This is a genomic window from Streptomyces sp. NPDC057963 (assembly GCF_042887155.1).
Classification (GTDB): domain Bacteria; phylum Actinomycetota; class Actinomycetes; order Streptomycetales; family Streptomycetaceae; genus Streptomyces.
In genome coordinates, this window is sequence record NZ_JBHVPX010000015.1 from 70,101 (window position 1) to 126,947 (window position 56,847).

A 56,847-nucleotide genomic window follows, 5' to 3' on the forward strand; every position below is an offset into this window, starting at 1 on the left:
GTCGTCCGGGTTGGAGAGCACGCAGTTCTCCAGCGACAGGCAGCCGCAGCCGATGCAGTCGGTGAGATGATCCCGCAGCCGGCCCAACTGCTCGATGCGCTCGTCCAGTTCGCAACGCCATGCGGCGGAGAGCCGCGCCCAGTCGTCGCGGGTGGGGGTGCGCTCCTCCGGGAGCTCGGCGAGGGCGTCGCGGATGGTGGCGAGCGGGATCCCGACCCGCTGCGCCGCACGGACGAACGCGACCCGGCGCAGCGCGTCCCTGCTGTAGCGGCGCTGGTTGCCGCTGGTGCGGCGGCTGCTGATCAGGCCCTTGGCCTCGTAGAAGTGCAGGGCCGAGACAGCGGCGCCGCTCCGCGCGGAGAGCTGGCCGACCGTGAGTTCCTGGAGTGTCTGCGGGATCTGGGGCACCCCTCCAACCCTACGTGGCCACCCCCGGGCAGGTCCGTCGTTGACAGGAACGCACCCGCCAACCATGCTGAGCAAGCGCTTAGACAGGCGCGCGACACCGGATGGCCGAGAGCGGGAAGGGCAGGGACCAGGGACATGGCGGAGCCGAGGATCTTCACGTCCGCGCAGGAGCTGCGCGACGGGGTGGGCGAGCAGTTGGGGCACAGCGAGTGGCTGGAGGTCGACCAGAAGCGGATCGACCTCTTCGCCGAGGCCACCGGTGACCACCAGTGGATCCACGTGGACCCGGAGCGGGCCGCGGCCGGGCCGTTCGGCACGACGATCGCGCACGGCTACCTCACGCTCTCGCTGCTGCCCGCGCTCGTCCCGCAGATCATGCGGGTCGAGGGCATGAAGATGGGGATCAACTACGGGACGAACAAGGTCCGCTTCCCGTCCACCGTCCCTGTGGGCTCCCGGCTGCGCGCGACGGCCGCGCTGCGGAGCGTGGAGGAGGCCGGGGGCGGCGTGCAGGTCACCGCCGTCGTCACGGTCGAGCGCGAGGGCGGCGACAAGCCGGTGTGCGTGGCCGAGTCGGTGTCGCGCTACTACTTCTGACGGCGCCCCGGCGCTACCGCCCGGCAGCGACCATGCGCAGCACGAGGTCGGCGTACAGCTCGCCGACCTCGTCCGGCGTCCGGCTGCCCTGCGCGTTGAACCAGCGCGCCACGTCGATGCAGAGCGAGAGCACCGCCAGCGTGGTACCCGGGATGTCGGGCACGTCGAACTCCCCGGCCCGCACGCCCTCGCTGATGATCCGGCGCACCACCGCGTCGCTCCTGCGGCGCAGCTCGACGATCTCGGTGCGGTGCTCCTCGCCGAGGGCGTCGAGTTCGTACTGGACCACACGGGCCGTGGTGTGCCGTTCGGCGTGCCAGCGGACGAAGGAACGTACGGCCTCGGCCAGCCGCTCGGCGGCCGTGCCGCCGCTGTCGGCGGCGGCCTCCAGGACGAACAGGGCGCGGTCGTGACCGATCCTGCTGATCCGGTGGAGCAGTTCTTCCTTCGTCTTGTAGTGGATGTAGAGCGCGGCGGGACTCATCCCGGCCCGGCCGGCGATGTCGCGGGTGGTGGTCGCGTGGTACCCGCGCTCGGCGAAGGCGTCGACGGCGGCGACGAGGAGCCGCCTGGCCGCCTCGGGTGTCACCTCGGCCCACGGCGCACTGTCGCCGTCGGTCTCCTCCGCCGTGCTCATCGTCACTCGCCCCTCTCGTCAGCAGGACGAACACCATACCCCGAACCTGAGCAAGCGCTTAGGGTCCGTCCGGGCCGGACCCTCCGGGCGCCGGAGGGCCGGAGCTTCCGCGGTGGTCAGAGCTTCTGGAAGGGGTCGTGCTCCGCGAGGATCTTCTCCAGCCGGGCCTGGTCGACCCGGCTGACGATCTGCCCCGCCTCCTGCCGGTCGCGGATGACCTTGGCCAGGGTGAAGCAGGAGGTGACGAGATAGAGGACGCCGATCGCGAGGAATCCGCGGACCCAGGCGTCGGCGTCGAGGAAGTAGATACCGAGGGCCACCGCGGCCATCGCCGCCCCGAAGGACGCGACGGCCTGGCTGTAGAAGGCCGCGGTGCTCTGCTGCTTGACCGATGCTGTGTCACTCATGGCACCCAGCATCGGCCGCCGTGGCGTGCGCCACATCCGTCCCCGTACTCAGTGCGGTACTCAGACTCCCGTTCGAGCGTGGGCGGAGCGGTCAGAAGGCGGAGACCCCGGTGAGCGCGCGGCCGATGATGAGCTTCTGGATCTGGCTGGTGCCCTCGTACAGCGTCATCACCCGGGCGTCGCGCAGCAGCTTGCCGACGGGGTACTCGTCGATGTAGCCGTAGCCGCCGAAGACCTGGAGGGCGTTGTTGGCGGCGCGGACGGCGGCCTCCGAGGCGAAGAGCTTCGCCTTGGAGGCGGCGGTGGCGAAGTCCTCGCCGCGGTCGACGAGGTCGGCCACCCGCCAGGTCAGCAGCCGGGCGGCGTCGACGTCCACGGCGATGTCGCTGATGAGTTCCTGGACGAGCTGGTGGCGTGCGATGGACTTGCCGAACTGCTCGCGCTCGCCCGCGTAGCCCACGGCCGCGTCGAGGGCGGCCTGCGCGATGCCGACGCAGCCGGCCGCGACCGACATCCGGCCCTTGGCCAGGGCGGACATGGCGATCGAGAAGCCCTTGCCCGCCGGGCCCAGGAGCGCCGAGGCGGGGACCCGGACATCCTCCAGGACCAGCTCGGCAGTGGCCTGGCCGCGCAGGCCGAGCTTGCCGTGGATGGTGCGGCGGCTCAGGCCGGGGGTGTCGGTGGGCACCAGGAAGGCCGATATGCCCCGGTGGCCGGGGGCGTCACCGGTACGGGCGAAGAGCAGGACCACATCGGCCCAGGTGCCGTTGGTGATGAACATCTTGCTGCCGTTGATGACGTACGAGCCGCCGTCCCGGACGGCCTTCGTCGTCAGGTTCCCGGCGTCCGAACCGGTGCCGGGCTCGGTGAGACCGAAGCAGCCGACCGCGTCGCCCGCGGTGAGCGCGGGCAGCCAGCGCCGCTTCTGCTCCTCGTCGCCCCGGGCCGCGATCGTCTTGGCGACCAGGCCGAGGGAGACGGAGACGATGCCCCGCACCGAGGAGTCGCCGCGGCCGAGCTCCTCGGTGACCAGGCAGTAGGCGAGGTGGTCACCGCCCGAGCCGCCGTACTCCTCGGGGACGGTCAGCCCGAGGAAGCCGACGGAACCCAGCTTCTTCACGATCGACCTGTCGACGCTCTCGGACCGGTCCCACTCCACGGCATGGGGGGCGACCTCACGGGCGACGAAATCCCTGGCGAGCCGCCGGACGGCCTCCTGCTCCTCGCCGAGTTCCAGGTTCATCCTTCGACTCCCCACCTTTAATTAGCACTGCTAGTTTTCAGTTCGGAGGCCCTACTATGTGCCGCATGGCCCGACCGCGCAAGCCCCTCCTCAGCAGAGACCGCATCGTCGAGACGGCGGGCGCACTCGTGGACTCCGAGGGACTCGACGCCGTCTCCACCCGTCGGCTCGCCGCCGAACTCGGGGTCAGCGGACCCTCGCTCTACAACCACTTCCGCAACAAGGACGAGATCCTGGACGCGGTCGCGGACGCCGTGTCCGCCCAGGTCGATCTGTCGATGTTCGACGAGGCGGACGCCCGCGACTGGCGCGCCGCCCTGCACGACTGGGCCGTCTCCTATCGTGCGGCGCTCAGTGAGCACCCGCACATCGTCCCGGTGCTCGCCCAGGGCCCGGGGCGCCGCCCGGCCGGGCTGCGGGTCGCCGACGCCGTCTTCGGCGCGATGGTCCGGGCCGGCTGGCCGCCCGCCCAGGCAACGCACATCGGCGCCCTGATGCGCTACTTCATCACCGGATCGGCCCTCGGTTCGTTCGCCCGCGGCTTCGTGGACGACGAGACGGCGTACGACCCCGCGGACTATCCGCACCTCGGCCAGGCCCACCTGCTGGCCGAGCGCCGCCAGAAGGTCGACGACGGGGCGTTCGAGACCGGGCTGCGGGCGCTGGTCGACGGCCTCGACCTCCAGTACCAGCGGCTCCCGCGCGAACAGCTGCCGCCCGCCGGAACAGTTCGGCAGCGGCCGAAGCGTCCCTGACGCATCCTGGAACCCATGGCACGCATGGCACACCCCGACCCGGCCGCGCCCCGGCTCGCCGCCCTGGCCGCGCTCCTCGCCGACGAGACCCGCGCGGCCTTCTGCCTGGCCCTGCTCGACGGCCGTGCGTGGACCGCGGGAGAGCTGGCCCGCTACGCCTCGGTGGCACCCTCCACCGCCAGCGAGCACCTCGGCAAGCTCGTCGCGGGCGGGCTGCTGGCCGAGGAGCGGCAGGGCCGCCACCGCTACCTGCGGCTCGCCGACGAACGGACCGCACACCTCGTCGAGGACCTGGCGGCCCGGGTCCTCGCCGGTTCCGCGCCCGAGCGGCCGCACACGCTGGGCGCGGCGAGCGCGGGCAGCGCACTCGCGCGCGGGCGCACCTGTTACGACCACCTCGCGGGCCGGATCGGCATCGCGATCGCCGATGCCATGACCGTCCGGGGGCTGCTGCGGCAGGACACCAGCTTCGCGCTCACCGATGACGGCCTCGGCTGGTTCGACGGGCTGGGCATCGGCCTGGAGTCGAGGTCGCGGCGTCCGCTCGTACGGAGCTGTCTGGACTGGACGGAACGCAGGCCGCACCTGGCGGGGGCCGCCGGAGCCGCGCTGTGCCGGCACGCGCTGGATGCCGGGTGGTGCGTGCGGATCGGGTCCGGACGCGCGGTGAAGGCGACCCCGGAGGGGGAACGGGCGCTGCACGAGCACCTCGGTATCGAGCCGTCCGCCCTCCGGTAGGTGCCGAACGGCCGCGGCCCTGCGGCCGGGGCCATGACGACGGCATCCGCCCCGGTGGCGACGCCCGCGCCCCCTCGTGACGGGCGGGCCACCGCCGTGGCCTGCTCCGTCCGGCCGGGGTGGCGGTCTCCCGTACTCGTCAGCAGACTGGCCTGACGCGGAAGAGTCCGGCACAGCCGGTGGAGGGACACCTGCATGACACGGAGCGCCAAGGAACCGAGCAGCCGCAGGACGACGAAGAAGCAGCCGGCCGGGGCCCGGGAGGCCCTGCCGGACGCCCTGGCCGAGGCGGCCCGCCACGGCGGCTCCGGGCTGGACGGCTTCACCGTGGCCGACAGCGGTGACGACGACCCGGTCCTGGTGACGCCCGAGGGCCGGGCCCGGGACGCCTGGCGCGAGGACTACCCGTACGACAACAAGCTCGGCCGGAGGGCGTACGAGAAGTCCAAGCGCGCCCTGCAGATCGAGCTGCTCAAGCTCCAGCACTGGGTGAAGGAGCGCGACGAACGCCTCGTCATCCTCTTCGAGGGGCGCGACGCGGCGGGCAAAGGCGGCACCATCAAGCGCTTCACCGAGCACCTCAACCCCCGTGGCGCACGGGTGGTGGCCCTGGAGAAGCCCACCGAACGCGAGCGCACCCAGTGGTACTTCCAGCGGTACACGGCCCATCTGCCGTCCGCCGGGGAGATCGTGCTGTTCGACCGGTCCTGGTACAACCGGGCGGGGGTGGAGCGCGTGATGGGGTTCTGCACCACCCGCGAGTACCTCGAATTCATGCACCAGGCACCGGGCTTCGAGCGGATGCTCGCCCGGGACGGCATCCACCTGGTGAAGTTCTGGTTCTCGGTCTCGCGCGACGAACAGCGCAACCGGTTCATGATCCGGCAGATCGATCCGGTGCGGCAGTGGAAGCTGAGCCCGGTCGACCTCGCCTCGCTCGACGAGTGGGACGCGTACACGGAGGCCAAGGAGCTGATGCTCTTCCACACGGACACGGCGGACGCGCCCTGGACGGTGGTGAAGAGCAATGACAAGAAGCGGGCCCGGCTGGAGGCGATCCGGCATGTGCTGCACCGCTTCGACTACCCGGACAAGGACACGGACGTGGTCGGCGAACCGGACCCGCTGATCGTCGGCCCGGCCTCCCGGCTCTTCGAGCAGGACGAGATGGGCGCCCGGCTGCTCACCACGGAGCGGGCTCAGGCCGCGCCGACGGCCTGAGGGCTGTCCCCCGATCCCTGGCGGGACAGCCCTTGGAACCGGGATCAGAACACGACGAGCGCGCGGCCCCCCTTGCCCGCGATCATGTTGTCGAAGGCCGCCGGGATGCCTTCCAGCGCGATCCGTTCGGTCACCATCATGGAGAGGTCGAACCGGCCCGCCCGGATGTGCTCGGCGAGGACCGGCAAATCGCGGGCCGGATCGCTGTTCCCGTACACACAGCCGGTCAGCGAGCGGCCCCAGTGGAAGATCTCCAGGGCGTTGAAGGTCACCGGCTGGTCCTTGCCGCCGATGCCGACGACCGTGGTGCGGCCGCCGCGGCGGGTGGAGTCCCAGGCGCCGCGGATGGTGGCGGGCCGCCCGACGCACTCGATCGCGACGTCGGCGCCCTGGCCGGCGGTGAGCTTCCGGATCGCGCGCGGGGTGGTATCGGAGGCGATCACGTAGTCGGTGGCGCCCGCCTGCCGGGCCAGTTCCTCCTTCTCCGGGGACACGTCGACGGCGATGATCTTCGAGGCGCCCGCGATCCGGGCGGACTGGAGCACGGCGAGGCCGACGCCGCCGATGCCGAACACGACGACCGACTCGCCGGGGTGGACCCGGGCGCTGTGGTGGACGGCGCCGTATCCGGTGAGGACCGCGCAGCCGAGCAGGGCGGCGTCGGTGAGCGGGATGCCGTCCGGGGCGGGCAGGACGCAGTTCGCGGCGACGACGGTCTCCTGCGCGAACGCCGCCACGTTCAGGCCGGGGTGGAGTTCGGTGCCGTCGGCCGTACGGGCGTGGAGGCCGGCCGCACCGGCCAGGGCATGGGCGCAGAGCCAGACCTCACCGATCCCGCAGTGATGGCAACTTCCGCAGGAGGGAGCCCAGTTGAGTACGACGCCGTCACCGGGCGCGACATGGGTGACACCGTCGCCGACCTCGACGACGGTGCCCGCGCCCTCGTGCCCGAGGACGGCGGGGACGGGCACCCGCATGGTGCCGTCGGACAGGGAGAGGTCGGAGTGGCAGACACCCGCGGCGGCGAGACGGACTCGCACCCGGCCGGGGCCGGGCTCCGGGAGTTCGATGTCGGTGATCTCCAGAGGGGCTCCGGCGGCGGGCAGTACGGCGGCGCGGACCACGAACAGGCTCCTTGACGGTCGGCAGCGGGGATCGGGGCGGGGCGGAACGGTCAGAACTGCAGGGACTTGGTCTGGAGGTACTCGGCGAGCCCGTGCGAGCCGAGCTCGCGGCCGACGCCGGACTGCTTGTAGCCGCCGAACGGGGCGAGCGGGTTGAACCGGCCGCCGTTGATGTCGACCTGCCCGGTGTCCATCCGGCGGGCGAACGCCACCGCCTCGGCGTCGTCGCCCGCCCAGACCGCGCCCGCCAGGCCGTACACGGTGCCGTTGGCGATGCGCAGGGCGTCGTCCTCGTCCTCGTAGCGGATGATCGAGACGACCGGGCCGAAGATCTCCTCCTGGGCGATGGTCATCTCCGGAGTGACGTCGGCGAACACGGTGGGGCTGACGAAGTAGCCCTGCTCGCGCGGGGCCTCGGGGCCGCCCGCGACCAGGCGCGCACCCTCCGACACGCCCTTCTCGATGTAGCCGAGCACCCGCGCGTGCTGCTTGGCGTTGACCAGGGGACCGATGCGGTCGCCGTACGTGGCGGCGGCCTCGGCGGCAAGCGCGACCGCCTCGTCGTACTGGGAGGTGTGCACGAGCATCCGGGTCCAGGCACTGCACGTCTGGCCGGAGTTGCCCATGACGTTCGCGATGCCGGCGCCGACGGCCCTGGCCAGGTCGGCACCGGGCAGGATGACGTTGGCGGACTTGCCGCCCAGTTCGAGGGCGACGCGCTTGACGGCGGCGCCGGCCGTGGCGCCGATCCGCCTGCCGACGGCGGTGGAGCCGGTGAAGGAGACCAGGTCGACGCCCTCGTGCTCGGCCAGCGCCTGTCCCGCGACCGGCCCCAGGCCGGTGACCAGGTTGAACACGCCCGCGGGGAGGCCCGCTTCGTGGGCGGCCTCCGCGAAGAGCTGGGCGGTCAGCGGGGTGTCCTCGGCCGGCTTGAGGACGATCGTGCAGCCGGCCGCGAGCGCGGGGGCCACCTTGGCGACGATCTGGTGCAGCGGGTAGTTCCACGGTGTGATCGCGCCGACGACGCCGACCGGTTCGGCGTAGACGGTGGAGTTGCCGACCTTCTCCTCGAAGGCGTACGACGCGGCGAGCTCGGCGTACGAGCCCGCCACCAGGATCGGCACGCCCGCGTGCACCGCCCGCGCGAACGGCAGCGGGGCGCCGAGTTCGGCGGTGACGGTCGCGGCGACCTCGTCCCTGCGGGCGACGAGGACGTCGCGCAGGGCGGCGATCCGCGCGGCGCGCTCCGCGGGCGCGGTCGCGGCCCAGGCGGGGAAGGCCGCCCGCGCGGCGGAGACGGCGGCGTCGACGTCCTCGGCGGTGCCCGCCGGGACGTGGGCGATGACCTGCTCGTCCGCCGGATCGACCACGGCGATCGTGTCCGTGCCCGCGGCGGCGCGCCACTCGCCGCCGATGTACATCCCATCGTGGGCCTTCATCGCATTCCTCCCGGGTGCCGCGGTTACGGCGTAGTCGTCCGCGCCCAAACTAGCGCTGTTAGTTTTTGGGCGCCAGGGCCACGTCTCCGAGGGCCGTGTCCATGGCTCCCGCCACCGTGTCATGCCGCGCGGCCGTGCCGCGCGCCGGATGTCCGTCCGGCCGGGGCCAGCAGCACGCCGGCAACGCCCCTCCTGGCGCCCGGGGCCGGGGCGTCCGGCAGGAGCGTTCGCGGCGGACGAGAGCGCCGCGACGGACGGGAGCACCGCCCGCACCGGGCACCCGGGCCGACCGCCGGCGGCGGCCGTTCGTCAGCCCAGTTCCACTTCCGCGGGCTCCGTGCCGGGGGCCTCGAACTGGGTGCGGTACAGCTCCTCGTACCGGCCGCCCGCCGCGAGGAGCTCTTCGTGGGTGCCCCGCTCCACGATCTGCCCGTTCTCCACGACCAGGATGAGGTCGGCCGCCCGTACGGTGGAGAGCCGGTGGGCGATCACCACCGCCGTGCGTCCCGCGAGGGCCTCGGTGAGCGCCTCCTGGACAGCCGCCTCGGAGGTGTTGTCCAGATGGGCGGTGGCCTCGTCGAGGATGACGACGCGCTGGCGGGCCAGGAGCAGCCGGGCGATGGTCAGCCGCTGGCGTTCGCCGCCGGAGAGCCGGTAGCCGCGTTCGCCGACGACGGTGTCGAGCCCGTCGGGCAGCGAGGCGACCAGACCGTCCAGGCGGGAGCGGCGCAGTGCGTCCCAGAGGTCCTCCTCGGTGGCTTCGGGCCGGGCGAGCAGGAGGTTGGCGCGGACCGACTCGTGGAAGAGGTGGCCGTCCTGGGTGACCATGCCGAGGGTGTCGCGCAGGGTGTCGGCGGACAGATCGCGTACGTCGATGCCGCCGATGCGTACCGAGCCCTCGTCCGTGTCGTACAGGCGCGGCAGGAGTTGCGCGATGGTCGACTTGCCCGCGCCGGACGAGCCGACGAGGGCCACCGTGCGGCCGGGTTCGGCGCGGAAGGAGACCCCTCGCAGCACTTCTCCGCCGCCCCGGGTGTCGAGGGTCGCGACATCTTCGAGCGAGGCGAGGGAGACCTTGTCGGCGGACGGGTATCCGAACCGCACCTGGTCGAACTCCACGGAGACCGGGCCGTCCGGGACCGCCCGTGCGTCCGGCTTCTGCTCGATGAGCGGCGTGAGGTCGAGGACCTCGAAGACCCGCTCGAAGCTGACGAGGGCGCTCATCACCTCGACGCGCGCCCCGGCGAGGGAGGTGAGCGGCGCGTACAGCCGGGTCAGCAGCAGGGCGAGGGCGACGACCGCGCCCGCGTCCAGCTGTCCGCGCAGCGCGTAGAACCCGCCGAGCCCGTAGACCAGGGCGAGCGCCAGCGCGGACACGAGGGTGAGGGCGGTGATGAACGCGGACTGGGCCATGGCCGTACGGACCCCGATGTCGCGCACGCGGCCCGCTCTGGCGGCGAATTCGGCGGACTCGTCGGCGGGGCGCCCGAAGAGCTTGATCAGTGTGGCGCCGGGTGCGGAGAAGCGTTCGGTCATCCGGGTGCCCATCGCGGCGTTGTGGGCCGCTGCTTCCCGTTGGAGCCGCGCCATCCTCGTACCCATGCGGCGCGCGGGCAGCACGAACACCGGCAGCAGCACCAGGGCGAGCGCGGTGATCTGCCAGGAGATGGAGAGCATGACGCCGAGGGTGAGGAGCAGTGTCACGACATTGCTGACGACGCCGGAGAGCGTGTTGCTGAAGGCGCGTTGGGCCCCGATGACGTCATTGTTGAGGCGGCTGACGAGCGCGCCGGTGCGGGTGCGGGTGAAGAACGCGATCGGCATACGCTGCACATGATCGAAGACGGCCGTGCGCAGATCGAGGATCAGCCCTTCGCCGAGGTTCGCCGAGAGCCAGCGGCCGGCCAGGCCGAGCGCGGCCTCCGCGACGGCGATCACGGCGATGAGCAGGGACAGCCGCGTGACCGTGTCCCCGTCCTGGCCGGCCACGATCGCGTTCACGACGCGTCCGGCCAGGACGGGGGTGGCGACCGCGAGCAGCGCCGTCGCCACGCTCAGGATCAGGAACAGGGCGACCCGCCGCCGGTGCGGGCGGGCGAACGCGGCGATGCGCCGCAGGGTGGCTCGGTCGAAGGGGCGTCGGTCCGCTTGTGCGTTCATGACGTTGTGGAGCTGCGTCCACGCGGTGGCTTCCATGCTCATGGGAAGGAACGTACGACCTCCAGTGGGCTTGAGGTCAAGGTCGGTCCCCGGCAGTCGGCGTGGGACGCCGAATCCCGAAACGCCCTTCGACGGCGGGCAGCTCCGGCCGGGCCCCTGGGTACGGGCCGCGGTCAGATGATGCCGAAGAGGAGTCCGGCGCAGAGCACCACGAGTGAGGTGAGCGCGGCCCACTTGACGGTGAACCTGGTGTGGTCGCCGAATTCGACTCTCGCCATGCCCACGAGGACGTAGACGGCCGGGACCAGCGGGGACGACATGTGCAGGGGTTGGCCGACCAGCGAGGCGCGGGCGATCTCCAGCGGGGAGACGCCGTGGGCGGCACCGGCTTCGGCGAGGACGGGGACGACTCCGAAGTAGAAGCCGTCGTTGGACATGAAGTACGTCAGCGGAACGCTCAGGACGCCGGTGACGATCGCCATGTGCGGGCCCATGCCGTCGGGGATCGCGCCGACGAGCCAGTCGGCCATGTGGTCGACCATGCCGGTGCCGGAGAGGACGCCGGTGAAGACGGCGGCCGCGAAGACCATGCCGGAGACGTTGAGGACGTTGTCGGCGTGGGCGGCGATGCGGGCCCGCTGGTCGGGCATGTGGGGGAAGTTGACGGTGAGGACGAGGGCCGCGCCGAGCAGGAAGAGCACCGGGATCGGCATCAGTTCCATGATCATCGCGGTGAGCAGGGCGACGGTGAGGCCCGCGTTGAACCAGTAGAGCCGGGGGCGCAGGGTGGCGCGGTGGGGGTCCAGCCCCTTGAAGCCCTCGCCGTTGTCGTCGTCCCCGCCGTCCTCGACCTTGCCCTCGTTCCTGTCCTTGCCCTCGTCCTTGCCCCTGCCCTCACTCTTGTCCTTGTCCGCACGCGCTTCCGCGCCCGCCGCCGCCCCCGTACCGGCTCCGCCGGAGCTCTTGCGGGTACGGCCGCCGCCGCCCGCCCCGACGAGAACCGTCTCCGGCTCCGTGGCCGTCTCCGCGGCCAGCGCTTCGTCGAGGGTGAGCATGCCGAGCCGCTTGCGCTCGCGCCGGCCCAGCACGACGGCCAGCAGCAGGACCGCGGCGAGTCCGACGCCGAGCGCCGGGATCATCGGGACGAAGATGTCGGCCGCGTCCAGCTTCAGCGCGGTGGCGGCACGGGCCGTCGGGCCGCCCCAGGGAAGGGTGTTCATGACGCCGTTCGCCGTGGCGGCGACACCGGTCATCACGACCAGGCTCATCTTGAGGCGCTTGTAGAGGGGGTACATCGCCGAGACCGTGATCATGAAGGTGGTGGAGCCGTCGCCGTCGAGCGAGACGATCGCGGCGAGCACCGCCGTACCGACGACGATCCGCATCGGGTCGGCCTTGCAGAAGCGCAGGATGCCCCGCACGATCGGGTCGAAGAGGCCGACGTCGATCATCACGCCGAAGTAGACGATGGCGAACATCAGCATCGCGGCGGTCGGGGCCAGGTTGCCGACGCCCTCGATGACGTAGTCACCGAGCTTCGCGCCCTGCCCGACGGCTACGCAGAACAGTGCGGGGATCAGGACCAGCGCCGCGATCGGCGACATCTTCTTCATCATGATCAGGACCAGGAAGGTCGCGATCATGGCGAAGCCGAGGATTGTCAGCATGTGGGATACCTATCGTTCACCCTTGAACTCCCACCGGAGTCGGCGGTGCGGATGACGTTAGGACGCGGCTCGCCGCGTTAACAAGATGTTGACACGCGAGCAATACGAGCAAAACCCCAGGTCAACAGGGGGTCATGGGGCGGGCGCAACCGGCGGCACTTCCGGCGGCACTTCCGGGGCCGCGCCGTCGGACGCCGCGGCCGGGGTCACCGTCACCGGGATGCCGTTGAGCACGGCGGTACCGGAGAGCGGGTCGAGCCGGGTGCCGTCGAGAAGCTGGTTGACGTTGACGCCGGGGCGGGTCGCGGCGACGGAGAGCCGGGTGCCGGGGCGGTCGTGCCCCCACCCGTGCGGGAGGCTCACCACTCCGGTCCGTATGCCCTCCGTGAATTCGACCGGGACGGTCAGAGCGCCGCCGTCCGACGCGACCGCGGCCCGGCCGCCGTCCGTCAGCCCGAGCCGGGCCGCGTCGGCGGGATGGATCTGCAAGGTGCAGGTGTTCGAACCGCCGCTCAGTTCGGCGATGTTGTGCAGCCAGCTGTTGTTGGAGCGCAGATGGCGGCGGCCGACGAGCAGGAGGGTGTCCGGTCCGCGCCGGTCGGCCAGGGCGCGGCGGAGCCTCGGCAGATCGGCGGCGATCGGTGCGGGGAGGAGTTCGACGCGTCCGCTGCGGGTGGCGAGGACCTGTGGGAGGCGGGGGCGGAGCGGGCCGAGGTCGATGCCGTGCGGGTGGGCGAGCAGCCGTTCCAGGCCGAGGCCGTCGGGGTCGGTGCCGAAGCCCTCGCCGTACGGGCCGAGGCGGAGCATCAGGTCGAGGCGGCGTTCGGGTCCGGTGCGGCCGGTCAGTGCGGCCGCGAGTCCGGCCGGGGCGCGGCCGTGCACGGGCGAGTGCGGGTCGGCCACGGCCCTGGTCAGCATCCGGTCGATGGCCAGGGCGTCGACGGCGGACGGGTCGGTGCCGTGCATCCCGGAAACGGCGAGGACGAGCCGGGCGAGGATCTCGCTCTCGTCGAGCAGACCGTCGCCGAGGGGGACGGCCGCGCGGGTGTACCGGACCTGGTTGCGCACGGCGAAGGCGTTGAACGCGAAGTCGAAGTGGGCGCTCTGCGAGGGGGGCGGCGGAGGCAGCACCACATGTGCGTGCCGTGAGGTCTCGTTGAGGTACGGGTCGACGGCGACCATGAAGTCGAGCCCGCCGAGGGCCCGGTCGAGCCGGTCGCCGTCGGGTGCGGAGAGCACGGGGTTGGCCGCGAGGACGATCAGGGCGCGGATCCGGTCCTCCCCCGGCGTCTCGATCTCCTCGGCGAGCGCGGCGAGGGGCAGTTCACCCTTGGCCTCGGGGTGTCCGGAGACCCGGCTCGTCCAGCGCCCGAGGGAGAAACCCCGGCCCGGCGCGGCGGGGCGGGGAGCTCGGGCGGTGGCGGAGAGCGGGAAGAGCGCACCGCCGGGGCGGTCGAGGTTGCCGGTGAGGATGTTGAGGACGTCGACCAGCCAGCTGGCGAGGGTGCCGTGTTCGACGGTGCAGCTGCCGATGCGTCCGTAGACGGCGGCGGTGCGGGCCGCGGCCAGTTCGCGGGCGACCGTCCGGATGGTGCCGGCGTCCACGTCGCAGACCCCGGCGACCGCCTCGGGCGTGAACTCCCTGACCGCTTCGGCCACTTCGTCGATCCCGTCGACGTGGTCGGCGAGTGCGCCGGTCGCCGTGAGCTTCTCGTCGAAGAGGACGTGGGCGAGGGCGGCGAGGAGGAGGGCGTCGGTGCCGGGACGGATGGCGACGTGCCGGTCCGCGAGGCGGGCGGTGCGGGTGCGGCGCGGGTCGACCACGGTCAGGATGCCGCCGCGGCGGCGCAGCGCCTTGAGCCTGCCGGGGAAGTCGGGGGCGGTGCAGAGGCTGCCGTTGGATTCGAGGGGGTTGGCGCCGAGGAGGAGCAGATGGCCGGTGCGGTCGAGGTCGGGCACCGGGATGGCGTTCGGGTCGCCGAAGAGCAGTCCGCTGGAGACGTGCTTGGGCATCTGGTCGAGGGTGCTCGCGGTGAACAGGGAGCGCGTGCGGAGGGCGGTGAGCAGGGCGGCCGGGTAGAGCGCGCCGGCCATGGTGTGCACGTTCGGGTTGCCGAGGACGACACCGACGGACTGCTGCCCGTACTCCTCGGCCAGCGCGGGCACCGCGCGGGCGATCACGCCGAACGCCTCGCCCCAACTCGCCTTCTCCAGAACGCCGTTCCTGCGGACGAGCGGAGTGCGCAGCCGGTCCGGGTCCGCGTCGAGACCGCCGATGGACGCGCCCTTGGGGCAGATGAAGCCGCGGCTGAGGACATCGTCCCGGTCGCCCCGGGCGCCGGTGACGCGGGTTCCCTCGATGGTGAGGGTGAGTCCGCAGGTGGCCTCGCAGAGCGGGCAGATGCGCAGGGCGGTACGGGGGCTGCTGGAGTCGTGCGACATGGGCCCTCCCCGGGGCGGCGGCAGCGGTGGCGGCAGCGGTGGCACGCGTACATGGGCAAGCGGAGCCGAGCATACCGACCGGTACGCATGGCGGGGAGGTGTTGCGGTGACGGTATTTCCGGGCCTTGCGGCCGAGATGCGGCAGTACGGGGTGCGGGGTGCGGCGGTGTGGGATGCGGCAATACGGGGCGTGCGGCAGCCGAGCGGGTGCGGGGCGCACGGCAGCCGGGGGCGCCGGGCGTGGGACGAGGCCCTCGTGGTCAGTCCAGGACGTGCGCGAGGTAGGACCGGAGCAGGACGCGGGTCTCGGCGACGATCGCCCGGTCGCCCGACGGGTCGGTGCGGAAGGCGAGTTGGAGCAGCGCGTCGGCGGCCTCGACGCAGACCAGGATCGCCCGGAGCAGCTCCTCGTCGGGGGCACGGCCGAGGTGACCGGAGAGCAGTTCGGTGAGCCGGCCCGCGACCCGGTGGTTGGCGTCGTCGGCCGGGTCGTCGCCGGGGGCGGGTGAGCCGAAGTCGACGAGGGCGAAGCCGGCCACGGAGCACTTCATCGCCAGGTACTCGTCCAGGACGGCATCGATGGCGTTGCGCCAGTCGGCGGCCGCGATGGCGGCGAGGCGGGCGGTGACGCGTTCGGCGTAGCTGTCCAGGTTGCGCCGGGCGAGCGCGTCGGTCAGCGCGCGCTTGTTGGAGAAGAACCGGTAGACGGAGCCGATGGGGACCTCGGCGCGGGCGGCGACGGCCCGGGTGGACAGCTGCTCGTAGCCGGTCTCGTCGAGGAGTTCGGCGCAGGCGTCGAGTATCCGGGCGAGGCGTTCGGCGCTGCGCTGCTGCACGGGGGCGCGGCGGAGGTTCGTGTTCGCATGGGGCACGGGCTCCATGATGCCGTGGGTCTCCTCCGCGGTGGCCGGTCGGTGCGTGCGCGGCCGTCACGCGATGAGCAGGGACAGCCCGCCGATGGTGTACGCGATCATCAGGGCCAGCAGCGGGAGGTGCCCCGCGACGGCGCGTCCGGCGGGGAAGAGGCGTACCGACCTGTCGTGCGCCGCGATGACGCCGAGTACGTGGCCGAGGACGATCGCGGCGACCTGGAGCGTGGCGACGCCGCCCGGACCGAGGGGCGGTTCGGGCGGGACGGGATGGTCGGCGCCGGATGCCACCATGACGGTGCGTGGTCCTTCGGTGGCGAAGAGCGTGAAGTAGTGGGCGACGAGGTAGCCGAGGGCGATCGGGACGAGCGCGTGCGCGAAGGAGGTGAGCGGGGTGCGGATGTGACCGGAGATCAGCCGGGTGGCGCCGGCGCAGAGGGCGTAGAGGGTGGCGACGAGAGCGGCGGCGCCCAGGAGTCCGAGCGTGGCCGTGGTGGTGCGGCCCAGCGGTGAGGTCTGGACGGTGGTGATCCAGGAGGGGGCGTCGGAGAAGCCGTCGTAGGCGGTGGAGCCGAGCAGGACGCAGACGGTGGCGGCGAGTCCGGGGGTCTGCGGGGTGGCGTCGAGTCCGTTGAACGGGGAGCGGAGTACGAGCCGGCGGTCGGCGGGGCGGCGGCCGAGAGGGGAGAGCCGGGCGAGCAGCCCCGAGTAGACCTCGAAGGCGTCCGCGTGGTCGAACCATGCGGCGCCGTGGCGGGCGGCGCCCGCGAGGTGGACGGCGGCGTAGAGGGAGAGGAAGAGGAGGAGGGCGGTGGTCGACGCGGGGTCGGGGGCCACGAGTTCGAGCCAGGTGAAGGCGAGGAGCCCGGCCGCGGCGGGCCGCAGGCCGAGGCGTGCGGGAAGGGGGCGGCCCGCGGCCGGGTCGCGGCCGAGTGCGCGGCAGCCGAGGAGGTGGACGGTTCGCAGGGGGTTGAGCAGTCGCCAGACGGGACCGAGAAGCAGTGAGGCCGGGACGAGCCCGACCCAGAGGAGTACGTAGACGGCGCCGGGGGCCGGGTTGCGGCCGGGGTCGTCGGGTCCGAGAAGGAGGTGGACCAGGACGAACAGCGCGGCAGCCAGCCCGAGTACGCGCAGGGCGGTACGGGTGGGGCGGGCGTCGGCGAGGCGCTGGACGGCGGCCGGGAGCGGGCGGCCGGCCCGGTCGCCGCGGAACCGGGAGGAGGACCAGAGCAGGCCGAGCGCGAGAAAGGAGACGAAGAGCGCGGCGAAGGCACCGGCGAAGGCGTAGAAGGGGGACAGCGGAAGGTCGTGCTGGGCGCCGATGCCGTGGGCGAGGACGCTCACCGTACGACGAGTTGGGTCAGGAGCAGGTCGGACTCATGGGTCTCGACCTCGAAGAGCCCGGTGCGGTCGGCGGTGAACGTGAGGGTGGCGGTCTTTCCCGCGGGCAGCCGGGCCTCCTTGTCGTAGCCGTGGACGTGAAGGGTGTCGGCCCGGTCGCTGCGGACCCGGAGTTCGACGATCCGGTCCTTCGCGATCTCGGTGCGGCCGGGGGCGGGGCTGACCCTGCCGTGGGAGACGGTGATCTCCAGGATCGTGTCGGGCCGGGGCCTCTCCGGTCGGTGTGCCGCGGGGGCGGTGGGCTGCGTGGAGGCGGTGGCGAGGGAGGTGGTGGCCTGGATCGGGGCGGCGTCCACGGCCCAGGCGGTGTGGTCGTCCGCATAGAGCCGGGCGGTGAGGCCGGTGCCGCCGCCGGCACCGTGGACGAGGGCGGCGGGGAGGTGGTACCAGGAGCCGTAGACCCGGGCGAGGGGGTGGCCGTCGAGGAAGAGGCGGGCGTGGCCGCGCCCGAGGAGAGCCGCGCCGCCCACGCTGTCCGGGGTGAACCTGAAGTTCCGTACGGAGACATGGACGTTCCAGCCGTCCTCGGAGTCCGGCCGTACCGCGATCGTCACCGCGGGGGCGCCCTCGGCGCCGACCTGGCGCAGCCGGTGGCCCGCGCCGTCGTCGGCGGTGAGGAGCCGGCCGACGCCGCCGGTGGCCTGCTCGTGGCTGGTGCCGGGCTTGTGGTGGGTGGTGGCCCGCCCGCCGCAGGCGCTCGCACCGAACACGAGGGCACCCGCGGTGAGCACGGTGACGGCCGCGACGCCCGGCCGGGCGAGCCGCGCTCGCGTGCGGGAACGCTTCACGATCCGTCTCCTTCCCGGGTGGGGGCCGGAGCAGCGGGGTCCCGGCCGGGTGCCGGGCCGGCGACCGCGCCCGCCCCGCTGTCCGGGGCCGCGCCCTCCTGCGGCGCTCCCCGGCCGCCCGGCGTTTCCCGTTCGCCGTGCCGGGCGGCGGCCATGACGGCCCAGACCACCCAGATCGTCCCGAGCAGTCCCCGTACCCAGCCGGGGCCGAGCGGGATCCACGGGATCATGAAGACGGCCTTGTCGACGGCGTCGAGCAGGGTGAGGGCGCCCAGAACCACCGTGGTCCAGCCCAGCCAGGGCCGTGCGCCCCGCAGCGCCAGCCCGGTCCCGGTCCACCACACCCCGGTCAGCAGCAGGGCCAGCGCGGGCATCCGGGTGGCGTCCAGCCCCATGGTCGATCCGGCCACGTCCAGCCCGAGGCCGGCCGCGCCGAGCACCGCGACCGCGGTGGCGAGCCGGCTGTGCCGCAGGCGGCGCCACCACAGCACCCCGCCGACCAGTGCGAGTACCAGGGCGGTGCCCAGCGCGATCTGCACCTCGATGCGCTCGATGCCCCGTGCTCCGTACCAGTCGCAGCCGGCCGGCAGCCGTCGTGCCTGCACGTCGTAGTCGGCGCAGACCAGCAGTTTCGCCAGCTTGACCGGTTCGCCGGCGAGCCGGTCCGGGTGCCCGGAGACGGCGCCGCGCTCGGAGCCGCAGGCGGGCAGGGCACCCGGGGAGGAGGGCCCGGTGTCCGACTGCCAGCAGTTGCCGTCGCCCTGGCCGTCCCACCACACATCGGTGCGGTTGGGCCGGGAGTTGCCCGCCCTGTCCGTGCCGAGGTGGTTGCCCGCGTACCGGTTGTGGTGGGAGGTGTCGGTCTGCCTGGACAGCGCGTTCTCGCCGCGGATGAAGGCGGGGACGGCGCTCAGGAAGAAGGCGGCGCGCTGCTGTCCGTAGATCCAGTTGTTCTCGTACAGGTTCCAGTTGCCGCCCGCGGTGATGATGCCGGTGCCCGGCGGCATGGAGATCTGCGGGCAGACGACACCCTCCTCGTAGCCGCGGTCCACGGGCGGCTTGGCGCAGGTTCCGTCGGCGACGTACGGGTAGTAGTCGGCGTTGTTGTCGTGGATCAGGTTGCGTTCGAAGCGGGCGTGGTTCTGCGGGAGTCCGGGGTGGCCGGGGAAGGCGCTGTCCATCGAGGCGCCGCCCATGTTGTGGTCGAACTCGTTGTCGTGGACGTGGACGGAGTCGCCCGCGGTGCCGGAGTAGCCGACCATGTTGTGGTGGCTGCGGCAGCCGGTGATCTCGATCGAGTAGCGCGGGACCTCGTAGCCGTACCCGTCGTTGATGTCGGACGCGCTGCCGGGGTAGATGCCGGAGTCGCCGTTCCCGTACGCCTCGCAGTTCTTGTACAGCCCGTGGTCACTGGCGAAGGTCAGGAAGCCGTACTCGTCGTTCCACCGGGTGAGGACGTCGTCGATGACGAAGCCGTCCTGGGCCAGGACGTACAGGGAGTTGAAGGTGGTGCGCTGCGCGGTGAAGTTCTTGAAGTAGATGCCGTCGGAACCGTCCGCGCGGATCGCGTTGAGCTTCTGGTACTTGGCGTCGATGACGACATCCGTGCGCTCGGCGCCGGTCCCCTCGATCTGGAGGTCCTTCTTGCCGAGGATCGCCACCAGGTTCTGGTTGTGCGGGCACCGCGCCTGCTGCGCGTAGGACAGGATCTGGTAGCCGAGTCTGGAGTCGGGCGCCTTCAGCCGGGCGCACTCCCCCGCCGGCTCGGGCAGTGAGGGCTCCTCCTCGTACAGGCCGGGCAGGATCGCGATGTTCACGCCGGGCCCGCCGACCGCGTCGACGGCCTGCTGCAGATGGCGGTAGCCGGACTTCTGGCACCGGTCGAACAGCTTCAGGTTCCGGGCCCGCAACCCGTCCGGGAAGCCGGATACGCGGCGCTCGAAGTCCGCCCGGTCGCTCTTGCAGACCAGCAGATCCGGCTCGCCGGTGCGGTACACGGGGACGCTGCCGGTTCCGTCGGGCAGGGTGACCGGGCGTTCCTCGTGCGCCTGGACGGCCGGGGCCGCGAGGAGGGTGGCGGCGAGCGCCGCCGGGACCACCAGAAGTCTTCGTGTCCACGACATGTGCGGGAGAGTAGAGCATTGTTCAACTTATGGAACCCCCCATGCATCACGAATGCCGTTGACGCGCCCCGATCCGATTCCTACGGTTGTCCATAGGATTTCTTCGGCACCGGGAGCGCACATGAGCGGCATCGAGCAGGCGAGGAAGACGGCGGAAGGGCTTGGGTATTCCGCCGGTTTCGGCAATGAACACAGCTCGGAGGCGGTGCCGGGAGCCCTGCCGCACGGCCGCAACTCACCTCAGCGGGCGCCCCTCGGGCTCTACGCGGAGCAGTTGAGCGGCTCGGCCTTCACGGAACCGCGGGTGCACAACCACCGTTCCTGGCTCTACCGGATCCGCCCGTCCGCCGTCCATCCCCCCTTCGTCCGCATCGGCAACGGCGGGATCCGGACAGCCCCGTTCACCGAATCCGTGCCCGACCCCAACCGGCTGCGCTGGGACCCGCTCCCCGAGCCCGCGGCCGGGACGGACTTCCTGGCCGGCCTGTGGACCCTCGGCGGCAACGGCGACGCGACGCAGCGCACCGGCATGGCCGTGCACCTCTACCACGCCGACTCGTCCATGACCGACCGGGTGTTCAGCGACGCGGACGGCGAGCTGCTGATCGTCCCGGAGCGGGGCGGCCTGCTGCTCCGTACCGAACTGGGCCTGCTGCGCGCCGAACCGGGGCACGTCGCGCTGATCCCGCGCGGCGTCCGGTTCCGTGTGGAGCTGCTCGACGCCACCGCCCGCGGCTATGTCTGCGAGAACTACGGCCGGCCGTTCGCCCTCCCCGACCTCGGCCCGATCGGCGCCAACGGCCTGGCGAACGCCCGGGACTTCCTCGCCCCCGTCGCCGCGTACGAGGACGACGACCGCCCGGTGGAGGTGGTCAACAAGTTCTGCGGGAACCTCTGGTCCGCGACCTACGACCACTCGCCGCTCGACGTGGTCGCCTGGCACGGCAACCACACCCCGTACGTCTACGACCTGCACCGCTTCAATGTCATCGGCTCGATCAGCTACGACCACCCCGACCCGTCCATCTTCACGGTGCTGACCTCGCCGTCCGACACCCCCGGCCTGGCCGGTGTCGACTTCGTCGTCTTCGCGCCGCGCTGGCTGGTGGGCGAGGACACCTTCCGGCCGCCGTACTTCCACCGCAATGTGATGAGCGAGTACATGGGCCTGATCGAGGGCGCGTACGACGCGAAGACCGCCGGCAAGGGCGGTTTCGTGCCGGGCGGCGGTTCGCTCCACAACATGATGTCGGCACACGGCCCGGACCGGGAGACCTTCGACCGGGCGAGCGAGGCGGAGCTGAAGCCGCAGAAGATCGACGACGGGCTGGCCTTCATGTTCGAGACCCGCTGGCCGGTGACGGCGACCGGGCAGGCGGCGACCGCCGGCCATCTGCAGCGTGGTTACGACGACGTGTGGCAGGGTCTGAGCAGCAACTTCAGGCCGTAGGCAACGACGCCGCTCCCCGGCCCCGCGTCGTCGCGTCCGCTGTGTCGCAGTACGGAGAGACCAGGTGACCCAGGTGCCTCAGATGCCCAAGACACCCCAGAGGCATGCCTTCGCCCCCGATTCGCTGGTCCTGAACCGCAAACTGCCGCTGTGGTACCAGGTCTCGCAGTCGTTGCGCGCCTCGATACTGGGCCGCACCGAGGACGCCTCGGCGCGGCTGCCGACCGAGGAGCAGCTCGCCGCACATTACGGCGTGAGCGTCCTGACGATGCGTCAGGCACTCAAGGAGCTGGAGACGGAGGGGCTGATCAGCAGGCACCGGCGGCGCGGCACCTTCATCGAGCCGCGCGCCCGCCGGGTGTCGCCCATCCGGCTGCTGGGCTCGATCGACGCGATCGTGGCCCAGCAGTCGGGCGAACGGGCCGTGGTGCTCGGCCATGGCCCGGTCGCCGTGCCGGGCGACCTCGCCGAGCACTTCCCCGACTGCGCGGAGGTGGTCACCTACCGCAGGCTGCGCCGCGACGGGGACAGCGACGAGCCCACCAACTGGGCGGAGAACGCGGTGCATCCCGAGGTGGCGGCCCGGCTCGATGTCGCCGATCTCGAACGCTGGCCGATGACCAAGGTGCTGCGCGACCGGGTCGGTGTCCGGATCGCCCGCATCACCGACACGGTCGAGGCGCGCCTCGCCGACCCGGCCACCGCCGAACTCCTCCAGGTCCCGCTGCTGAGCCCGATCCTGTTCTACACAGGGGTGACGTACGACGAGAGCGGCCGGGTGGTGGACGTGGCACGGATCCGCTACCGGGGCGACCGGTTCTCCTTCTCGGTCACCGTCGAGGCCCGCTGACCCCGCGGAAGCACCCTGCCCCGGTTCCACGGCCGCGGCTGCGGCGCCGGGGAAAGCGGGCGGACGCGGCGACGGGGAGGGCGACGCGGTGGCAGCACGGACGGCGGACGGCTCCGACGGCGCCCGGGGCCCGCGCGCTACCGGTCGAAGGAGTCCAGCACCCGGCGCAGCGCCCGGTCGAAGACGCCGTCCAGATCGATCGGCCCGGGGTCCTCGGCGAATCCCGCCGCCATCCGCGGATACTTCCCGGTCGCGATCTGGCTGACGAGGTAGCCGGTGCGCACGGCGTGCTCCTGCTCCTCGGACCAGGGCAGCGACCGGCTGCGCTCCGCCGTGGCGATCTCGTTGGCCACATAGGTGGTGACCACACTGGTGAGCATGGCGATGAGTTCCATCTTCTCGCCGAACCGCACCTCGACCCCGTCCAGGCAGCTGAGCGCGTACTCCAGATACCGCAGGGCGTTCGGGCTGAAGCCGTACACGGGTGACATCAGCCGGGGCACCCAGGTGTGGCGGTGCATCATCTCGCGGGTCTGGCGGGCCAGCGCGAGGAGATCGGCGCGCCAGTCGCCGGAGGGCTCCGGAAACTCGTAGTCGGCGCTGACCGCGTCGAGCATCAGCTCGTACAGGTCCTCCTTGCGCGGCACGTAGTTGTAGAGCGACATGGTGCCGCAGCCCAGCTCCGCCGCCACCTTCCGCATGGACACCGCGTCGAAGCCGTCCGCATCGGCGATGCGGACGGCGGCCGCCGCGATGTCGGCGCGACTGAACGCGGGCCTGGGGCCCCGGCCGGCACGTTCGGGGCGCGCCCAGATCACTTCGGGTACAGCGGGTCGCCCCACCATCGATCACCACCTTTTCCCTCATCGTAGTTACGTACACCGTACGCAGTGCGCTACGGTGGCCGCATGGCAACTACGTACGCTGTACTTAGTGAAGGTCTGGAGAAGCGCTACGGCGACGTCCACGCGCTGCGGGGGCTCGATCTCGCGGTCGCCGAGGGCAGCGTCTGCGGAGTGCTCGGGCCGAACGGCGCGGGCAAGACCACCGCCGTCCGGGTCCTCACCACACTGACGCGCCCGGACGGCGGAAGCGCCCGTGTGGCGGGCCACGACGTGGTGCGCAAGGCGGGCGCGGTGCGCGCGGCGATCGGCGTCACCGGGCAGAACGCCTCGGTCGACGGCGAGCTGTCCGGCCGGCAGAACCTGCGGCTCTTCGCCAAGCTGCTCCGGTTCCGCGGCGCGGCCGCGCGCAGCCGCGCCGACGAGCTCCTGGAACGCTTCGAGCTGACGGAGGCCGCCGACCGCCCGGCCCGCACCTACTCGGGCGGCATGCGCCGCCGCCTCGACCTCGCGGCCAGCCTGCTGACCCGCCTCCGGGTGCTCTTCCTGGACGAGCCGACCACCGGACTCGACCCGCACAGCCGCAACCAGATCTGGGCGGCCGTTCGGGAACTGGCCGACCGGGGCACGACCGTCCTGCTCACCACGCAGTACCTGGAGGAGGCCGATCAGCTGGCCGACGACATCGTGCTGATCGACCGGGGCCGGGCCGCGCACCGCGGCACCCCCGCCGAGCTGAAGGCCCGCATCGGCAGCTACACCGAGGTCGTCGTCTCCCACGAGTCGGCGCTGATCCCGGCGGCAGCCGTCCTCGATCAGCTCACCGGCGCCGCACCGGTGCTCGACCACGAACGCCGCACCGTGGGCGCCGTCGCGACCGACACCACGCTCACCCTCCCCCGCATCGTCCGCGAACTCGACGCGGCGGGCGTACCGCTGATCGACGCGAGCCTGCGCCCGCCGACGCTCGACGAGGTATTCCTCCGCCTGACCGGCCGCAACGACGGCCGTACCTCCCCGCCCCTGAAGGAGACGGCCGCATGAGCAGCATCGCACCGGTCCACGAGCCGACCGCCACGCCCGCCACGAGCACCCCGGTCGCCGACTCCCTGGCCATGCTGGGCCGCCATCTGCAGCGGATCAAGGCCGCGCCGGGCGTCATGATCCTCACTCAGACCATGCCGATCACGATGTTGCTGTTCTTCGGCTACGTGTTCGGCAGCGCTCTGGCCATGCCCGGCCAGGAGTACCGCGCGCTCCTCGTGCCGGGCCTGCTGGCGGCGACGGCGGCCAACGGCATCATGGTCGGGATGTTCCAGGCGTCGCAGGACTGCGACCGCGGGGTGATGGACCGGCTCCGTACGCTGCCGATGAGCCGGCCCGCCGTACCGTTCGGCCAGACCGCTGCCGATCTGCTGACCACGGCCATCGGCATGATCCCGCTGATCCTGATCGGATTCGCGGTCGGCTGGCGGATCGAGGGCGGTCCGCTCGCCGCCCTGGGCGCCTTCGGGCTGCTGCTGCTCCTGCGGTTCGCCACGTCGTGGATGGGCTGCTGGCTGGGTCTGCTGATCCGCAACGAGGAGGCCGCCGGCCAGCTGGGCAGCGCCACCTTCATCCTGCCGCTGCTGTCGAATGCCTACATTCCGACCGACAATCTGCCGGGCTGGCTGCGGACGGTCGCGGAGTGGAACCCGATCAGCGCGATGGCGTCGGCCACCCGCGAACTGTTCGGCAACGCGTCCCCGGCCGCCGACGCCGCCTGGCCGGTCGCCCACCCGGTGGCGGGAACGCTCGCCTGGTCGGCGGTGCTCCTCGCGGTGTTCGTGCCGCTGGCCGTACGGAGTTACGCGCGCGGCGGCGAGTGACCGCCGCGCTCACCGGGCAGCGCGGCGGGCCGGTCCAGGGCGCCGAGCAGACCGACGAAGCTCGACTCGAGAAAGGCCGCGAGCTCCGTGAGCGCGTCCGGTTCACCGAGCGGCCAGCTGATGACCGCCTCCTCGGCGAACGCCATCCAGGCCCGCGCGGCGACCGGCAGCCGCGGTGAGTCCGGCATCCGCAGGCGCCGTTGGGCCTCCTCCACCCGCCTGGCGAGGGTGTCCCTGGTGCGCTCGGCGATGTCCTCCACCGCGGGCCGGCTGCCGGAGGCGCCGCGCACCAGGGCGAGGTACACCTTGCGGTGCTCCAGTACGTACGACACCAAACCGCTGATGAACGACCGCAGCCAGGGGACGGGCTCCAACGCGGGGTCCGGTTCCGTGGCTGCGGCGAAGCTGTCGCACTCCTGGCGCACCACGGCGCGGTAGAAGTCGCGCTTGGAGTCGAAGTAGTGGAAGAGCAGCCCCCGCGAGATACCGGCGCGGCGCGCCACCTCGTCCGTGGACAGCTCGTCCAGTGACCGGTCGGCGAGCATGTCCAGGCCGATGGCGACCAGCTGGGCCCTTCGTTCGTCGGGACTCAGGCGCGCGGCTCGCTTTTCGGACATGCGTACAGTCTAGAAGTACTTCGGCGCCGAATTATTTCGGCACACCCTCCGGCCCGAGGCCGGGGCGCCCCGGCCGCGACCGGGTCGGGAGCGAAGAGACAAAGAGGAACGTACGGAGCCGTTCATGCGGGCACGTTCGCACGAGTACGTTTCCGCGGGCACGTTCACGCAGGCACGTTTCCGCGGGCAGTTCACGCGGGCACGTTTCCGCCGGTCGCGGCGGCCGACGCGCCGCCATGACGCGCCGGACCCGGCGCCCTCGCTCCGACGTCGGGCGGACACACCAAAGCGCTGCTGCGGGCTCCGGGGATGACGGGAGAGCCGGCAGCAGCGCTACGCCGGGACAGTGCGATCGCCCGAGCGGCCCCGAGCGGGGGACCTGGACGACAAACCCTGGCCGGGGAGAGCCCGGGCGGTGGACCGTTGCGCGGTCGTGACGGGCCGTCCGATCAGTGGCGGCCACCGAAGAGCGAGCGGCGCAGTCGACGCAGCGGCGCGAAGAGGGAGACCCGCGCACTCTTGCTCCCACGACGACGGGCGGCATCGCGCGAGGTCAGCTCGCGCATCAGCAGCGTCGCCTCCGCGGACTCCCGCTGCGGCACGGCTGGTCCGCCGAGCACCGCGAGATGGCGGTCGAGGCGCGAACTCGTCGCGCTGCTCCCACATGTGATGGCAGGCACACGCGGCCTGCTGCGCATCGTTATCTGTTCCATGTCACTCCCCACCCGTACGAGGGCACCCGGCCCGGGCAGGTTAACCCTATCCCCCCGCGACGACACCCGTGTATCCCGGTCACAGGATTGATCACACACATACGGAGGTTGACGACCCCACTCCCGATCCGCCCGATTCCAGGGCGAGTTGGACAGAACGGAAGTGGTTCACCACCGCGGATCGGCGGAGTGCCGGACGGAGACCCCTGCGGACGGGGGCCTCCTACCCGCCGGACGACCGGACGGGCCCGGCGCAGGCACGGCGGGAGAGGTCAGGCGGCCGAGGTGAGGACGGGCAGGTAGCCGCCCGACTGTCCGGCCGCGGTGGGGTGGTACGACTCGCCGATGTCGAGCAAGTTGAGACTGTGCAGCCAGGCGCTTCCGGAGCAGATCTCGTGCCCGGTGAACTTCCCGCTGACGTCGGCGAAGGTGAAGCCGTGGTCGGCGGCGCGCTTGGCGGTCGCCGCGTTGAGGTAGTCGGAGGCCCCGTTGATCGCGGTGCGCACCTTGTCACTCAGACCGACGACACAGCTGCCGCCGATCTTGTAGAAGCGCGGGTAGCCGAGGACGACGACATGCGCGGACGGCGCCTTGGCGCGGATCGCCGAGTACACCGAGTCGAGGTTGCCGGGCAGCGTGGTGTCGACGAAGCTGCGGGCCGTGGCGATCCGGCTGAGGCAGGTGGCCTCCGACTGGAGGACACAGGTGGTCATGACGTCGGCGAAGCCCGCGTCATTGCCGCCGATGGAGATCGAGACGAGGTCGGTCGAGGAGCTGAGCGGGCCGAGCTGACCGGACTTGACATCACCCGTACGGGCGCCCGAGCAAGCGGTGAAGGCGAAGGACGAGGGCGAGTTGGCGGCGGCCCAGAGCGCGGGATAGGCCTTGCTGCTGCGCTTGCAGTCCCCACTGGCGCTGTCGTAGCTGCCGGATCCGACCCCCGAGGAGTACGAGTCGCCGAGGGCTACGTAGTCGACGGCCTGGACAGACTGTGCGGCGCTGGCGGTGGCCGCTCCGGTCAGAGCCAGTACGGCACCGAGCAGGAGCGATGACGAGAACGCCACGAGTCTGGACATTTTCATGGAACCTCCCTTGGACCGACCGGCAGGATCTCCGCCGGCCCGCCGTGTCCGTGGTAGCAGTACCCACACCCTCACCGGAAGTGTTCATGCCAAGTTGGTCCAATGAGTTCTCCCGCGCGCCCCCTTGAGGCCGCGTCATGTCCGCGAGCACCCCGTGCGAGCGGGGGAGGAAGGCAGGGAAGAAGGTGGTGGAGAAGGTGGTGAAACCCGGGTGCGCGGGGTGCCTTCGTGCCGGATCATGGGCGCCATGTCTGCCAACCCTGAGTCCGCTCTACCGATCCGGCTCACCGTCGACGACAGCGACTCCCCGTCCGATGTCGTCGACGCGCTGTTCCTCGGCCGCTTCGCGACGGGCGAGCAGCCGTACTCGCACAGCTCCTCCCTCGACCGCGTCAAGACCGGGGCCACTCTGCTGCCCCCGGCGGCCAAGGTGTTGCGCGCCGCCCGCGACGACGACCGCAGCGCCACGCTCGCCGAGGGCGACGGCTGGACCCTGCTCGTCTCGCGGTGGAACCGCGGCGCCGATGTCACGGTCACCGCGACCAGCCCGGAACTGGCGCAGCAGATCCTCGGCCAGGCGACGGACGGCGCCCGGGACGAACCGGAACCGCAGCCCGAGAACGTGACGATGGGCTTCTGGTACGTGTCGCCGCGCCGCGGCCCGTACCGCACCACCCGTCAGATCGCCGCCGGCACCTGGGACGAGGTCCGCGACAACTACACGGCACCGGTGGCCGACGCGATGGGCCGGCTGATGAAGGTCACGCCCGACGACATCGCCGGCCGGCTGCTCCTGCTGCACGGCCCGCCCGGTACCGGCAAGACGTCCGCGCTGCGCACGCTCGCCCGCTCGTGGCGGGACTGGTGCCAGGTCGACTGCGTGCTCGATCCGGAGCGGCTGTTCAACGATGTCGGCTATCTGATGGACATCGCGATCGGTGAGGACGAGGGAACGGCCAAGGGCCGTTGGCGGCTGCTGCTCCTGGAGGACTGCGACGAGTTGATCCGCGGCGAGGCCAAGCACACGGCGGGCCAGGCGCTGTCCCGGCTGCTGAACCTCACGGACGGACTGCTGGGCCAGGGCCGCAACGTACTGGTGGGTGTCACCACCAACGAGGATCTGGAGCGGCTCCACCCGGCCGTGGTCAGGCCCGGCCGCTGCCTCGCCAGGATCGAGGTGGGCTCGCTGACCCGCAAGGAGGCGGTGGCCTGGCTGGGCACGGAGGAAGGGCTCGGCCGCGAGGGCGCCACGCTCGCCGAGCTGTACGCGCTGCGGCGGGGCAGCAGTCCCGCGTCGGTGCCGAAGCAGGATTCCGGCGCGGACGCGGGCCTGTATCTCTGAACCGCCCTTCACCCCCCGCCCGATGAGCGGTGAACGCCTGGCGAGCCCGCCCGGCGAACGGGGAACACCCCGCGAACCCGCCCGGCCGGCGAGGACGAACGGCCGCCGGACGGCCCCGCCCGCGACTGCGGCCCCGGCCCACCGCACCTCGTCCCGCCTCACCTCACCGCGTCTCACCCCACCGCGTACGCCGCCCGCAACGCGTCCTCGGCCAGGGACAGCGCGTCGGCCCGCGACAGCCCCAGCCGCCGTGCCTGCTGCGCGTACTCCTGTGCGGCGGCCGCCGCATGACGCTCCGCCGCATCACCGGCGGCGGCGACGAACGTGCCGTTGCGGCCACGGGTCTCGATCACCCCGTCGGCCTCCAGCGCCCGGTACGCCTTGGCGACGGTGTTCGCGGCGAGGCCGAGCTCCTCGGCGAAGGCGCGTACGGTCGGAAGCCGGAAACCGACGGGCAGCGCGCCGGAGCGGGCCAGTTCGGAGATCTGCGTCCGCAGTTGCTCGTACGGGGCGGTACCGGCGTCCGGATCAAGGGCGATCTTCAGAGTCACGCGCCGATTGTCCCCCACCGCCGGAAAACCAGGAGCGTCCCGTACCGGCCCCCGCGTAACGTCCGGCCCATGACTGTCCTCGTTCGCGACTTCCTGCCCGCCGACGCGGAGGCCTGGGTGCAGGTCCGGCGTGCCGCACTCCCCTACATGGTGACGACTCCCGAGCAGGTCGCCTTCGATCTCGCCTCCGCCCCTCCCGACAAGCGCTACCGGCTGCTGGTCGCCGAGAGGGGCGGGGAGCTGATCGGGACCGCGCAGGTCGGCCTCGCGCACGACAGCCCCGAACCCGGCCAGGCGTTCTGCAATCCGTACACGCGCCCGGACCGCACCGGGCGCGGGGCGGGTGGGCTGCTGCTCAGGACGGCCGAGGAGTATCTGGCGCGGGAAGGCGCGCTCGCGGTCTACACATGGGTGCTCGACACCCCGTCGAACCGCGCGTTCGCCGAGAAGCGCGGCTACGCGCCGAGCCGCTCGGCGCACTTCCTCCACCTCGATCTGGCGGGCGGCTCGCTGCCGCCCCTCCAGGAACCCCCGGCGGGCGCCGAGTTGCGTACCGCCGCGGACTTCGCCGACGACCCGCGCCCGCTCTTCGAGGCGGACGCGGAGACCACGGCCGACGAGCCGAGCGACACCCCGGCCGAACTGTCCGACTACGAGGAATGGCTCCGGCACACCTGGCGCCGTCCCGGACTCGACCGCGAGCTCACCTCGGTCGTCGTGATCGACGGGGAGGTGGCGGCGTTCAGCGCGGCGCAGACCGACGGTCTGACCCGCTACATGTCGGGGATGACCGGCACCCGCCGGGCGTACCGCAACCGGGGCCTGGCCAGGCTCGCCAAGAACGACTCGCTGCACCGGGCGCGCGCCGCCGGGTACACGGACGCGTACACCGGCAACGACGCGGAGAACGGCCCGATGCTGGCGGTCAACCGATGGTTCGGCTACGAGATCTGCGCCACGGAGGTGCGATATGTCCGCAAGCTCGGCTGACGAGACGCTGGTGGTCGCACTGGTGAAGGCCGGGCGGACCAAGATCCGCTACCCGGCGGACGTGGTCCGTGCCGACGGCACCCGCGTGACGGTGCGCGCGCCGTGGGCGGCGCCGGGGGTACGGGACTTCGGGTTCGTGCGGTTCGAGCCCGGCGATGTGTTCACCGAGCACTACTGGCGCGACCGCTGGTTCGCCGTGAAGGAGGTCCGTACCGGCGCGGGCGAACTCAAGGGCTGGTACTGCGACATCACCCGTCCCGCCGTGCTGAGGGACAGCGAGCTGCTGGTCGAGGACCTCGACCTCGATCTGTGGGTGTCGGCGGACGGCACGTCCGTGCTCCGGCTGGACGAGGACGAGTTCGCCGAGAGCGGTCTCGCCGAACGCGATCCGGCGGCGGCCGGGGCGGCCCTCCGGGCGCTGGACGAGCTGGAACACCTGGCCCGCACGGAGGGTTTCGCGGCGCTGCTGGCCTGACCGGCAAGGGGACACGTCCCGGTTCCGGGCGGACCGCCGCACGGTGCGCCCGGAACCCGGTCGCCCACTCCCACCGGCGGTCGGCGTCAGCGGTCGGCCGTCAGCACGGTGGCTGCGGCGGCGGGGACCGGCGCGGGGTCCTGGACATGGACCGGCGCGGGCTTCTGCGCGGCGGCCCCGGGCCCCTGGACGAGGGCTGCCTTGGCCCGGAACGAGGCGATCACCGCGGCGTCGGCACCGCAGCCGCGCAGGAATGCCTCGGTGCCGCCGTGGCGGGTGCGGATGCCGTCCACGAAGGTGCGGATCGCCTCGGCGGGAGCCTCCAGCAGCGCGGGCGGGATCGACCGGTCGCCGAGGGCCGCCCCGGCGGTGCTCCGGGTCGCGCCCCTGTCGTCGAGCGCGCTCCGGTCCGCGGCACCGGCCAGGGCGGCGAAGATCTGGGGCAGGGCGTCGGCCGTGCGCGCGTAGTCCTCGGCGATCTCGTCCAGCGGGACCCCGGCCAGGTCGAGCAGCAGGGCGACGAGCAGCCCGGTCCGGTCCTTGCCCGCGGCGCAGTGCACCAGGGTCGCGCCGGGGGCCGCCGCTGCCGCGACCGCGTCCGCGATCGCCCGGGGCGTGTTCTCGGCCAGGGTGAGATAAAAGCGTCCGAGGTCCTCGGCGGTCCGCAGCGAGCGGGGATCGACCGCCTCCATCTCGGCGGAGGCGTCCAGCGGCGCCCACAGGACCCGGATGCCCGCTTCCGCCGCCGCGGCCCAGTCCGCGTCCGACCTCTCGGAGTCACCGCGCAGGTCCACGATCGTGCGGATGCCCCGTGCGCGCAGTTCCCGGACGGTGTCCTGATCTGCGGCGGGGAACGGCTGGGCGGAGCGGAAGAGGGTCGCGGGACCTATCCGGTTGCGGTGGGAATCGGCCGTCAGGGCGGGGTCGCGGAAGTTCAGCAGGGGCACGGGGACCTCACAGGTGGTGCGGGGAGGATGTCGGGATGTCCAGCGAAAGGCAAGACATCTAGATGTATAGATGTCGCCGGGGCGGTTGCCGGGCCCTCCGAGTGACGGGCACGTGAACATCCGCGAAATGACCGTGGTGCGACGGTCGGTGGGGCGGGATCCGTGTCCGGGACGGCGCGCGGAGGTTCGTACTATCCAGGGGTGTCGAACCACCGAAGGACCAGTCCGCGCTATCTGCAGTTGGCCCGCCACATCCAGGAACGCATCGATGCCGGAGAGTTCCCGGCGGGCTCCCGGCTGCCGAGCGAGCCCGAGATGTGCGCCGAGTTCGGCGTCAACCGCCTGACCGTCCGCGAGGCCGTCGCGGAGCTGGAGCGGGCTGCCGCCATCGAGATCCGCCGCGGCATCGGGACCTTCGTGCGCCCGCCCGTCGCCCGGGTGTCGATCGCGGTCGATCCGCGCAGCCAGCGGTTCGACATGGGCAGCACGCACGCCTCGCTGCCCGAGTCCACCGCCGGTCCGGGCATGGACGTCCAGGAGACGGTCACCGCCGCCCTGCCCGCGGGCACCGCCACGGTCGACGAGGAGGCGGCACGCCATCTGGGCCGTCCCGTCGGCGTCCTGTCACGGGTGGAGACCGTGTTCTCCATCGGCTCGGAGACCTGGGGCATCAGCAGCTACTGGATGCCCTCCGCCCTGCTGCCCCGGGAACTCGCGGCGCCGGGACCGGTGGAGAACCTGGTCCGCGCCCTGGCCGACAGCGCCGGCATCACTCTGGAGTACGACTGGCGCGCCTTCAGCGCGGTCGGGGCCGACATCGGCGACGCCGACATGCTGGGCGTACCGGCCGGGAGCCCCCTGCTCGTCCGCGAAGGCGTCAGTTGCACCCCCGACGGCGAGCCGGTGCTCTACGTCCGCCGTCGCATCCAGGGAGAACGCGCCCGCTTTGTATTGAACTTCCGTGAGTCCGGCACGGCTCCGCCGTCCGGCCCCGCCGGTTCTGCCGGTTCTGCCGGTTCTGCCGGATCGACCAGTTCTGCCGGATCGGCCGGTGAAGAGCATGAGCCGGGGAAAACACAGCACCCGTGATCACCAGCTGAATTACAGTGCTCAGGTCAGTTTCCGACCTGGTGACCTGAGAAGGAATCGCTGATTATGCCCACTGAGACGTTCGAGTTTCAGGTGGAAGCGCGCCAGCTTCTGCAGATGATGATCCACTCGATCTACTCGAACAAGGACGTGTTCCTCCGCGAACTCGTCTCCAACGCCTCCGACGCGCTCGACAAGCTGCGACTCGAAGCGCTCCGCGACGACTCGCTCGGCGCGGATGTGTCCGACCTCCACATCGACATCGAGACCGACAAGCAGGCCCGCACGCTGACGGTGCGGGACAACGGCATCGGCATGTCGCACGAGGAAGTGGTCCAGCTCATCGGGACCATCGCGAACTCGGGCACGGCGAAGTTCCTGCGCGAACTCAAGGAAGCCGAGGACTCCACCGCGGCCGAAGGGCTGATCGGCCAGTTCGGGGTCGGGTTCTACGCCAGCTTCATGGTGGCCGACGAGGTCACGCTGCTGACCCGGCGCGCGGGCGAGAGCCAGGGCACCCGCTGGGCGTCGACCGGCGAGGGCACGTACACGATCGAGACCGTAGACAGCGCCCCCCAGGGCACCTCGGTCACGCTCCGGCTCAAGCCGGAGGACACCGACGACCGGCTCTACGACTACACCGCCCCCTGGAAGATCAGGGAGATCGTCAAGCGGTACTCGGACTTCATCACCTGGCCCGTCAGGATGGCCGCGGAGACCCCGGCCGACGGCACCGAGGACACCGGGGAAGGGTCCGGCGCCGCCCCGCGTGAACCCGACACCCTCAACTCGATGAAGGCCCTCTGGGCGCGCTCGCGCGACGAGGTCAAGGACGACGAGTACCACGAGCTGTACAAGCACATCAGCCACGACTGGATCGCCCCGCTCGAAACCATCCGGCTGCAGGCGGAAGGCACTTTCGAGTACCAGGCACTGCTCTTCATCCCGTCGCACGCGCCCCAGGACCTGTTCATGCAGGGGTACAAGCGCGGCATCCAGCTCTACGTGAAGCGCGTCTTCATCATGGACGACTGCGAAGCGCTGATGCCGCCGTACCTGCGCTTCGTCAAGGGTGTCGTCGACGCGCAGGACCTGTCGCTCAACGTGTCGCGCGAGATCCTCCAGCAGGACCGCCAGATCCAGTTGATGCACCGGCGCCTGGCGAAGAAGGTGCTGTCGACGGTCAAGGACATGATGTCCGCCGACCCCGAGCGCTACGCCACGTTCTGGCGGGAGTTCGGCCGCGTCCTCAAGGAAGGGCTGCTGAGCGACTTCGAGAACCGCGACGCCATCCTCGGCGTCGCCTCCTTCGCCACGACCCACGACAAGGAGGAGCCGACCACACTCCGGCAGTACGTGGAGCGGATGAAGGACGGCCAGGAGCACATCTACTACCTCACGGGTGAGTCCCGGCAGGCCATCGAGAACTCCCCGCACATGGAGGCGTTCCGGGCCAAGGGCGTCGAGGTGCTGCTGCTGACCGATCCCGTCGACGAGGTGTGGGTCGAGGCGGAGCCCGAGTTCGACGGCAAGAAGCTGCGGTCCGTCGCCAAGGGCGAGGTCGAGCTCGGTACCGACGAGGAGAAGAAGGAGGCCGCGACCGAGCGTGAGAACCGGCAGCAGGAGTACGCGGATCTGCTGACCTGGATGACGGACCGGCTGGGCGAGACCGTCAAGGAGGTACGGCTCTCCTCGCGCCTCACCGTCTCGCCCGCCTGCATCGTCTCGGACACCCACGACGTGACGCCGGCCCTGGAGAACATGTACCGCGCCATGGGCCAGCCGGTCCCGCAGGTCAAGCGCATCCTCGAACTCAACCCGGAGCACCCGCTGGTCAGCGGCCTCAACCGGGCGCACACCGAACGCGGTGAGGATGCCGGTACGGGCCTGGAGGAGACGGCCGAGCTCCTCCACGACCTGGCGCTGCTGGCCGAAGGCGGTGAACTGGGCGACCCGTCGCGCTTCGTCAGGCTGATGGCCGACCGCCTGGAGCGCACCTTGTGAGTGAGGGCCGCACCACCCCGGACGGGCCCTCGGGCCCGTCCGGGGCTCCGGGTTCGCCGGCGGGGGCGGCGGGGGCGGCGGCAGCGGCGCCGTCAACAGCACGGGCACCTCGGCGGGTGGGGGCGCTCGAAATCAGAGCGCTCGGCATCGCGGGACAGGTGTCGCGGGACAGGTATCGCGGGACAGCCCTTAGTCCCTGCGCCGCGCCCAGACATCGGTGTACGGCGCCGGGTCCTCCGGTACCGGGCGGGCCTGCGGGATTCCGGCGACCAGCTCCACCTCGTACCCCGCCGCGTCCTCCAGGTACGCGGCGGTGTGCCCGTCGCCGCCCGCGTGCGGGTAGCGGTCCGGGAAGAGCTGCCGCCAGCCGTGCTCGGGGGCCCTGGCCACCAGTCCGTCGAGGGTGGCCCGGTCCCGGACGTGGAATGCCAGGTGGTTGAGCCCGGGACTGCGGCGGTCGTGCGTCACTCCGGTCAGATCGGGTGACTGCTCCACCACCACATAGCTGTCGCCGCGCCGCCAGCTCCGGCCGTGCTCCCAGCGCTGGTACGGGACATGACCCAGCTCGCCGAGCAGCCAGCCCCAGCCCTGCTCGGCCAACGGCAGATCGGGCACCCACAGCTCGATGTGGTGAACCCCGCCGGTGCCCGCTCCACCGGCGGGCAGCGGAACCGCGCGGCGGATACCGTGCGGCTGGTACGCCACGGTGTCGCCGTCCTCGTGCCAGTGGATCAGGAAGTGCTCCCCCGCGCGATAGCCGTCGAGTCCCGCCCGGCAGTAGGCGACGATGTCGTCCGGGAGGGCGTCCAGCGGGAACCAGGCCAGCTCGGAGCACTTGTCCGGTTCACGGTTGTACGGCGGCCGGGCCGCGTCGTACTCCGCCTCGAAGAACCAGCCGGTCCGGGGACTGCCGCCGGGGCCGCGGTGCTGCATGACCAGGGCCACCCGCAGTTCGTCCGGGCCGAGTTCGACACCGATCTCCTCGGCGGCCTCACGGATCATCGCCTCGCGGACGTCTTCACCGTCCTCGACGTGTCCGGACGGGCTGTTGAACAGCCCGTCCGCGTACCCGGTGTCGGCCCGGCGGGCGAGCAGGACCTCGGGGCCGCGGCGGAGGATCAGATGCACATCGACGACCTCGGTGTGCCGGTGCGGTGGTTCGGCGCGGGCCACCAGGGCGTAGCGCTCGTCGTCGACCTGCTTGCCCCACAGGGTCGGGTCGCCGGAGAGCGGCTCGTGGTGGATGTGCTCGGTGAGCTCCGAGAGCAGCCCGGTCAGCCGCTCCGCGGAGAGGCCGACCCCGCCCCAGACGCCCTCGATCAGGATCAGCCGCCCGCCGGGCCGCAGCAGGGTGAACCAGTGACGCAGGACCGCCGCCGGATCGGGCAGCAGGAACACGACGTGTCTCGCCATGATCACATCGAACTGCTGCATTCCGACCGGCGGTTGGGCCGCGTCCCCGAGATACACCCCGGTGCCCGTGCCGGCGAGCTTGGCCCGCGCCTGCTCCACCATGCGCGGCGACCGGTCGACGGCGGTGACGCGGTGCCCCTGCCCGGCGACGAGCAGCGCGAGGCTTCCGGTGCCGCACCCCAGGTCGAGGACCTCGGAGCGCTCGCCGGGCAGCCAGCTCTCCAGCCGCCGCGCCCAGGCGTGCCGGACCACCGGATCAAGCAGCCCGTGGTCGGGCTCCTCGTCGAAGGAGTCGGCCGCGGAGTCCCAGTCGATCGTCGTCATGAGTCGATCGTGCCATCCGCCGCTGACGGCAGCGGCCCGCACGGTATGAAACGCCCCGCCTCAGGTGCGCCGTGGGGCGACGGGGGCGGGGCGTCTCCCGGCACAGTCCGGCCAGACAGGACAGCTCTTAGCCGACGACCGAGGCGCAGGTGGTGGGGGTGGCGTGTGCCGGGTCCAGGGCGTTCGCCACTTCGTGGTACGCGATCCGGTCGACGGTGCCGATCGCCACGTGCTCGGAGAGATCGACCGGACAGAGGTCCTGGAGCAGGACGTTGTGCACGTTCGGCCCGTTCAGGAACTGCGTGCGGTACGGGGTCACGACCTCGTCGTACTTGGTCGCGATGACCGTGTAACGCACTCCGGGCACGGTGTCGCCGCCCGCGTTGAGCTTGGTGACGAACGGGGATCCCGCCACCTGGTCGGCGAGGCCGGGCGTGTTGGCATTCAGCAGGTCCTCCACCCCCGGGAAGTACGGCAGCAGCTTCGTCAGGCCGAGGAGGGTGGTGCCGTGGTTGTCGGGCGCCAGCCCGATCATGGCGTTCACCTTGGCGGCCCCGCCGAGGAACTTCAGGTAGTAGTTCGGCATCATGCCGCCCTGGGAGTGGCCGACGACGTCGACCTCGGACGTCCCGGTGGAGGCGAGCACCTCGTCGACGAACGCGGCGAGCTGGCCGGCCGACTTGTCGATCGGACCGAGGCCGTTGAAGAGCGGCACTCCGGGCAGCTGCCCGTAGTCCAGCGAGTAGACGCAGTAGCCCCGGTTGACGAGGTACGGGGCAAGGACCAGCCAGTTGTCGATGGAGTTCCCGAAGGTTCCGTGGACCAGGACGACGGGGCGGGGGTGGGCTGCGGAGGGCTTGCAGGAGTAGTCGTTCCAGCCACGGGAAGTGGCGGTGGCGGCAGTGGGGGTGGCTGCAGCGGCAGTGGCCGTGGGGGCGGCGACGGCGGCGACGGCGAGGAGCAGTGCGGCGAGGGTTCTCCGCGTACGTGGGGTACGCGACGCACGGGTCCAGGGCAGCATCGTGTGGTCTCCTTGCGGCTCAAGGGAGTTGCGATGGCTGTGCACCCTGCGGCCCGGACCACAAGTTCTGACTGCTGACCTTCTGTGTACTCACGCCAAATTACGCACGAGTAGGGTGGCGTGGGAAGTTACGCGTCGGTAAAAACTGACGCCCGTACGCGGGTACCTCGCGGCACAGGTTCCTCGACACGCGGGGCGAGGGTGTCCTCCACCTCGGCTTCTCCGCCGAGGACGTCGACCAAGAACGTCGACCGCGGCAGGGAAGCGGGCCAGGCGCTCGGCCTGGAGGTGCTGATGAGCGGCCGGAGGAGCGAGCGCTCGGGTTTCACCTACTTCGGCACCCAGGACGACGCCGGGTTTGCGCTGTCGGTGCGCTCGGCGCCCCCGCCGGCTTCGCGCTGATCTCCGGATGCCGGTGCGCGAGGGGCCGCCCGGCGGTCCCCGGGGCCAGAACGGCGGGATACACGGCTCCCGGGCCGAAGCGGCGGCGGGCCCGGTCCGTGGCCGCCTCGGCGGCGCGGGCGCGGTCGTCACCGGAGTCCAGGGAGAGTTGGCGGTGGGCGGCACCGGCCGGCGTCAGATCGTCGGCACGGACCACGAACGCACGGACGCGTGCCCGTTGCAGCCCGAGGGAGGCCAGCAGTCCCAGGGCAGCCGTGCCGAGGACGGGCGAGTGGTCGGTGGGCTCCGGCAGCGGACGCGTCCGCGTGGTGGAACTGCGGTCGGCGTACCGCACCGTGAGGGTGAGGCGGCCGGTGACCTGGCTCTCGCCGCGCAGGCGTTGGCCGATCCGGTCGGCGAGTCCCACGACGGCCCGGTGATGGAGCGCCGGGTCGAGGCAGTCCCGGTCCAGCACCAGGTCGGCGGTCAGGTGCTGCGCCGGTTCCAGCGGTGCGACCGGGCGGGGATCGCGGCCTCGGGAACGCTCGGCCAGCAGCCGGGCGGGGCCGGCGCCGAGAAGGCGTTGCAGGGTCGCCGCCGGTACGTCGGCGACCTGGCCGATGGTGTGCAGGCCGTATCGGTTGAGCGTTTCCGCTGTGGCGCGGCCGATCCCCGGCAGTGCGGTGACCGGTCGGGGGTACAGCCAGTCGGCGGCCTGCCCGGCGGGAACCCAGGTGGTGTCCCCCGGTGCGGACGCGTCGGCCGCCATGGCGGCCAGCATGCGGTTGTCCGCGAGCCCGGCGCTGCTGTCGATGCCGTAGAGGGCCTTCAGCCTGAGCTTCGCCAACTGGACGACGTCGTAGGGGGACAGGCCGAAGTATCTGAGCGCCGACGTCAGGTCGAGCTGGACGGCATGGGGCGGGACGGCCTGGACATGGGGCGTGATGCCAGACATCAGTTCGATGATGTCGTCGTACCGGCCCTCACTCGGCGCGGCATGCAGGTGGAGGTGGGCGATGTACCGCCGCCGCGTGGTCATCCTGCGCTCCCCGGGCTGGTGTGGCCGAGCTTCTTCAGGTCGGCCGAGCGGCTGCCGGCGGGTTGCAGATCGGCGTACGGGTGCAGCCGGGCCCCCGCGGTGCCGTCGGCCAGGGTCCGCCGCGGCAGCGCGGGGGTCGGGTGCGGGTGATCGGCGCCGAGGAGGGTGAGAGCGGCTTCGGGGCCGTGGTCGCGGCGGGCGGCAGCGATCCGGTCCAGGTCCCAGGCCATGGTGCCGACGACGGTGCGCCGGGTGCCGCGCACCTGGACCGTGCCGCGGACCAGCAGCAGCCCGCTGTGGAAGACGGTGTGCGCGCAGGCCGGGTGGGAGTCTTCGAAGAAGGCCAGGTCGACCAGGCCGGAGCCGTCCTCCAGGGTGACGAAGATGATGCGCCTGCCGCTGGCGATCGGCGGGGTCTGGGTCGAGGCCCGCACCCCGGCGACCAGCACCTGCCGGCCTGCCCGCGCTGCCGCCAGGTGGGCCGCGTCGGTCGCGCCGATCTCCCGCAGCAGCCGGTGGTGATGCTCCATCAAGTGCTTGGAGACGTCGATGCCGAGCGTGTTCAGCTCCGCGTTCAGGGCCTCGCGTCCGGTCATTTCGGGCAGGCCGCTCGGCTCCGCCCCTCCGGCCGCGTCCGCGTCGATGGGCAACTGGCCCCTGCCCGCGGACCGGTGGCGGGACTGCCGGTGGAGTTCGGTGATCTGCAGGAGCAGATCGCGCCGTGTGAGCCGCCCGTCGTGGAGAGTGCCCAGGGCGCCGATCTCCGCGAGGCGTTCGGCGACCGGCCTGCTGGGACGGGCCCGCTGCCAGAAGTCCGACAGCGATCCGTACGGCCGGCCCTCCTCGATCCGGGCGCACTCCCCCTCGCTGATGCCGCGCACCGCGGACAGCGCGAGCCGTACGCCCCACTGCTCCCCGTCGGCCCGCTCCACGGTGTGCTCCGCCCCGGAGCGGTTGACGTCGACGGGCAGGACGGGAACGCCGTGCCGGCGGGCATCGGCGACGAGGACGCGCTTGGGCCACATGCCGGGGTCGTGTTCGAGCAGCCCGGCCAGCAGGAACGCCGGGTAGTGCGCCTTGAGCCAGGCGCTCTGCAGGGCCGGTACGGCGAAGGCGACCGCGTGCGCCCGGCAGAAGCCGTAGGCGCCGAAGGCCTCGACGGTGCTCCACACCTCGTCCCGGACCTTCGCGCTGTAGCCGCGGGCCCGCGCCTGGCGGTGGAACCAGCCCTTGATCCGGGGCAGCCGGTCCTTGTCACCGAGCGCCCGCCGGGCGACCTCGGCCAGGGCCCGGTCGCAACCGGTCAGCACCGACAGCGTCTCGATGATCTGTTCGTGCCAGATGGTCACGCCGTAGGTGTCGGCGAGCACGGGTTCGAGGTCCGGGTGGGCGTAGGAGGGATTGCCGCCGTGGCGGGCCGCGACGTACCGCTCGGGCATCCCTCCGGCGACCGGTCCGGGGCGGAAGAGGCTGATGTCGGCGATGACGTCCTGCGGGTCGCGGGGCTGCAGCCGGGACAGAAGGTCCTGCTGGCCGGGGGATTCAAGCTGGAACAGGCCCAGGGTCCGGCTCTCTTGGATGATCTTGAACGCGAAGACGTCGTCGAGCGGCACCTGCCGCGGGTCGTCCAGGTCGATGTGGTTGCCGGTCGTCCGTTCGATCTCGGCGACCGCGTGCGCCATCGCGGACTGCATCCGTACACCCAGGACGTCCAGTTTGATGTTGCCCAGTGCCTCGATCTCCTCCTTGGCCGCCATGGCCATCGGGTAGTCGCCCTGGGGGGTGGGCTGCACCGGCAGCCGGTCCAGAAGCGTCGCGTCGCTGATGACCACGCCGCAGGGGTGCATGGCCATGCCGTGGATCAGGGAGTCGAGCCCTTCGGCGAGCTCCCACAGCGGCCCGTACCGTCCCGCCTCGGCCGCCAGTTGACGCAGTTCGGGCAGTTCGGCGAGCGCGCCGGTGATGTCCGACGCCCGCAGATGCGGGAAACTCTTGGCGATCCGGTCGACCTCCGCCGGTGCGATCCCCAGAGCCAGGCCGGTGTCCCGCAGAGCCCGACGGGCCCGGTAGGTCTCGGGCATCGCGGTGACCGCCACGCGCTCCTTGCCGAACCGTTCGAAGATCGTGTCGTAGCACTCCAGCCTCCTGGCGGACTCCACGTCGATGTCGATGTCCGGAAGCGACGCCCGCCGCACGCTCAGGAAGCGTTCGAACAGCAGGTGGTGGTCGAGCGGGTTGGCGGTGGCTATGCCCAGGGCGTGGCAGACCATCGACCCGGCGCCCGAGCCGCGGGCCGCGACCCGGATGCCCCTCTCCCGGATGTCGGCCACGACCTGTCCGACGGCGAGGAAGTACGAGTCGAAGTTCAGCCGGGAGATCACGGCGAGCTCTTCGTCCAGCCGATCGAGCGCGGCGCGGTCGTGGTCCAGACCGCGCCGGGCCATACCGGCCTCGCTCCGCCGGCGCAGCAGCTGTGCCGCGCCGCCCGCCCCGGGCCCGGCGCCGAGCACTTCCGCCTCCGGGAAGTGCGGCGTGCCCAGCCCCAGATCCGCCGCGGGATCGACGGTGCACGCCGCCGCCGTGGCGACGGTGTCCGCCAGCAGACGGTCCGCCCGCCGGGGCCCCGCCCCCGCGCATTCGGCGATCAGCCGCGCGATGCCCGCCATGTCCCTCTCGTCCTTGAGCCAGCGCTGCCCGCTGTCCAGACGGCGCCGGTCGATGGGCCGCAGCAGCCGCGCGGCGTCCAGGACATCGGCGAGCCGGTGCTGGTCGGGGTCCGCGTAGCGGACGGCGTTGGAGAGCACGGCGGTGGTACGGGTGCGATCGGCCAGCGCGAGGGTCCGGGCGGCCAGCCGCAGCGATCCCGGCCCGGTGCCGGGCCGATCGTGCAGGACGGTCTCCAGCCGAATCCCGCCGCCGAAGATCTCCCGCCACGGCGTCAGCAGCTTCGCCGCCACGTCCTCCCGGCCCGCCGCCAGCGCGCGTACCGGCTCCGAGAGCGGCCCGAGCAGCACGATCAGGCCGGGGCCGCCGTGTTCACGCAGCGCCTCCCACGGGACCACCGGCGCCGCACCGCCCGCGGTCCCGGCGTGCGCGGCCGAGGTGATCCGGCACAGCCGCGCCCACCCTGCCCGGTTCCGCGCGAGCAGCACGATCCGCAGCGGCGGTTCGACCACGTGCGCACCACCGCGCGCCGGGGTGCGCCGCCGCCGCACCGGAGGCGGCGGCGCGAGAGCCTCCACTGCCAGGTCGACGCCGAAGACCGGCCGGACACCGGCCCCGGCACACGCCTGCGCGAACCGCACCGTCCCCGTGACCGTGTCCCGGTCGGTGAGCGCGAGCGCCGTCATGCCGCGCTCGGCCGCCCGCCGGACAAGGTGCTCGGGGTGGGCGGCGCCGTAGCGAGCGGAGTATCCGGACGCGACGTGCAGATGGGCGTAGCCCGCCATGTCGCACCTCCGTTCTCCACCCCATTTCAGCCATACGCCCGATCCCTCCATCGTACGTCCGTTCGATTACTCTAACCCTCATCAGACCCGGTCAACGACTTAATTCGAACACCTGACCGTATCTGGAGGACTCGTAACCAGTGGCTGAAACTGTCGCCTCACCCGTCCGAACCGGCCTTGCCCGGTCCCGCGCGCCGCTCCGGGCGCGGCACGCCCCCCGACTCCCGGCGCGGCATGCTCCCGGCCCCGGACCGGCTCTCCGGTCAGCCATTCGGCCCAGTCCCACCTGCACGAACGGCCGAAGCCCCGGACCGTTGGGGCATGACTTTCGCTGACGAGGTGAAGAACGCCGTCACTCCACGGGCCGCGCTGCTTGTCATCGGCGTGCTCGGACTGCAACTGCTGTTCATCGCGTCCTACGTCGGGGCACTGCACAGGCCGAAGCCGACGGACGTGCCCTTCGGGGTCGTCGCGCCCCGGCAGATGTCCGCACAGCTCCTCACCGAGCTGAAGAATCTCCCGGGCGGCCCGCTGGACCCCCGTACGGTCGCCGACGCGGCCACGGCCCGCGAGCAGATCCTGAACCGCGAGATCGACGGCGCCCTGATCGTCAGCCCCACCAGCACCACCGACACCGTCCTCGTCGCCTCCGGCGGGGGCACTTCCATGGCCGACACCCTGACGAAGATCATCACGAAGGCCGATCTGGCCCAGCAGCGCACGGTGCGCTCCGTGGACCTGGCCCCCGCCTCCGGTCAGGACTTCAACGGCATCTCGTCCTTCTACCTGGTCGTGGGCTGGTGCGTCGGCGGCTACCTCTGCGCCTCGATCCTGGCGATCAGCGCCGGCTCCAAGCCCGCCAACCGGCAGCGCGCGCTGATCCGAACCGGCGTCATGGCGCTGTACTCCGTCGTCGGTGGAATCGGCGGCGCGGTCATCATCGGCCCGATCCTCGGCGCCCTGCCCGGAAGCTTCTGGGGCCTGTCGGGGCTGGGAGCGCTGACCGTCTTCGCGGTCGGCATGCTCACCCTCGCCCTCCAGGCCCTCACCGGCATCGTCGGCATCGGCCTGGCCGTCCTGATCGTGGTGATCGCGGGCAACCCGAGCGCCGGCGGCGCCTTTCCGCTGCCGATGCTCCCCGACTTCTGGCGGACGATCGGCCCCGCGCTGCCGCCCGGGGCGGGCACCTGGGTGGCCCGCTCGATCGCGTACTTCAGGGGCAACGCGGTCACCGGACCACTGCTGGTGCTGTCCGCGTGGGCGGTGGCGGGCACGCTCGTCACCCTCCTGGTGTCCCTGCGCAAGCCGGACGACACCACCGGTGCCCGGCCGCCGTTCGGCTCGACGGTCGACTGACCCGGCTCCGCCCTCACCACCGCCGTTCCGAAAGCGCCGTTCAGAGGGGGTGCGGCACCTCCGCCCAGACCGTCTTGGTGTACGCGTCGCGGACGGTGCAGCCCCAACGGTCCGCATACGCCTCGACGAGCAGCAGGCCGCGGCCCGAGGTCGCGTCGGCGGACGCGGGTCCCGCCGCCGGAACAGACGGCAGGCGCTCCGGCCGGGTGTCGGTCACCTCGATACGGACGGCATGGGGCAGAAGGAGCAGCGTCAGCCTGAAGTCACGGCCGGGGAGGCGGCCGTGGGTGATGGCATTGGCGGACAGCTCGGCCGTGACGAGGGCCACGGTTCGAGCGGTCTCGGAGTCGTACGGGCCGCCGCACCACTCGGTGAGCTGCTGGACGGCAAGGGTGCGGGCCAGCCGGGCGCCACGGCGGGTACTGCTGAGGCGAAGGCTGAACTCGGCGGTGGGGGCCGGTGATTCAAGGGGGGTGCTCTCCTGGTGCGTCACGACGTCATCGTCGGACTCCGCCACCACCGCCGACCAGGTCCAACGACCGTACGGGAGAGCAGCGGTACGGGCCCGGCGGAGCAGCACCGCCCTGAGTTGTACGGGTCCTGTACGGGTGCCGTACGGGACCGGGGCCGTGTCCCCGGAAATGGCCCTTCCGTTGAACATTGCCCAGTCGTAGTGGAGTTGAGGAACGCTACAAGTGGCTGGCGGACGGGCGCGAACGGTGGCGGAAAGGGCGTGAGGGCCATGCGGGATACACGAAACAGCCGCGCGGCGAAGACGAAGGGGGACAGCGACCTGCCGGGGGTGTGGGTGGCCTACGGCAGGCTCCTCCAGCACCTGCGCAAGCGGGCCGAGTTGAACCAGCAGGCACTCGGGGACGCCATCGGCTACTCCCTGGAACAGGTCGCCTCGGTCGAGCAGGGGCGGCGGCCCGCGAAGGAGGCGTTCACCGTCGCGGCGGACCGGGTGCTGACAGCGGGCGGGTTGCTGGAAGTACTCCAGGTCGATGTGGACCGGGCGAAGCTCCCGCAGTTCTTCCGCAACTTCGCCCTCATCGAGGCGGAGGTACTGAGCCGCTTCTCGTACGACCCGCTGCTGGTGCCGGGTCTGTTGCAGACGGAGGCGTACGCACGGGCCGTGTTCGGCGGCCACTGCCCACCGCTCAGCGAGGAGATCATCGACCAGCGCACGGAAGCGCGGCTGAGCAGGCAGAAGCTGCTGACCCGGGACCCGATGGCGGAGCTTTCGTTCATCATCGGGGAGGAGGCGTTGCGCGACCCCGTAGGTGGCATCGACGTAATGCGCGCACAGTGGCAACACCTCCTGGAAGTAGGAATGTTGCGCAATGTCGAGGTCCAGGTCATGCCGGCCGGGCAAGGGTTCCATCCTGGGAAGAACGGGCCGTTCGTAACGGTTCAGACGAAGGAACTCCGACACCTCGGATACTTCGAGTCACAGGGTGTCGGGTGTGTCGTCGGTGATGCGGCAGAGGTCAGCGCCTTCGGGTTGCGATATGGCAAGCTGCGATCGCAGGCCCTGAACGTCAAGGCGTCTGCGCGGCTCATCGAACGGCTGGTGGGAGAGACATGAGCGTGGAGCAGGTAACCGAGAGCGTTGACGAGCTGCGCTGGTTCAAGAGCAGCTACAGCGGATCGGACGGTGGCGACTGCGTGGAGGTGGCCGCCGACGCCGGTGCGATGTACGTGCGGGACTCGAAGGTCGCGGCCGACGGACCGGTACTGCGGGTCGGACGTGACACGTGGGCGGCATTCGTGACGCTCGCGCGCGGGTAGTACCGACAGGCTTCCCCGGACAGAACAACGGGCTCGTCCGCATCGGTTGAGGTGATGCGGGCGAGCCCGTCGTCCTGCGGGCGGCTCGGAAAGGGGCCTGCTCGGCACCTCACCGAAGCCGAGCCGCCCCACGCCACCCGGCCGGAAGCGCCACCGCGCCCTTCAAGACCTCCACCTTTACCCAACACGCCGTCCCTGTACGTGCTCTGATGGTCCATCATCGAATTGGGCGGGGAAAAGCCGGGCACGCGGTGCCCGCACCATACGGAGGAGGCACGGAGTGCGTAGTCGGGTGCGCGCAACGGACGGGCGGCATCTGGTGGTGGAGCGACTGGGAGATCCCCGCGGCAGACCGGTCTTTCTGCTGCACGGAATGCCCGGCAGCAGACTCGGTCCGGCCCCGCGCGGCATGGTGCTGTACCAGCGCAAGACCCAGCTGATCACCTACGACCGGCCCGGATACGGCGAATCCGACCGGCTGCCGGGCCGCTGTGTCGCCGACGCCGTCCAGGACGTACGGGCCATCGCGGACCACCTCGGGCTGGAGCGGTTCGCCGTGGTGGGCCGTTCCGGTGGTGCCCCGCATGCCCTGGCCTGTGCCGCGCTGATGCCCGAGCGGGTCACCCGTACCGCCGCACTGGTCGGGCTGGCCCCCTGGGGCGCCGACGGCCTCGACTGGTTCGACGGGATGGCCGCCTCCAATGTGCTGGCGTACTCCACCGCGGCGGCCGATCCGGACGGGCTCGCGGAGTCGTTCATCTCACGGTCCGCGGTGATCAGGAAGAACCCGGTCCGGCTCATCGACGATCTGCGCCGTGAGCTGACGGACTCCGACCGGTTGGTGGTCAACGATGCCGGGGTCCGCACCATGCTGCTGCGCAACTACCGTGAGGGGTTGCGCACTTCGGCGTGGGGATGGATCGACGACGCGATCGCGTTCAGCTCTCCATGGGGGTTCGACCCCGCGGACATCACCGGTGCGGTGATGCTGTGGCACGGCGAGAAGGACGTGTTCTCTCCGGTGGGCCACTCCCGCTGGCTGGCCGAGCGCATCCCGAACTCCACCGTCGTGGTGGAACCGGCGGCCGCGCACTTCGACGCGCTGCACGCGCTGCCCAGGATCCTCAACTGGCTGCTGGAACCGGCCGCCTGCTGAGGAACGGGCCCGGGAGAAGGGGAGCGTCCGGTCGCGGCCGGACGCTCCCCGCTTGCTCATACCTGCATCGGTTCCAGTTCGCGTTCGAACCGGCGCTCGTCCCGGGCGATCCGGGTCATCGGATGGTCGTCGCCGAGCTGCCGGGACAGCTCGTCGACCGTCTCCGCCCTCAGCCGCATCGCCTCGCCCTTGCGCCCCATCGCATCGAGCGTGACCGCCATGTTCGACATCATGGCCAGGGTCTCCGGGTGGTGCGCCCCGATGACGTGCCTGAGCTGTCCCGCCACCTTCCGTTCGGTCTCCAGCACGATGTCGAGATCGCCGCGTTCGGCCGTCGCGTTGGCCAGGTTCATGACGCAGAACAGGGTGTTGGGGTGCTCCGGCCCGTACACCTCCCGCATCGACGCGACCACCCGGGTCAGCACCTGCTCCGACTCCTCCACCGCACCGGCCCCCAGCTGGTAGACGCCGAGGTTGTTCAGGGCGGCCAGGGTGTACGGGTGCTTCTCCCCCGGCACCTTCATGTACTGATCGACGACCTCCTGCGCGGTGTCCCTGGCCTCGGCCGCCTCACCCGCCGCGTACAGGTCGGCCGCCAGATTGAGGTCACAGGCCAGCGACTCCGGGTTGGCGGCGGTGTACTTGGCCCGGTACCTGGCACGGGTGGCCACCGTGAGCCTGCGCGCGTCCTCCAGTCTGCCCGCCCGGCGCAGCGACACCGCCAGGCTCTTCGCCGCGCTCAGCGTGCCGGGGAAGGCCCGGCCGAGCGTGGCCTTGTAACTGTCGTACGTACGGCTGAGGATGCCGACCGCGTCCTCGTACCGTCCGACGTCACGCAGGTCGCGGGCCAGGTTCATGGCCGAGGAGAGGCTGTACGGGTGCTCCGCGCCGAGCACCTCGACGCGCCGGTCGAAGACGTCCTGGTCGATCTCCCTGGCCCTGGCGTACTGCCCGATGGACCGCAGGGTGAACGCCAGGTTGTTGGCGGCCGCCAGGGTCCGCGGGTGCGAATCGTGGAAGATCTGGTTGAACCCGTCGGTGGCCTCGGTCGCCAGCTCGATCGCCCTGGTGTACTCGCCGAGCGTGCCGAGGTCGGTCGCCAGACTGCTGGTGCTCATGTACGTGTGCGGGTGCTCCGGGCCCAGGACCTCCTGCTGCATCGCCAGGGTGATCTCGTCCAGCTCCCGCGCCTCCACGTAACGGCCGCGCGAGCGGTAGATGTTGGCGAGGTGGAAGCAGAGGTAGAGGTACTGGATGTCCCGCTCCCCCAGTGTCTCCTTCCAGATGGCGCGCAGCTCCTCGCAGAGCGTGGCGGCGGTCCTGAAGTCACCTCGCTTCCAGAGGTAGCGGACACGGTCGATCAGCAGCCTGCGGGCCTCCGGCTCCCTGCAGTTGCGGGCGTCGGACGGGCCGAGGTGCGGCCAGATGGTGGCGAACTGCGGCCAGGTGGAGGGGTTGTCGATCGGCTCGTCGTCATCCGGCCGGGCGCCCGCCAGGATGCGGTGGACGGCGTGCCGGGCATCCCGCTGCTCCTCCTCGCTGAGCTGCGCCCGGATGACGGCCTGGACGAGTCGGTGCACCTGGATGGAGTTGGAGACCTGGTCGACCTTGGCGAGGGCGAACCGGCCGATCTCCCGGATGACCCGGCCCAGCACCAGCTTCTCCTGGAGCGAGGCGTCGTACGGCTTCAGTGCCTCGATCATCTCCTTGCTGTAGAGGAGGTTCCCCGAGATCGGCTCGGGGGCGAAGAAGGCGCAGAGCTGGAGCAGCCGCACCGCGGCGGGCGAGCGCTCCTTCAGCCGCTGGATGGAGATGTTCCAGGTGGCGGCGACCGGCTCCGGATATCCGGCCGGCTGGTTGAGCGCCAGGACCTCCGGGGCCTGCTGCGCCAGCTGTTCCAGGTAGGTGTCGATCGGGGTGGCGGTCTCCGCGATCCAGGCCGCCGCCTGTTCGACGGCGAGCGGCAGGTCGCCGACCGCGGTGGCCACCTGTGCGGCGTCCTCCTCGCTCAGCCCCGGAGCCCGGCGCTGGAGGTGCTCGATGGACTCCTCGCGCAGGAAGACGTCGACGGGCAGTGCGTCGCCGTGCTGGGACCACGCCTGGTTCCGGGAGGTGACCAGGATGTGCCCGGAGCCGCCCTGCGGGAAGTAGCGCCTGAGCCGCTCGGGGTCGTCGGCGTTGTCGAAGACCAGCAGCCAGCGGTCCGAGGGCACCCCGCGCCGCAGCAGGTCCACGGCCTCCTGGGAGGCGGCCGCCATGTCGTCGCCGCCCTGGGCGCCGAGCCGGACGGCGAGCTCGGCGAGCGAGGCCACCACGTCGTCGGTCTGCTCGGACGATATCCACCAGACCAGGTCGTAGTCGGCCATGAAGCGGTGCACGTACTCCAGGGCGACCTGGGTCTTGCCGACACCGCCGAGTCCGTACAGGGTCTGCGGCTGCGGCAGCACGACGGCCATGCCGCCGCCGAGCTGGTCGCGCATCCGCTCCAGGACCAGGGAGCGGCCGGTGAAGCCGGGGTTGCGCGGCGGCGCGTTCCAGATCCTGGGGACGGTGCCGGGGAAGCGCGGTCCGGGCGACACACCGTCGGTGAGCTGTACGGGCCGGTCCAGGGCGCGCAGCAGGGCGGCGGTGGCATGCACCTCGTCGAGCCGGAAGAGGTCGACGGGGTTGCGGTCGATGTAGGGCGCGGACAGCCGGACGTCACCGACCCTGAGCGGCAGGAGATGGCGCCGGCCGCCGCCGGGGTCCTCCGCCACGGCGCGGTCCCAGAGGTTCACCGCGCGCTGCGACTTGAGGTAGGCGCTGGACAGCAGCACCACGGTACGGGCCGCGTTCTCGGTGGCGGTCGCCGGTTGCGGCGCCTCCCGCTCGGCGGACACATCACGCGGCACGACACGGAACCCGGCCCGGGTGAGCACGGATTCGATCCAGTCGGCCCACATCCGGTTCTCCGCCACATAGCTGAGGAAGAGATCGGCCGGCAGCGCGGGCCTGCGCCGGGTGAACGCGTCACGGATGCGCAGCCGTACCTCTTCGCCGACCGGTGGCATCGAGGTGATCTGCTGGTCGGTGATGACGGAGGTCAGGCGTTCGAAGGCGGAGAGCAGCGAGTTGGTGAGGCCGGCCTCGTCGCCGAAGGTGGCGAGGGTCTCCTCGTACGCGTAGTAGGGGCGGTACGGAATCTCCACCGCGCCCCAGTAGGCGGTGAGTTCGTCACCGGACAGATCGCGCGGCAGCCGGTCGAACTTCAGCCGGGCCAGTGCCCGTCCGGCGTCGGCCTTCTCCTTCTCGCCCTCGTCGATGCGCATCGGGACGGGGAAGATGGAGATGGGGCGGCCGGTGTAGCGCTCGGAGATCTGCCGGGCGACGGAGGCGGCGCCGTCGATGGACTGGTCGCTGAGGGTGAAGCAGTCGACCAGGATGTCGGGCAGGTGGACGGTGCAGATGTCGGCGATGTCGCTGAGGCCGGTCCGGCTGTCGATCAGGACGTAGTCGTAGTTGGCCTTCATGTCGTCGCGCAGGGCGTCGAAGAAATGGCCGCCGCCGAGCCGGTCGTAGAAGTTGTCCCAGTCGAAGGTGGAGACGGTCGCGGAGTATTCGCGGTTCTGCCGTCCGGCGGAGACGAAGTCGAGGGTCCCGCCGTGCGGGAACTCCCAGCCGAGCGCCTCGGGCGTGAGGGACACGGCGTGCGGCTGGATGCGGGCGTAGTCGCGGTGCCAGTCGTCGGCGCGATGGACGGGGCTGGTCGCGGCCCAGGCGTACTCGGTGATCAGATCGATGACACCGGTGGTGGCACCGAGGGTCGAGGGGTCGAGGAACGGGTGGAAGAACCGGTGGAGCCCCGGTGCCTCCAGGTCCCAGTCGACGGCCAGTACCCGCTTTCCGTTGGCGGCGAGTATCCAGGCGGTGTTGGCCAGGGCCATGGTGCGCCCGGTGCCGCCCTTGTACGAGTAGAAGGTGACGATGCGCCCGTCACGACTGGCCGTCATCCGTGTCCTCCGCATCCGTCGCAGGGTCGTGTGTCTCGGGGATGTAGTTCGTCTGCGCCATCGGCCCCGTCAACCGTGTCCGTTCGGTGTGCCCGCCGCCGGTGGCGGGCGGATAGACCGCCGCGTGTCTCAGATACTGCTGGGCCGCCACCTCGACCACCTGCGGCAGGATCTGCCCGAAGGCCTCCATGCTGGGTACGCCCTTGGCGGCGACCCGGCAGTAGGCCCGTCCCTGGCGCATCTTGGTCGGCATGGTCTGTTCGAGCTTCTCGGTCAACTCGGCCTCGGCCGCCCGGCTTTCGTGGTCCTCGCGGTTCCACGGCACGACCATCGTCACCCAGGGGCGGTTCTCGGCGTCGAAGGCGGCGAGCCGCCGGCACCGGTCCTCGTCCTGCAGGGCCCAGCGGTCGACGAGCAGGATCTCCGGCCTGCTGGGCGGCTGTTTGCCCTCCGGGTGCCCGGACTCCTCGTCGAAGGAGGAGACGGTGGCCTGGTAGTTGAGGGAGCGCACCAGGTCCTCGGCGACATAGGCCAGGGGACGGGCGGCGGCCGGGTGGTAGGGGTTCCAGTCCTGCGGATTGTCGCCGTAGTACTCGGCGTTGCGCCCTTCGGGCAGGTCGTGCCGGGTGGGGGCGGCGATGGTCACCTGCATGGGGCGGGGGCCGCCGACTCCGCTGTTCGGCGGACCGAAGGCGCTGGGGGCCAGCCGGTAGTCGACGGGGCGCCCGGTGCCGAGCCTGATGGTGTCGGCGACGTTGACGATGCGCTTGGCGAGTTCGTACACCGCGCGTTCGTACTCTTCGGCGAAGAGCCTGAGCTTGATCAGTCCGTAGAGTCCGTCACTGACGTAACGGTCCCCGAAATCACGGTGGTTGAACTGTAATCGCTCGGCCGGTCCCGGAAGCTGGCTCGGCGGTACGGGCACCCAGAGCGCCGGAACGATCGCCTCGGCGCGCTGGTTGGAACGGGCCCGGTGGTGGATGGCGCGCTGAGCGAAGGCGTACCACTCCTTGCCGCACATCTCACTGGCGAAATAGCGCGGCGAGAACAGCGGAACGAACACCCGGCAGGTGGCGAGCACCTCACCGAGCCGTTCCGACCAGCCCTCGCCGGAGCGTATCTCGCGGTCTATGAAGCCCGCGGGCGCGCCCGCGGGCAGATCGGTCATGGCCATCACATGGCCGCAGAGATCCTGGAAGAGCCGCTCGACCCACATGTCGGGGTCCGTTCCACCGCCGTACCCCGGTGTATGTGCGTAACTCAAGAAGAAGTACGGCCGATGGTCCGCCGCTCGCTGCTGCGTTGTTGCGTGCACACGACCCCCGTCCTGTGTGAGCACCCGCACCCGAGGAGTGAAGTGAATGCGAGCGAATTCATCATTCCGGAGCGGACGTTGCTCCACCCCCATGGCGTTCGGTCATTCAACGCCGGTTTTCAGTCATACGTGCCCAGGTGCCGTCGATCATTTCTTGATCGAATTCGGTCTGCTCCCGTTCCTCCCAGTTGTCCTGTGCGTACGGACGGCCCCAGCTAAACCGGAATGCGAGGCTCAGATTTCTTTTCGCATCTGATCCAGCAGTTGTTTTCCGCTGGTGGTCAGCTCGGCGGCGCCTTCCAGGGTGTCGAGCGCCTGCGGTACGCCCTCCAGGAAGTGCGGGTCGAAAGCCCCCAACGCCATCCGCTCATAGGTTTCGGCCAGCAGCCGGGAAAACGGAACCGGTTCTTCCCGCCAGGGCATCCGATGTTCCCAGGAGCCGTCCGCCGCGTAAAGATCCGCGACATCCCGAAGCGCCCGCAATTCGGCCCGCCGGAAACCCCGCAGCAGCGCGAAAGCCAACTCCTCGGCGCTGCCGTCCGGGGAGATCCCCAGCGCGCCGAATCCGTGCTGTCCGACGGCGGGCTCCGCCGGGGCCAGGCCGGTCAGCGGCGTGAGGGTGGTGAGGCGGCCGGCCATCTCGCGGGTGCGTCCGGGCGCCTTCGCCCCGATCAGCGTCCACGCCTCGCCGATCCTGGCCTCCAGGCCGGCGGCGGCCCGGTCGTCGAGGGCGTCCGCGGCGCGCACGGCGAAGCACTTGCGGTACGGGTCGAGGTCGTCGAGCACGAAGCCGGGCGTCGGGCCGGGCGTCGCGAGGCGGCGCAACGGCCGCCAGCCGGGACCGGCCTCCTGCGGCCGCACGATCCGCCGCTCGGCCCCGCCGTCCCCTTCCCGCCGGACGAGGAAGCCGTCCCCGGTGGCCCGCACCAGCGCCGTGCCGCGCTCCCCCGCACCGGCGATCCGCAGTTCGCCGAGGCCGGGCAGGAAGATCCTGCCGCCCCAGAAGGTCACGCGTACGGGCAGATCGAGGCCGGCCCGCACGACGGCGGACGCGAGGTACGCCGGGATCCGGCGCGCCACCTGCACGGCCCCGGGCCGGTCCTCGACCAGCTCCATCGCGTCGAGCAGCCAGGTGCGGGTGTACGGGTGCGCCAGCACCTCGGCCAGGCCGCGGGCCCCCTCCTCGGACGCCTCGATGGTGGTGGCCAGCTCCCAGGCGGCGGCCCACCGCTCGCCGCCGTACCGGCCGATGTCGGCGTTCAGCCGGGCGAGCAGGGTGCGGGTGAGGTCCTGCTGGGCGGCGAGCAGTTCGTCGGGCTCCGCCACGGCGGGTGCGACGAGGGCCGCCGCCGTGCGCGCCTCGATGCCGCGCACCAGGGCGGCCAGATCGGCGCAGTACACGGACGGGTTGTCGAATGCGCCGGACGGCCCCGTGGAGCGGTACCGGTGGGTGTACAGGCCGCCTCCGCACGAGCGCACGACCGGGCATCGGCGGCAGGTCTCGCTGACTCCGGCCAGCCCCAGCTGGCGGGCCCGCACCCCGGGGTGGGCGGCGACCTCGTCGAAGGCGTGGGTGAAGACATCGAACCCGGTGGCCGCCGCGCCTTCGTAGGCGCTCTTGAGCGAGTCGACCTGCTCCAGCTGACCGTCGGTCTCCACGACGACGAGGTCGGTGGGGGCGAGCCCCAGGGATTCGGTGAGGCTGGGGCCGCCGCTCAGTGTGGACAGCACCGAGGAGAAGAGCCGTACCGGCACCGGGCGCCCCCGCTCCTGCCAGTGGTCGAAGACCGCGAGCAGCCAGTCGGCGTAGGCGGTGGGTGATCCGTCCGGGCGGGGCGGCGGATCGTCCCAGGTGGCGTGCGGGAGCAGGAAGTCGACGAGCGGGGGGTCGAGCTCGGCGAGTGCGTCGAGGACCGCGCGCGGGTCGTTCTGGATGTCGACGGTGCACAGGAGCCCGAGGTACAGGTGGCGGTAGCGCTCCTGCCGGAGCAGCTCGACGGCCTTGAGGACCAGGGGGTGGCTGCTGCGCCCGTCGGCGTAGCGGCGGTGCCGGTCGTTGGCGGCCCGGTCCCCGTCGAGGGAGATGCCGACCCTGACGCCGAATTCGTCGAAGAGGTCGAGGTAGCGCGGGCTGAGCTGGGTCCCGTTGGTGTGGATGCGGAGGTCGAGCTCCGCGATGCCTTCGAAGGCGGAGGTGAGCTCTTCGCAGACGCGCCGCAGTCGGGCGGGGCCCGCCAGCAGAGGCTCCCCTCCGTGCAGGATCACTGACACGGAGGGCAACGCATGCGTTCTGGCATGCTCGGCCAGGCGCTGAGCTGTCCGGAAGATGACGTCGTCAGAGATTGCTTTGGGGCGGGTACGCCAACTCTGATCTGCATGTTCGTAGACGTAGCAATGATCACAGGCAAGATCGCACCTGCTGTGCACTTTGAGCACAATTTCGCGGAATGGGACCAGGGGTCCTGTCATTCCCTCAGTCTAGCCAGCATGGAACGCGATTCAGAGCGCAGAACTGAAGGTCGACGCCTGGGTGTGGCGGTCGGTCGAGGCCGAAAAAACCCGGCCAAGCTTCCTGGTGGCTTCTGCGGTGCGGGTGTCGATCTTGGAGAGCGGCACAGGGTTCTTCTTCGCAACAGCGAAGGCGCGAGGGGAATCAGAGATCTTCACGGCCGTCCTTGAGGGGAGTTTTCCGGATCACGAGAAATGCAGCCAGTTTCTGTACGACCACAGTGCCCGGCGGCACGACTTTACTCCCCTGAACGGGCTTGGCAACTGCGGAGATCCACTCGTCACACGAGTGGCACACAGGGCTGCGTCTTCCGTTCGAACGGAAGACGCGCAGCGCCACGCAGGCGAGGGAAAACCCAGGTGGGGCAGGCGATTGAGGACGAGGCCGGTCCGGTCCGCGCCACCCCGCCCCGGTGCCGGCGGCCCACGGCGCACAGGGTGTCATCCGGCCGGGGCTGCCCGGTCGGTCCACACGCTCTTCATGCAGTCCAGGGTCCGCTCGTGGGTGTCACCGACGACATCCGTGACCCTGACTCGCACGTAGAGCGACTGGACCCGTTGGGCGAAGAGCTCGGAGAACGCGCCCATCAGCACCGTCTCGTGCCCGCCCACAGCTCCCATCAGGGGGAATCCCGCGCCGAACTCGATCAGCCGGAAGTCCTCCCCGACGGTGAATCCGGCCTCGGTCAGTTCGGCCACAGTGCCGGAGACGCTGTTCCACTGCGCGTCGGCGGAGTCGTCCGCCCCCTGCATGACCACCCGGGTGTCCCACGACTCGATCACGGCCATGTGCTGGCCGCCGTTGAGTATCCCGACGCGCCACGCAGGCGCCTCCGCCGCCAGCAGCCCCGTCGTCCAGGCCGCCCGCCAGCCCAGGTACGGCCTGACCGTGCGGGCATACTGCGCCCGGGCCAGTACGGCCCCGAGCGAGACCGCCAGCAGACTGCCCAGCACCTGCGCGTCGATCAACTCCAGACGCCACGGCCACTCGGTCCGCGCCCCGGCCGTCGTGTTCACCCGGATCGTTTCCCAGACGAGCAGCGCGGTCAGCAGGCCGAGGAGCACGAGCGGCGTGGTGAACAGCAAAGGGCTGCGCCGGACCCGCCGTTGAGCGCCGGACAGGGGATCCGCGTTCTCACCGTATGCCTCACTCATCCCCGTTCCCCCCGTCGGTCGGTCGCGAGGAAGGCGCCGGACGTCAACCAGCCTCGCCACGCGGTCAGTTGGACCACATTGCCACAGTGTCCCGGATCGCACGAGGGGGCCTTCCCAGGGACCGAAAAACGCCGTTGGCACCCCGCGTCCATTGCCGTGCCAACGGCACACCTCTACGCTCATGCCCCCCTTTCGACTCACCGGACGAGCACGCCCCTGACCGCAGACGGAGAGTGAACATGACGGCGATTCCCGGACCGCTCCAGAGCATGGTGTTCAGGAACGCCGATCTGCCGGAGCTCTTCCACCACACCGACGCGATCGCCGTCGCACGCCAGCGGGAGGCCGTGAACACCACTCGCGTCCAGCTGATCCTGCTGGTCGTGGGCACGGTTCCGGCCTCGGTGCCGTGGCATGGAGAGGTGGCCGACTCGTTTCAACTGGCGGATGTGATCGCCGTGTTGGCCTACGCGGGTGTCCTGATCACGACCTATCTCACCGCCCGGCGCAAAGCAAAGTCGCAATGGCAACTCAACCGGTCCGCAGCGGAGTTCATCAAGTCGATGTGCTGGCGCTACTCGGTGCACGGATCCCCCTTCGACACCAGCACCCAGCACCCCGAGGCCATGTTCGCGAACCGCCTCGAAGAGGGCCTCCAGGAGCTCCGGAAGGTGGGGTGGGCCGACCCCCGCGATCTGACGGCGGACTCGGGCGGGCTGATCACGGACTCCATGCGCGAGTTGCGGAACAAGGCGTTCACCGTGCGCAAGGAGACGTATGTACGGGACCGGCTGATCGAGCAGCGCAGTTGGTACCGCAGGCGCCAGGAGGTGTCCCGACGGGCCACCCTGGTCTGGTCGACCACCATTGCCGTACTCACGGCGCTGGCCCTGGTGTTCGCGCTGCTGAGGACGTTCTCCGTCACCCAGTCCTTCGCCCTGACGGGGGTGCTGTCGGCCGCTGCCGCGGCCTGTCTGGCCTGGAGCGAGATGCGCCGCCACCACCCGCTGATCTCGGCCCACTCGCTGGTGGAACAGGACCTGGAGTCGATGCAGGTGGCGATGGAGACCACCCTGACGGAGCGTCAGTGGCCCCGGGCCGTCTTCGAGAC

Annotated in this window: 47 protein-coding genes (2 of these 47 running past the window's edge); 18 read left to right on the forward strand and 29 right to left on the reverse strand. The window is 71.3% G+C overall.

Translation table 11 applies throughout. The features are described 5' to 3' along the window. On the reverse strand, positions 1-408 hold the 5' portion of the coding sequence (gene soxR / locus ACFVT1_RS30165) for a redox-sensitive transcriptional activator SoxR (protein ID WP_389800988.1). Its footprint begins 66 nt before the window's first position; the window shows 408 of its 474 coding nt (coding positions 1-408); its start codon is at positions 406-408; its stop codon lies beyond the left edge, outside the window. Between the two features lie 135 nt (positions 409-543). On the opposite strand from soxR, the gene ACFVT1_RS30170 reads away from it, so the two are divergent. Then, positions 544-1,005 (forward strand): MaoC family dehydratase, encoded by a 462-nt coding sequence (locus ACFVT1_RS30170; protein ID WP_389800990.1) that lies wholly within the window; start codon positions 544-546, stop codon positions 1,003-1,005. Between the two features lie 13 nt (positions 1,006-1,018). Here the strand turns inward: ACFVT1_RS30170 and ACFVT1_RS30175 are convergent, their stop codons facing one another. From ACFVT1_RS30175 to ACFVT1_RS30185, 3 genes are all read right to left on the reverse strand, one after another. Next, positions 1,019-1,642, reverse strand: coding sequence for a TetR/AcrR family transcriptional regulator (locus tag ACFVT1_RS30175; protein WP_362206290.1), 624 nt, complete (start codon positions 1,640-1,642; stop codon positions 1,019-1,021). 116 nt (positions 1,643-1,758) lie between these two features. Further along, complete coding sequence (locus tag ACFVT1_RS30180; RefSeq protein ID WP_389800992.1) at positions 1,759-2,049, reverse strand: YiaA/YiaB family inner membrane protein; 291 nt, start codon at positions 2,047-2,049, stop codon at positions 1,759-1,761. Positions 2,050-2,140: 91 nt separating this feature from the next. Next, the gene (locus ACFVT1_RS30185) at positions 2,141-3,292 is read right to left on the reverse strand and encodes an acyl-CoA dehydrogenase family protein (protein WP_389800994.1); all 1,152 of its coding nucleotides are present in this window, start codon (positions 3,290-3,292) and stop codon (positions 2,141-2,143) included. 65 nt (positions 3,293-3,357) lie between these two features. On the opposite strand from ACFVT1_RS30185, the gene ACFVT1_RS30190 reads away from it, so the two are divergent. The 3 genes from ACFVT1_RS30190 to ppk2 all read left to right on the forward strand — a co-directional run bounded on the left by ACFVT1_RS30190 (position 3,358) and on the right by ppk2 (position 6,006). Further along, complete coding sequence (locus ACFVT1_RS30190) at positions 3,358-4,047, forward strand: TetR/AcrR family transcriptional regulator (RefSeq protein ID WP_389800995.1); 690 nt, start codon at positions 3,358-3,360, stop codon at positions 4,045-4,047. Positions 4,048-4,062: 15 nt separating this feature from the next. Next, positions 4,063-4,785: an ArsR/SmtB family transcription factor gene (locus ACFVT1_RS30195; protein ID WP_389800997.1), complete on the forward strand. Its 723-nt coding sequence runs from the start codon at positions 4,063-4,065 to the stop codon at positions 4,783-4,785. Positions 4,786-4,980: 195 nt separating this feature from the next. Next, positions 4,981-6,006 (forward strand): polyphosphate kinase 2, encoded by a 1,026-nt coding sequence (gene ppk2, locus ACFVT1_RS30200; protein WP_389800999.1) that lies wholly within the window; start codon positions 4,981-4,983, stop codon positions 6,004-6,006. A gap of 44 nt (positions 6,007-6,050) precedes the next feature. Here the strand turns inward: ppk2 and ACFVT1_RS30205 are convergent, their stop codons facing one another. The 9 genes from ACFVT1_RS30205 to ACFVT1_RS30245 form a co-directional block, all read right to left on the reverse strand. Next, positions 6,051-7,130 carry a Zn-dependent alcohol dehydrogenase gene (locus ACFVT1_RS30205; protein ID WP_389801001.1) on the reverse strand — a complete coding sequence of 360 codons (1,080 nt, stop codon included), beginning with the start codon at positions 7,128-7,130 and terminating at the stop codon, positions 6,051-6,053. 50 nt (positions 7,131-7,180) lie between these two features. Further along, positions 7,181-8,569 carry an aldehyde dehydrogenase family protein gene (locus ACFVT1_RS30210; protein WP_389801002.1) on the reverse strand — a complete coding sequence of 463 codons (1,389 nt, stop codon included), beginning with the start codon at positions 8,567-8,569 and terminating at the stop codon, positions 7,181-7,183. Between the two features lie 309 nt (positions 8,570-8,878). Then, complete coding sequence (locus tag ACFVT1_RS30215) at positions 8,879-10,771, reverse strand: ABC transporter ATP-binding protein (RefSeq protein ID WP_389801003.1); 1,893 nt, start codon at positions 10,769-10,771, stop codon at positions 8,879-8,881. Between the two features lie 131 nt (positions 10,772-10,902). Further along, positions 10,903-12,396, reverse strand: a complete 1,494-nt coding sequence (locus tag ACFVT1_RS30220; protein ID WP_389801004.1) for a CitMHS family transporter — start codon at positions 12,394-12,396, stop codon at positions 10,903-10,905. A gap of 132 nt (positions 12,397-12,528) precedes the next feature. Further along, on the reverse strand, positions 12,529-14,838 hold the full coding sequence (locus ACFVT1_RS30225; RefSeq protein ID WP_389801005.1) for a molybdopterin-dependent oxidoreductase: 2,310 nt from the start codon (positions 14,836-14,838) through the stop codon (positions 12,529-12,531). A gap of 260 nt (positions 14,839-15,098) precedes the next feature. After that, positions 15,099-15,719, reverse strand: a complete 621-nt coding sequence (locus ACFVT1_RS30230; protein ID WP_389801006.1) for a TetR family transcriptional regulator — start codon at positions 15,717-15,719, stop codon at positions 15,099-15,101. A gap of 48 nt (positions 15,720-15,767) precedes the next feature. Further along, positions 15,768-17,051 (reverse strand): hypothetical protein, encoded by a 1,284-nt coding sequence (locus ACFVT1_RS30235; protein ID WP_389801008.1) that lies wholly within the window; start codon positions 17,049-17,051, stop codon positions 15,768-15,770. Then, the gene (locus tag ACFVT1_RS30240; protein WP_389801010.1) at positions 17,048-17,896 is read right to left on the reverse strand and encodes a hypothetical protein; all 849 of its coding nucleotides are present in this window, start codon (positions 17,894-17,896) and stop codon (positions 17,048-17,050) included. Before ACFVT1_RS30240 ends, ACFVT1_RS30235 begins: the two co-directional genes overlap by 4 nt. Next, the gene (locus tag ACFVT1_RS30245; protein ID WP_389801012.1) at positions 17,893-20,019 is read right to left on the reverse strand and encodes a right-handed parallel beta-helix repeat-containing protein; all 2,127 of its coding nucleotides are present in this window, start codon (positions 20,017-20,019) and stop codon (positions 17,893-17,895) included. The genes ACFVT1_RS30240 and ACFVT1_RS30245 overlap by 4 nt, the downstream gene beginning before the upstream one ends. 121 nt (positions 20,020-20,140) lie before the next feature. Between ACFVT1_RS30245 and hmgA the strand changes: the two genes are divergently transcribed. After that, a complete protein-coding gene (hmgA, locus tag ACFVT1_RS30250; RefSeq protein ID WP_389801013.1) occupies positions 20,141-21,469 on the forward strand; it encodes a homogentisate 1,2-dioxygenase in 1,329 nt (442 codons plus the stop codon). Between the two features lie 82 nt (positions 21,470-21,551). After that, positions 21,552-22,319: a GntR family transcriptional regulator gene (locus ACFVT1_RS30255; RefSeq protein ID WP_389801015.1), complete on the forward strand. Its 768-nt coding sequence runs from the start codon at positions 21,552-21,554 to the stop codon at positions 22,317-22,319. A 137-nt stretch (positions 22,320-22,456) separates the two neighbouring features. On the opposite strand, the gene ACFVT1_RS30260 is transcribed toward ACFVT1_RS30255, so the two are convergent. Continuing rightward, positions 22,457-23,164 carry a TetR/AcrR family transcriptional regulator gene (locus ACFVT1_RS30260; protein WP_389801016.1) on the reverse strand — a complete coding sequence of 236 codons (708 nt, stop codon included), beginning with the start codon at positions 23,162-23,164 and terminating at the stop codon, positions 22,457-22,459. A 63-nt stretch (positions 23,165-23,227) separates the two neighbouring features. On the opposite strand from ACFVT1_RS30260, the gene ACFVT1_RS30265 reads away from it, so the two are divergent. Both ACFVT1_RS30265 and ACFVT1_RS30270 read left to right on the forward strand, forming a co-directional pair. Beyond that, a complete protein-coding gene (locus tag ACFVT1_RS30265) occupies positions 23,228-24,205 on the forward strand; it encodes an ATP-binding cassette domain-containing protein (protein ID WP_389801018.1) in 978 nt (325 codons plus the stop codon). Between the two features lie 71 nt (positions 24,206-24,276). Next, positions 24,277-25,029, forward strand: coding sequence for an ABC transporter permease (locus ACFVT1_RS30270; protein ID WP_389801079.1), 753 nt, complete (start codon positions 24,277-24,279; stop codon positions 25,027-25,029). Here ACFVT1_RS30270 and ACFVT1_RS30275 read toward each other — a convergent pair. From ACFVT1_RS30275 to ACFVT1_RS30285, 3 genes are all read right to left on the reverse strand, one after another. Next, positions 25,008-25,646 carry a TetR/AcrR family transcriptional regulator gene (locus ACFVT1_RS30275; RefSeq protein WP_389801019.1) on the reverse strand — a complete coding sequence of 213 codons (639 nt, stop codon included), beginning with the start codon at positions 25,644-25,646 and terminating at the stop codon, positions 25,008-25,010. The genes ACFVT1_RS30270 and ACFVT1_RS30275 overlap by 22 nt on opposite strands. Positions 25,647-26,095: 449 nt before the next feature. Next, positions 26,096-26,359 carry a hypothetical protein gene (locus ACFVT1_RS30280; protein ID WP_389801021.1) on the reverse strand — a complete coding sequence of 88 codons (264 nt, stop codon included), beginning with the start codon at positions 26,357-26,359 and terminating at the stop codon, positions 26,096-26,098. 272 nt (positions 26,360-26,631) lie between these two features. After that, positions 26,632-27,441 carry an SGNH/GDSL hydrolase family protein gene (locus ACFVT1_RS30285; RefSeq protein ID WP_389801022.1) on the reverse strand — a complete coding sequence of 270 codons (810 nt, stop codon included), beginning with the start codon at positions 27,439-27,441 and terminating at the stop codon, positions 26,632-26,634. Positions 27,442-27,688: 247 nt separating this feature from the next. Between ACFVT1_RS30285 and ACFVT1_RS30290 the strand changes: the two genes are divergently transcribed. Further along, positions 27,689-28,783, forward strand: coding sequence for a DUF5925 domain-containing protein (locus ACFVT1_RS30290; protein WP_389801024.1), 1,095 nt, complete (start codon positions 27,689-27,691; stop codon positions 28,781-28,783). Positions 28,784-28,956: 173 nt separating this feature from the next. Here ACFVT1_RS30290 and ACFVT1_RS30295 read toward each other — a convergent pair whose 3' ends face one another. Further along, a complete protein-coding gene (locus ACFVT1_RS30295; RefSeq protein WP_389801026.1) occupies positions 28,957-29,334 on the reverse strand; it encodes a GntR family transcriptional regulator in 378 nt (125 codons plus the stop codon). A 69-nt stretch (positions 29,335-29,403) separates the two neighbouring features. Between ACFVT1_RS30295 and ACFVT1_RS30300 the strand changes: the two genes are divergently transcribed. After that, a complete protein-coding gene (locus tag ACFVT1_RS30300; RefSeq protein WP_389801027.1) occupies positions 29,404-30,324 on the forward strand; it encodes a GNAT family N-acetyltransferase in 921 nt (306 codons plus the stop codon). Then, positions 30,305-30,799 (forward strand): DUF402 domain-containing protein, encoded by a 495-nt coding sequence (locus ACFVT1_RS30305; RefSeq protein ID WP_389801029.1) that lies wholly within the window; start codon positions 30,305-30,307, stop codon positions 30,797-30,799. Before ACFVT1_RS30300 ends, ACFVT1_RS30305 begins: the two co-directional genes overlap by 20 nt. An 86-nt stretch (positions 30,800-30,885) precedes the next feature. On the opposite strand, the gene ACFVT1_RS30310 is transcribed toward ACFVT1_RS30305, so the two are convergent. Then, positions 30,886-31,746, reverse strand: a complete 861-nt coding sequence (locus ACFVT1_RS30310; RefSeq protein ID WP_389801031.1) for a tyrosine-protein phosphatase — start codon at positions 31,744-31,746, stop codon at positions 30,886-30,888. A gap of 201 nt (positions 31,747-31,947) precedes the next feature. Here ACFVT1_RS30310 and ACFVT1_RS30315 point away from each other — a divergent pair, with 201 nt between their 5' ends. Both ACFVT1_RS30315 and htpG read left to right on the forward strand, forming a co-directional pair. Beyond that, complete coding sequence (locus ACFVT1_RS30315) at positions 31,948-32,835, forward strand: GntR family transcriptional regulator (protein ID WP_389801033.1); 888 nt, start codon at positions 31,948-31,950, stop codon at positions 32,833-32,835. 66 nt (positions 32,836-32,901) lie between these two features. Then, positions 32,902-34,839: a molecular chaperone HtpG gene (gene htpG / locus ACFVT1_RS30320; RefSeq protein WP_389801035.1), complete on the forward strand. Its 1,938-nt coding sequence runs from the start codon at positions 32,902-32,904 to the stop codon at positions 34,837-34,839. Between the two features lie 189 nt (positions 34,840-35,028). Here htpG and ACFVT1_RS30325 read toward each other — a convergent pair whose 3' ends face one another. The 4 genes from ACFVT1_RS30325 to ACFVT1_RS30340 form a co-directional block, all read right to left on the reverse strand. Beyond that, positions 35,029-36,576: a trifunctional class I SAM-dependent methyltransferase/NUDIX hydrolase/VOC family protein gene (locus ACFVT1_RS30325; RefSeq protein ID WP_389801036.1), complete on the reverse strand. Its 1,548-nt coding sequence runs from the start codon at positions 36,574-36,576 to the stop codon at positions 35,029-35,031. A gap of 127 nt (positions 36,577-36,703) precedes the next feature. Beyond that, positions 36,704-37,597, reverse strand: coding sequence for an esterase/lipase family protein (locus tag ACFVT1_RS30330; RefSeq protein WP_389801038.1), 894 nt, complete (start codon positions 37,595-37,597; stop codon positions 36,704-36,706). Between the two features lie 325 nt (positions 37,598-37,922). Further along, positions 37,923-39,017 carry an ImpB/MucB/SamB family protein gene (locus ACFVT1_RS30335; protein WP_389801039.1) on the reverse strand — a complete coding sequence of 365 codons (1,095 nt, stop codon included), beginning with the start codon at positions 39,015-39,017 and terminating at the stop codon, positions 37,923-37,925. Next, the gene (locus tag ACFVT1_RS30340) at positions 39,014-42,466 is read right to left on the reverse strand and encodes a DNA polymerase III subunit alpha (protein WP_389801041.1); all 3,453 of its coding nucleotides are present in this window, start codon (positions 42,464-42,466) and stop codon (positions 39,014-39,016) included. The genes ACFVT1_RS30335 and ACFVT1_RS30340 overlap by 4 nt, the downstream gene beginning before the upstream one ends. A 321-nt stretch (positions 42,467-42,787) precedes the next feature. On the opposite strand from ACFVT1_RS30340, the gene ACFVT1_RS30345 reads away from it, so the two are divergent. After that, the gene (locus ACFVT1_RS30345) at positions 42,788-43,822 is read left to right on the forward strand and encodes a DUF3533 domain-containing protein (RefSeq protein WP_389801043.1); all 1,035 of its coding nucleotides are present in this window, start codon (positions 42,788-42,790) and stop codon (positions 43,820-43,822) included. A gap of 40 nt (positions 43,823-43,862) precedes the next feature. Here ACFVT1_RS30345 and ACFVT1_RS30350 read toward each other — a convergent pair whose 3' ends face one another. Beyond that, complete coding sequence (locus tag ACFVT1_RS30350; RefSeq protein ID WP_389801045.1) at positions 43,863-44,483, reverse strand: ATP-binding protein; 621 nt, start codon at positions 44,481-44,483, stop codon at positions 43,863-43,865. An 81-nt stretch (positions 44,484-44,564) separates the two neighbouring features. Here ACFVT1_RS30350 and ACFVT1_RS30355 point away from each other — a divergent pair, with 81 nt between their 5' ends. The 3 genes from ACFVT1_RS30355 to ACFVT1_RS30365 all read left to right on the forward strand — a co-directional run bounded on the left by ACFVT1_RS30355 (position 44,565) and on the right by ACFVT1_RS30365 (position 46,769). Further along, positions 44,565-45,410 carry a helix-turn-helix domain-containing protein gene (locus ACFVT1_RS30355; protein WP_389801047.1) on the forward strand — a complete coding sequence of 282 codons (846 nt, stop codon included), beginning with the start codon at positions 44,565-44,567 and terminating at the stop codon, positions 45,408-45,410. After that, positions 45,407-45,613: a DUF397 domain-containing protein gene (locus ACFVT1_RS30360; RefSeq protein ID WP_389801049.1), complete on the forward strand. Its 207-nt coding sequence runs from the start codon at positions 45,407-45,409 to the stop codon at positions 45,611-45,613. The genes ACFVT1_RS30355 and ACFVT1_RS30360 overlap by 4 nt, the downstream gene beginning before the upstream one ends. Positions 45,614-45,893: 280 nt before the next feature. Next, positions 45,894-46,769 carry an alpha/beta fold hydrolase gene (locus ACFVT1_RS30365; RefSeq protein ID WP_389801051.1) on the forward strand — a complete coding sequence of 292 codons (876 nt, stop codon included), beginning with the start codon at positions 45,894-45,896 and terminating at the stop codon, positions 46,767-46,769. Positions 46,770-46,825: 56 nt separating this feature from the next. Here the strand turns inward: ACFVT1_RS30365 and fxsT are convergent, their stop codons facing one another. The 5 genes from fxsT to ACFVT1_RS30390 form a co-directional block, all read right to left on the reverse strand. Beyond that, positions 46,826-50,758, reverse strand: a complete 3,933-nt coding sequence (gene fxsT, locus ACFVT1_RS30370; RefSeq protein ID WP_389801052.1) for an FxSxx-COOH system tetratricopeptide repeat protein — start codon at positions 50,756-50,758, stop codon at positions 46,826-46,828. Next, entirely contained in the window at positions 50,742-52,097 is a 1,356-nt protein-coding gene (gene fsxC / locus ACFVT1_RS30375; RefSeq protein ID WP_389801081.1) for an FxsC protein, read from the reverse strand. Before fsxC ends, fxsT begins: the two co-directional genes overlap by 17 nt. A 210-nt stretch (positions 52,098-52,307) precedes the next feature. Then, positions 52,308-54,542: a radical SAM/SPASM protein FxsBH, inactivated beta-hydroxylase extension form gene (gene fxsBH, locus ACFVT1_RS30380; RefSeq protein WP_389801053.1), complete on the reverse strand. Its 2,235-nt coding sequence runs from the start codon at positions 54,540-54,542 to the stop codon at positions 52,308-52,310. A 30-nt stretch (positions 54,543-54,572) separates the two neighbouring features. Further along, positions 54,573-54,740, reverse strand: coding sequence for an FXSXX-COOH protein (locus tag ACFVT1_RS30385; protein ID WP_389801054.1), 168 nt, complete (start codon positions 54,738-54,740; stop codon positions 54,573-54,575). Positions 54,741-55,022: 282 nt separating this feature from the next. After that, positions 55,023-55,736: a hypothetical protein gene (locus ACFVT1_RS30390; RefSeq protein ID WP_389801056.1), complete on the reverse strand. Its 714-nt coding sequence runs from the start codon at positions 55,734-55,736 to the stop codon at positions 55,023-55,025. 239 nt (positions 55,737-55,975) lie between these two features. Between ACFVT1_RS30390 and ACFVT1_RS30395 the strand changes: the two genes are divergently transcribed. After that, on the forward strand, positions 55,976-56,847 hold the 5' portion of the coding sequence (locus ACFVT1_RS30395; RefSeq protein WP_389801058.1) for a DUF4231 domain-containing protein. 55 nt of this gene lie beyond the right edge of the window; only the first 872 of its 927 coding nucleotides appear in the window; its start codon is at positions 55,976-55,978; the stop codon falls past the right edge of the window.

Excerpts from the sequence above, each read along its gene's own strand:
- ACFVT1_RS30170 (WP_389800990.1), top strand. The coding sequence starts at position 544 with ATGGCGGAGCCGAGGATCTTCACGTCCGCGCAGGAGCTGCGCGACGGG.
- ACFVT1_RS30175 (WP_362206290.1), bottom strand. The coding sequence starts at position 1,642 with ATGAGCACGGCGGAGGAGACCGACGGCGACAGTGCGCCGTGGGCCGAG.
- ACFVT1_RS30180 (WP_389800992.1), bottom strand. The coding sequence starts at position 2,049 with ATGAGTGACACAGCATCGGTCAAGCAGCAGAGCACCGCGGCCTTCTAC.
- ACFVT1_RS30185 (WP_389800994.1), bottom strand. The coding sequence starts at position 3,292 with ATGAACCTGGAACTCGGCGAGGAGCAGGAGGCCGTCCGGCGGCTCGCC.
- ACFVT1_RS30190 (WP_389800995.1), top strand. The coding sequence starts at position 3,358 with ATGGCCCGACCGCGCAAGCCCCTCCTCAGCAGAGACCGCATCGTCGAG.
- ACFVT1_RS30195 (WP_389800997.1), top strand. The coding sequence starts at position 4,063 with ATGGCACGCATGGCACACCCCGACCCGGCCGCGCCCCGGCTCGCCGCC.
- ppk2 (WP_389800999.1), top strand. The coding sequence starts at position 4,981 with ATGACACGGAGCGCCAAGGAACCGAGCAGCCGCAGGACGACGAAGAAG.
- ACFVT1_RS30210 (WP_389801002.1), bottom strand. The coding sequence starts at position 8,569 with ATGAAGGCCCACGATGGGATGTACATCGGCGGCGAGTGGCGCGCCGCC.
- ACFVT1_RS30215 (WP_389801003.1), bottom strand. The coding sequence starts at position 10,771 with ATGAGCATGGAAGCCACCGCGTGGACGCAGCTCCACAACGTCATGAAC.
- ACFVT1_RS30220 (WP_389801004.1), bottom strand. The coding sequence starts at position 12,396 with ATGCTGACAATCCTCGGCTTCGCCATGATCGCGACCTTCCTGGTCCTG.
- ACFVT1_RS30225 (WP_389801005.1), bottom strand. The coding sequence starts at position 14,838 with ATGTCGCACGACTCCAGCAGCCCCCGTACCGCCCTGCGCATCTGCCCG.
- ACFVT1_RS30230 (WP_389801006.1), bottom strand. The coding sequence starts at position 15,719 with ATGGAGCCCGTGCCCCATGCGAACACGAACCTCCGCCGCGCCCCCGTG.
- ACFVT1_RS30245 (WP_389801012.1), bottom strand. The coding sequence starts at position 20,019 with ATGTCGTGGACACGAAGACTTCTGGTGGTCCCGGCGGCGCTCGCCGCC.
- hmgA (WP_389801013.1), top strand. The coding sequence starts at position 20,141 with ATGAGCGGCATCGAGCAGGCGAGGAAGACGGCGGAAGGGCTTGGGTAT.
- ACFVT1_RS30255 (WP_389801015.1), top strand. The coding sequence starts at position 21,552 with ATGCCCAAGACACCCCAGAGGCATGCCTTCGCCCCCGATTCGCTGGTC.
- ACFVT1_RS30260 (WP_389801016.1), bottom strand. The coding sequence starts at position 23,164 with ATGGTGGGGCGACCCGCTGTACCCGAAGTGATCTGGGCGCGCCCCGAA.
- ACFVT1_RS30265 (WP_389801018.1), top strand. The coding sequence starts at position 23,228 with ATGGCAACTACGTACGCTGTACTTAGTGAAGGTCTGGAGAAGCGCTAC.
- ACFVT1_RS30270 (WP_389801079.1), top strand. The coding sequence starts at position 24,277 with ATGCTGGGCCGCCATCTGCAGCGGATCAAGGCCGCGCCGGGCGTCATG.
- ACFVT1_RS30275 (WP_389801019.1), bottom strand. The coding sequence starts at position 25,646 with ATGTCCGAAAAGCGAGCCGCGCGCCTGAGTCCCGACGAACGAAGGGCC.
- ACFVT1_RS30280 (WP_389801021.1), bottom strand. The coding sequence starts at position 26,359 with ATGGAACAGATAACGATGCGCAGCAGGCCGCGTGTGCCTGCCATCACA.
- ACFVT1_RS30285 (WP_389801022.1), bottom strand. The coding sequence starts at position 27,441 with ATGAAAATGTCCAGACTCGTGGCGTTCTCGTCATCGCTCCTGCTCGGT.
- ACFVT1_RS30290 (WP_389801024.1), top strand. The coding sequence starts at position 27,689 with ATGTCTGCCAACCCTGAGTCCGCTCTACCGATCCGGCTCACCGTCGAC.
- ACFVT1_RS30300 (WP_389801027.1), top strand. The coding sequence starts at position 29,404 with ATGACTGTCCTCGTTCGCGACTTCCTGCCCGCCGACGCGGAGGCCTGG.
- ACFVT1_RS30305 (WP_389801029.1), top strand. The coding sequence starts at position 30,305 with ATGTCCGCAAGCTCGGCTGACGAGACGCTGGTGGTCGCACTGGTGAAG.
- htpG (WP_389801035.1), top strand. The coding sequence starts at position 32,902 with ATGCCCACTGAGACGTTCGAGTTTCAGGTGGAAGCGCGCCAGCTTCTG.
- ACFVT1_RS30325 (WP_389801036.1), bottom strand. The coding sequence starts at position 36,576 with ATGACGACGATCGACTGGGACTCCGCGGCCGACTCCTTCGACGAGGAG.
- ACFVT1_RS30330 (WP_389801038.1), bottom strand. The coding sequence starts at position 37,597 with ATGCTGCCCTGGACCCGTGCGTCGCGTACCCCACGTACGCGGAGAACC.
- ACFVT1_RS30335 (WP_389801039.1), bottom strand. The coding sequence starts at position 39,017 with ATGACCACGCGGCGGCGGTACATCGCCCACCTCCACCTGCATGCCGCG.
- ACFVT1_RS30340 (WP_389801041.1), bottom strand. The coding sequence starts at position 42,466 with ATGGCGGGCTACGCCCATCTGCACGTCGCGTCCGGATACTCCGCTCGC.
- ACFVT1_RS30345 (WP_389801043.1), top strand. The coding sequence starts at position 42,788 with ATGACTTTCGCTGACGAGGTGAAGAACGCCGTCACTCCACGGGCCGCG.
- ACFVT1_RS30350 (WP_389801045.1), bottom strand. The coding sequence starts at position 44,483 with ATGTTCAACGGAAGGGCCATTTCCGGGGACACGGCCCCGGTCCCGTAC.
- ACFVT1_RS30355 (WP_389801047.1), top strand. The coding sequence starts at position 44,565 with ATGCGGGATACACGAAACAGCCGCGCGGCGAAGACGAAGGGGGACAGC.
- ACFVT1_RS30360 (WP_389801049.1), top strand. The coding sequence starts at position 45,407 with ATGAGCGTGGAGCAGGTAACCGAGAGCGTTGACGAGCTGCGCTGGTTC.
- fxsT (WP_389801052.1), bottom strand. The coding sequence starts at position 50,758 with ATGACGGCCAGTCGTGACGGGCGCATCGTCACCTTCTACTCGTACAAG.
- fxsBH (WP_389801053.1), bottom strand. The coding sequence starts at position 54,542 with ATGACAGGACCCCTGGTCCCATTCCGCGAAATTGTGCTCAAAGTGCAC.
- ACFVT1_RS30390 (WP_389801056.1), bottom strand. The coding sequence starts at position 55,736 with ATGAGTGAGGCATACGGTGAGAACGCGGATCCCCTGTCCGGCGCTCAA.